We start from the raw sequence: 57,671 nt of genomic DNA on the forward strand, positions 1-57,671 counted from the left end.
CCGCCGACCCGGTCACCGGGCGGCTGCGGGGTACACAGCCGCAGCTGGCGGCACTGGTGCGGCACGGGCTCGCCTTCCGGCACCCGCGCCCGCCGCACGACCACTTCCTGACGCCCGCGGGGCACCGGACCCGGGAGACGGCCCAGGATCCCGGGGCCACGCCCGGAACGCCGGGAACCGCTGCGCAAGCCCCTCATGGCGCTCCTCCCGGGCCGGCGACTGCGGACACCGGTGTGTTCGCCGCCCGCGTCGGCGGCGAGGAGACGGCCGGGGCGGCCTCGCCCTCCCGAACCCGCGAGGTGCACAGCGCCTGGCAGGGGCTGCTCGAACTGCGCCGGATGACCAACCCGGACGGGAACACCGCCCGGCCCTGCGGCTGGGAACGCACCCATCTCGTGCGGGCCGCCGCGCTCGCGCTGGAGGCCGCCGGCCACCGGCCCGCCGGGCCGGAGGGCGCCGACGGCTACCGGGTGCGGGCGACCCCGCAGCCGGAGGCGGTCGCCGTGCACGGGCCGGACGACGCGACGCTGCGGGCCTGCGCGGCGACACTGGAGAAGGCGGGCTGGCAGGTCGGCGAGCACACCGACCCCCGGGCGCGATCGCGCTATCTGCTGGCTTCCCCACGCCGGGTGTGAGGGACATGCCAAGATCGATGGGCAGGCCACCGACATCGACAAGGGGACACCGTGAGCGAGCCGTTCTCCGTCCGGATCACCGTACGCGGATACGAGACCGACGTGCAGGGCCATGTCAACCAGAGCGTGTACATCAACTACGCGGAACACGCCCGCTGGTCGCTCCTCCAGGCCGCGGGCATCAGCCAGGCCGGCCTGGTCGCCAAGGGGGTGGGCCCGGTAGCCCTGGAGACGACCATCCGCTACCGGCACGAACTCCTGGCCGGTGACGAGGTCGACGTCAGCTGCGTCTTCGAGTGGGGCGGCGGCAAGACCTTCCGGATCGAGCAGACGATCCGCAGGACGGACGGCACGGTCTCCGCCGAACTCACCGCGGTCGGCGGGTTACTGGACCTGAAGGAGCGCCGGATGGTCGCCAACCCGCAGGACTACTTCAAGGAACTGGCCACCGATCCGAGCCTGTTCGGGCTGTGACCCCGCGCCGGCTCCGGCTCCGCTCCAGTCATGGGCAGCCCGCCGCCCCTGACCGGCTGGGTGCCCTGAGGCGGGCCGCCCCCGGCCCTCGCCCGCTCACCCCGCCCCGAACGCCTCGCGGTGGTCGCGTGCCCCTTCCCGGTAGGTCCGCGCCGGACGCCCCGGCAGCTCCGGCAGGTCCTCGGTGACGACGGCGTTCCCGCCTCGGCGGACGCACGCGGAACCCTGCGCGGCTCCGTCCGCGACCGCCTCGCCCTCCCCCCGGCCGAGGAGATGCCCTCGCACCTCGTCCGCGGACAGGCCGAGTGTCGTCACCGGAGGGCCGAGGACGTCCGCGAGGACGGCGGGCCGGCGGGGCACGCTGACGGGTGTCCCGCCTCGGGCGTTCTCCACCGGTCGGCTTCCCCGGGCCACGCCCTTCCAGGCGCTCGGGCAGCGGTGAATTCGGATGCGGGAACCCGGGCGGGCCTGCGATGCTCCGGTCCCATGTCCGCACGACGTGTGAAACCCAGCCTCTACATCTCCGTCGACATCGAGGCCGACGGCCCGATACCGGGGCCGTACTCGATGCTGAGCCTGGGTGCGGCGGTCGCGGGGCGGCAGGACGCCGACGGGTTCACCGCGGCCGACCCCGCCCGGCAGACCTTCTACGCCGAACTGCGTCCGATCAGCGACGAGTTCGACGCCGAGGCGCTTGCCGTGAGCGGGCTCGACCGCGAGCGTCTGGCCGACGAGGGACTCGAAGCAGCCGTGGCACTGGCCCGGTTCACCGCGTGGGTACGCGAGGTGAGCGGGGGCGCCCAGCCGGTGATGTGCGGCTACCCGGCCTCGTACGACTGGACGTTCCTGTACTGGTACCTGATCCGTTTCACCGGCGGGAGCCCCTTCGGCCACTCCGGCTGCCTCGACATGAAGACGCTGTACGCCACGAAGGCCGGACTGCCGCTGCGGGCGGTGGCGAAGCGGACGATGCCGCCGCACCTGCTGTCGAGACGTCCTCACACCCACCACGCGCTGGACGACGCCGTGGAACAGGCCGAGCTGCTCGCCAACCTCATGGCGTGGCCGGGGCCCGGGGCGGCCCGGTGACCTCCTCCCCGGTCTCCCTCGGGATGCGGCGGCCGCGGATCCTCGTCATCGGACGGTGCCGGACCGTTCCGGGGCGCACGCGCCCACGCGCGCGCCCCGGTCACGGCCACCACGGACCCCACGCGGAGGTCCGTGGCTCCCGGTCGAGGGCCGTCCCCCTCGACCGGAGTTCGGTGCCCGCCCGCAGGAACCGGGTCCCTGACGGGCCGGGCGGGTTCAGCCCTGTGCGGCGATCCGCGCCAGTCGCTGCGCCTCTTCCCTCGTCGAGCGGGCGATGTCGTCCTCGTCGGCGTGCAACAGGCGGCCGTTCTGGACGATCTGACGTCCGTTCACGAAGGACGCGGTGACGGGGGCGGCCGCGCCGAGGACCAGGGCGGTCACCGGGTCGGCGATCGAGGCGTGAGCGAGGGTGTCCAGCCTCCACAGCACCAGGTCGGCGAGCTTGCCCGGCTCGAGGGAGCCGATCTGGGAGGCGCGGCCCAGCACCTGGGCGCCGCCGAAGGTGCCGAGGCGCAGAGCCTGACGGGCGTTCAGGGCGGCTTCCCGGTGGGCGCCGAGGCGGTTGATGAGCAGGGCGTTGCGCAGCTCGGTGTGGAGTTCGCCGGACTCGTTGGACGCCGTGCCGTCGACGCCCAGGCCGACCGGGACGCCGGCCGCCAGCATGTCGGGAACGCGGGCGATACCGGCCGCCAGCCGGGCGTTGGACGAGGGACAGTGGGCGACTCCCGTCCTCGTCCGGGCGAAGGCGTCGATGTCGGAGTCGTTCATGTGGACGCAGTGCGCCATCCACACGTCCTCGCCGAGCCAGCCGGTGGACTCGAAGTAGTCGGTCGGGCCCATGCCGAACAGCTCGTGGCAGAACTTCTCCTCCTCGACCGTCTCCGAGCCGTGGGTGTGCAGGCGCACGCCGAGACGGCGCGCCAACTCGGCGCCCTGTCGCATGAGTTCGGTGGAGACGGAGAAGGGTGAGCAGGGGGCGACGGCGACCTGGGTCATCGCGTCGAAGGAGGAGTCGTGGTGCTGGGCGACGGTTTCCTCGGTGGCGGCGAGGGCGCCCTCCAGGGTCTCGACGGCGAAGTCCGGGGGCAGGCCGCCGTCCTTCTCGCTGCGGTCCATGGAGCCGCGGGCGAGGGTGAAGCGGACGCCGAGGTCGCGGGCGGCGCCGATGATCGCCCCGGACAGGTCGCCGGAGCCCTTCGGGAAGACGTAGTGGTGGTCCATGGCGGTGGTGACGCCGCCTCGGGCCATCATCGCGAGGGAGCCCTGGGCGGCCGCCCGGACCATCCGCTCGTCGATGCGCGCCCAGGTGGGGTAGAGGGCGACGAGCCAGTCGAAGAGGTTGTGGTCGGTGGCCAGGCCCCGGGTGATCCACTGGTAGAAGTGGTGGTGGGTGTTGACCAGGCCCGGGGTGACCAGATGTCCGGTGGCGTCGATGCGGCGCTCGACGTTCTCCAGGCCCTCGGGTGCCCGGCCCGCGCCGAGCGACTCGATCCGGTTGCCCGCGAGGACGACGTACCCGTTCGCGTACTCGGTGTCCTGGGCGTCGACGGTCGCGATCGAACCGTTCTCGATGACGATGCGCCGGTCTGCTGCCATGGTCTTCGTCCTTTGCGCTCGGCGGACTCTGGTGGGAAGGGCACGGCAGGACCCTGGGAGTTTTGAGTGCCGTGGCCGAAGAGGCGCGGGCTCGCCGGCCACGGGTGCCGAAAAGTGGGGCGGGTTCAGAGGTTGGTGAGGTCCGTCGGGATCCTCGCGTCGCGGCCGTCCCGCAGGACGGTGGCCTCGATCAGGCCGTAGGGCCGGTCGGCCGCGAAGTAGACGGCTCCGTCGGCGGTGTCGTTCTTGAGCCCGAACGGCTTCAGATCGACCAGGAAGTGGTGCTTGTTGGGGAGGGAGAAGCGGACCTCGTCGATCTCGCCGCGGTGGTCGATGATCCGTGCGCCCATGGCGTAGAGGGTCTGCTGGAGGGAGAGGGAGTACGTCTCCGCGAAGGCCAGCAGCAGGTGCCGCTTGACCTGGGCGTACGACTCCTCCCAGTCCGGTGCCGGCTGGGCGTCGTCGGACCAGTTGAAGCGCCAGCGGCTGGACACGTCGGTCGCCAGGATGCGGTCGTGCGCCTCGGGCAGGGTGGTGTACTCGTCCTTGACGAAGCCCCAGAATTCGGAGTTCGTCGAGTTCATGACGGTCAGGTCCTTGAGCCCGGAGACGACCTCCCACGACGAGCCGTCGTAGGTGATCTGGGCCAGGCGGGTCTCCTGGCCGCGGCGGACGAAGGAGTGTGCGTCCTCGCCGGGTGTCTCGATCCGCTCCCAGGAGTACTCCTCGATGCGGATGCGCGCGGTCCTGATCGGGTCCTGTGAGCTCACGAAGTGGCGGGCGAGGTGGATGCCGAACTGCTCGGCGGACTCGATGCCGAACTCCTTGGCGAACGCGTACACCGTGTTCTTGGTGGTGTCCGTCGGCAGCACGTTGGCGTTCGAGCCGGAGTAGTGGACCTCGTCCATGTCGCCGCTCAGCGACACGGAGACGTTGAGGTCCTTGATGTGGTGGGTGGCGCCGTCCCGCGTGATCTTCACGACCCGGTTCTCGGCTTTGCCGTACTGGTTCTGTCCCAGGACCACGGGACGGTCCGGGTGGGAAGGGGTGGTGCGGGCCGGGTGGGGATGGGCAGTCATCTAGCTAGCTCCCTCGGTAAACGGAGTAGCCGAACGGGTTGAGCAGCAGCGGTACGTGGTAGTGCTCGCCGGGCCTCACGGCGAAGGTGATCGCCACCTCCGGGAAGAACACCTGTGTGGCACCGCTGTCCCGATTCGCGGGGGCGTCCTGCTGCGCATCGGCTTGCTTCTTCTCTGATCGCTCGAAATACGCCTCCACGGCGAAGTCGAGCCGTACGTGGGTGGTGCCCTCCGGCAGCGCCGGCAGGTCCTTGCACCGGCCGTCCGCGTCGGTCGCGGACCCGCCGAGCGCCTGCCAGTCGGCCGGCCCGTCGTGGGCTCCCCGTCCCGAGCGGGCGGAAAGGTGGACGGCGACTCCCGGGGCGGGCCGGCCGACGGAGGTGTCCAGGATGTGGGTGGACACCGATGCGGTGGTGCTGGTGCTCATGGGGTGTCTCGGTCCTCTTCGACGAGTCGGGCGAGGCGGATGCGGTTGATCCTGCCCAGTTCGACGCGGACGATCTCCCGTTCCTCGTCCGGCGCGTTGCCGATCCGCTCCTTGACCGCGTCGCGCATCTGTTCGCCGGTGCGGCCGGTGGCGCAGATCAGGAAGACCTGGCCGAACTTCTCCTGGTAGGCCAGGTTCAGTTCGAGCATCTCGGCCTTGAGCTCCGCGGAGGCGCCGGCCATGCCCCGCTGTTCGCGGGCGGAGGCCGGGTCGCCCGGCTTCGGGCGGCCGATGGGCGGGTGCCCGGCCATCGCCTCTGCCAGGTCGGCGGCGGTCAGGTCGGCCATGGCCGCGTCGGCGGCGGTGTACAGGTCGGCGACGGAGGCGTAGGGGCGGCCCGCGAGCAGCCGGGTGGCCCACGCCGTGGAGGCGCACGTCTCGTGGAGCGCGGCGAGGGCCGCGGACTTCTCGAGGTCGTTGAACCGGGCCAGGCCCGGCGGTGGGGAAGTCGAAGTCACGGGAGCCTCCGTGGCCGCGGACGGCCTTCGTGCTTGAGCGGGCTGCGGCCAGCTAACGCCCCCGCGCGACACCACGTCAACACTTTGTTGAAAATTCCGGGTAACGAACCCCGGCGGCCCGGCCACCTCTCCCGGCCCCGGGGACGCACCCCCGAGAGGCCCCGGAGGGACCGCTCAGGCCTCTTTCTCCCGGTTGAGATAGTTGTAGACCGTGAAGCGGCTCACCCCGAGCGCGCTCGCCACGGTCTCCACGCCGTGCCGTACGGAGAAGGCGCCGCGCGCCTCGAGTATCCGCACCACCTCCTGCTTGGCCTTGCGGTCCAGGTCGGCGAGCGGTCTGCCCTTCCGGCGTTCCATGGCGGCCAGGATGTGGTCGAGGGAGTCGGCGAGCTGCGGCAGGCGTACGGCGACGGCGTCGACGCCGTCCCAGGCGAGCACGACGTCCTCGGCTCCGGCCTCGTCGGGCGGGAGCATCTCGCCGCCCATCGCGTCGACCAGCGGCTTCACGGCCGCGATGAAGGCCTCGTCTCCGGCGGTGCTCACGCGCCCTCCCCGAGAACTTCGCCGCCGGCGCCCGCGCCCGGTTTCGCGTCGGCGGCGCCGATGACGTTGACCTGGAGCGAGATACGGGTGGCGCCCGCACCGAGGGACTCGCGCAGCAGCGCGTCCACGGCTTCGAGGACCGGGCCGGCAGCGCCCTCGACGGTGTTTCCGAACGGCCCGACGTCCACCGTGTCCAGGTCGGCGGCCTCGATCACCGCACGGGCGACCAGCGCGTGCGCGGGAGCCTCGTCGAGGTCGAAGGGCTCGGTGGTGAACTCCACTTTCAGTCGCATCGCGCCCCACACCTCTCTGAACGGGACCGGACCGTCGGCGCCCGGACCCCGACCTTAACGGACCGGACGGACGATCACCCGGGACTCGGGATTCCACCGCGGCCGGGCCCGACCGCCCCCTCGCCCCCTTGACAAGCCGACCGAGCGGGCGACAATCTTCCAACAAGCAGAATAATGATTCCACAATGCGGAATATCTTGGAAAGCCGAACCGGACCCGCACAGGACCACTCGCCACGGAAGGGAGCGCGGAACCCCATGGGCTTCGAAGACCAGCGCTTCAACGTCAACCTGTCGATCCTCTTCACCGAACTCCCGCTCCTGGAGCGCCCCGCGGCCGCCGCCGCGGCCGGCTTCACCGCGGTCGAGCTGTGGTGGCCGTGGGTCGACTCCCCCACCCCGGAGCGGTCCGAGCTCGACGCCCTGGAGACGGCGATCGAGGACGCGGGCGTCCGGCTCACCGGTCTCAACTTCTACGCCGGACAGCTCCCCGGCCCCGACCGCGGCGCCCTGTCGCTGCCCGGCCGGGAATCCGAGCGGTTCCGCGCCAACATCGACGTGGCCGCGGGCTTCGCCCGGTCCCTGGGCTGCGGCGCGCTCAACGCGCTGTACGGCAACCGCCTCGACGGCGTGGACCCCGCCGAGCAGGACGCGCTCGCGCTGGAGAACCTGGCACTCGCGGCCCTGGCCGCGGACCGGATCGGCGCGATCCTGCTCGTCGAGGCGCTGAACCGGGCCGAGTCGCCCCGCTACCCGCTGGTGAGCGCCCCGGCCGCGATCGGGATCGTCGACCAGGTCAACGAGGCGACCGGACTCGGCAACGCGAAGTTCCTGATGGACCTGTACCACCTGTCGATGAACGGTGAGGACCTGCCGTCGGTGATCGAGCGGTACGCGTCGAGGACCGGCCATGTGCAGATCGCCGACAACCCGGGCCGTGGCGCGCCGGGCACGGGCTCCCTGCCCCTGGAGGACCTCCTCGGCCGGCTGAGGAAGGCCGGTTACGAGGGCTGGGTCGGCCTGGAGTACAAACCGGGCGACCGTCCGAGCGCCGAGGCCTTCGACTGGATGCCCCGCTGATCCCCCGTACCGAGAGGCACTCCCGATGAGCAGCACACTTCCCAAGATCGCCTGGATAGGTCTCGGCATCATGGGCTCTCCCATGTCCGAGCACCTGGTCGAGGCGGGTTACGACGTCACCGGCTTCACCCTGGAGCAGGACAAGCTCGACCGGCTGGCCACGGCCGGCGGCAGGGCCGCGGGGTCCGTCGCCGAGGCGGTCCGTGACGCCGACGTCGTGATCACGATGGTGCCCGCCTCCCCGCAGGTCGAGGCCATCGCCTACGGTCCCTCCGGCATCCTGGAGAACGTGCGGTCCGGGTCCCTTCTGATCGACATGTCCTCGATCACCCCGCAGACCTCGGTCGACCTGGCACGGGCGGCGAAGGACAAGGGCGTGCGCGTGCTCGACGCGCCCGTCTCCGGCGGTGAGGCCGGTGCCGTCGAGGCCGTGCTGTCCATCATGGTGGGCGGCGAGCAGGCCGACTTCGACGAGGCGAGGCCCGTCTTCGAGGCGCTCGGCAAGACCATCGTGCTGTGCGGTCCGCACGGTTCGGGCCAGACCGTGAAGGCCGCCAACCAGCTGATCGTCGCCGTCAACATCCAGGCGTGCGCCGAGGCCGTGGTCTTCCTGGAGAAGTCGGGCGTGGACCTGAAGGCGGCGCTGGACGTCCTGGGCGGTGGGCTCGCCGGCTCGACCGTGCTGGCCCGAAAGAAGGACAACTTCCTCACCCGCGACTTCGAGCCCGGTTTCCGGATCGACCTGCACCACAAGGACATGGGCATCGTCACGGATGCCGCCCGCACCGTCGGCGCGGCCCTGCCCGTCGGCGCGGTGGTCGCCCAGCTGGTCGCGAGCCTGCGTGCGCAGGGTGACGGCGCGCTGGATCACTCGGCCCTCCTGCGAGCCGTGGAGCGCCTGTCGGGCGCACGGCTCTGAAACTTCCGGGCGGCGCCGTCGCCGACATCTGTCCTGTCGCGCCCAGGCGGCGGCGCCGCCCGGAATCCCCCTCGGTGACGTGAGGACGAACATCGTTCTCGCGCACGGCTTCTGACGTTCGGTCACCAGCCGTGCGCGGCCCGCGGCCGTACCGGACGACCCGGATGAGGGGTGGTCGCCGGACACGGCGCGGGCAGGGCGAGGACCGCGGCGGCGTGCGAGCCGGTGCGGCGGTGAAGGAACGGGGCCGCTTTCCGACCTGAGGGAAGCCGTCCCGGCTCCGTCGCACACCCGCCGCGGTCCCCGGCCCACTCCCCCCACCACCAGCCCTCGGTCACCCCGCGCTCCCCCGTCAGCAGGACCGACGAGGGAGCGCTGCGCGTTGTCCGAGGGACGACCGGTCGACCGCCGCCGACCCGCCGGCCTCACCCCGTGCCACGCCGGCCTCACCCCGTGCCGCGCGGGCCTCACCCGTGCGGCGCCGGTGACGGGCGGGCCGCGTCAACCTCAAATCAACCTCTGAACATTGTTCAGCAGGCTTCAACCGGACCCGGCACAGGGCACATTGTGGTCATGCGGGGCCCGCCGACACGGGGGCGGCGGGCTCCGCTCGGGGGCGTACGTGAAGGGGCGGCCCGTCCAGTGGACGGGCCGCCCCTTCACGTACGACGTTGCTCGTCGAGCCGTCCGCGACGAAGCCGCGGCGACAGAGCTCCTGCTTCGGACCGCCGGCATCGGACCGTCCGTGTCAGACCTTCAGTGTCCTGATCGACGTCGGCGCATGGCCCGGCTCGGTGGCGAGTTCCTCGAACTCCACGACGTTGCCGATGTCGTTCGTGCCGCTCATCGAGATGTTGGTGACGCGCTCCAGGATCGCCTCCACGACGACCGGCACCCGGAACTCGGCGGCCAGCTTCTTGGCCTGCTCGAAGGCGGCGCCCAGCTCGGCGGGGTCCGTCACCCGGATCGCCTTGCAGCCGAGGCCCTCGACGACCTTGACGTGATCGACGCCGTACACGCCCAGCTCGGGCGAGTTGACGTTCTCGAACTCCAGCTTGACCTGGAAGTCGATGTCGAACGCCCGCTGGGCCTGGCGGATCAGGCCCAGGTAGGAGTTGTTGACGAGGACGTGGACGTAGGGGATCTTGTGCTGGGCTCCGACGGCCAGTTCCTCGATCATGAACTGGAAGTCGTAGTCCCCGGAGAGGGCGACGACCTGCGCCTGCGGGTCGGCCGTGGCGACCCCGAGGGCCGCCGGGATCGTCCAGCCGAGCGGCCCGGCCTGGCCGCAGTTGATCCAGTGGCGCGGCCGGTAGACGTGCAGCATCTGGGCGCCGGCGATCTGCGAGAGGCCGATGGTGGTGACGTACCGCGTCTGCGGACCGAAGGCCTTGTTCATCTCCTCGTACACGCGCTGAGGTTTGATCGGGATGTCGTCGAAGTGCGTACGGCGCTGGAGGGTGGCCTTCTTCTCCTGCGCGGCGGACGCCCACGCCGCCCGGTCGGGGAGCGTGCCGGCCGCCTTCGCCTCCCTCGCCGCCTCGACGAACAGCTTCAGAGCCGCCTTCGCGTCCGAGGCGATGCCGTAGTCCGGAGCGAAGATCCTGCCGATCTGGGTGGGCTCGACGTCGACGTGGACGAAGGTGCGGCCGGCCGTGTAGACGTCGATACGGCCGGTGTGGCGGTTGGCCCAGCGGTTGCCGATGCCGAGGACGAAGTCGGACTCCAGGAAGGTCGCGTTGCCGTAGCGGTGCGAGGTCTGGAGGCCGACCATGCCGGCGTTCAGCTCGTGGTCGTCGGGGATCGCACCCCAGCCCATCAGGGTCGGGATGACCGGCGTGCCCGTCAGTTCGGCGAATTCCACGAGGAGTTCGGTGGCGTCGGCGGTGATGACCCCGCCGCCCGCGACGATCAGCGGCCGCTCGGACGCGTTCAGCATCGCGATCGCCTTGTCGATCTGCGCGCGGGTCGCGGCCGGCCGGTGGACGGGCAGCGGTTCGTACGTGTCCACGTCGAACTCGATCTCCGTCTGCTGGACGTCGACCGGCAGGTCGATCAGGACCGGGCCCGGCCGGCCGGAGCGCATGAGGTGGAACGCCTGCTGGAAGACGCCCGGAACCTGGGCCGCCTCCAGGACGGTGACGGCCATCTTCGTCACCGGCCTGGCGATGGAGGCGATGTCGACAGCCTGGAAGTCCTCCTTGTGGATCACGGCGGTCGGAGCCTGGCCGGTGATGCACAGGATCGGGATCGAGTCGCCGATGGCGGAGTACAGCCCGGTGATCATGTCGGTGCCGGCCGGGCCCGAGGTGCCGATGCAGACGCCGATGTTGCCCGGGTGGGTACGGGTGTAGCCCTCGGCCATGTGCGAGGCGCCCTCCACGTGACGGGCGAGGGTGTGGCCGACGCCGCCGGAGGCCGCGAGCGCCGCGTAGAAGGGGTTGATCGCCGCGCCGGGGACACCGAACGCGCTGGTGACGCCCTCGCGCTTGAGGATCTCGACTGCCGCGCGGGCAGCGGTCATACGAGCCATGGGGTTACTCCTGCTTCGGCTGCCGGAATCGCTCTCCCGTCGCGCCCCGCGGTGAGAACTGTTTTTCCGTAATGCGGAAACTATTTTCTGCTATCTGGAAGCAATGTAAGTGGGTGCGCAAACGTCGTCAAGAGACGGACAAGCGGGGGCCGAAGGAGGACGATGGTGGCCATGCCCGAGAGCGTGCCGGTGCGCTGCCCGGCCTGTCGGCGCGAGCGCCTCTACACCGCCCCGTCCTACCCGTGTGCGTGCGGTGCTCCCGTCACGCCCGTGCTCGACCGCGGGACGGCGCCGACGACGGTCGTGCACCGGGCGTGGGACGACGAGTGGGTCGCGCTGCGCTGTCCCGTCTGCGGCCTGCGGCACCAGTGGCCACAGCCGGAGCTGAGCTGCGCCTGCGGAGCGGTGCTGAGGCTCGCAGTGACCGACCCGCCCCCCGCACCGCAGCCCGGCAGGACCCCGCCCGGGCCGCCTGAGCCGACAGCACCGGAACCACCGGCGGAACGGCCTGCCTTCCGGCCCGTCACCATCCGCACCGCACGTGACGCGGTCACGGCCGCGGCGCTCTATCTGAACTGGCTCGGGCACGGAGACATCCGGCGGGCGGACCAGCGGCCCACCTCCGGCGTCGGGCTCGCCGCCCGCGGGCTCGTGGCGCAGGTGGACCCCAGCGTGCGCCCGGCCTCGCCGCGGGACGTGGAGTGTCTGTGGCTGACGGCCATGACGGAGTCCGCGGAGTGCGTCTACTTCTCCCTCGCCGGGTACGACGACGACGCGCGCGCCCGCGCCGACCAGCTGCGCGTCCCGCTCTTCGTCCTGGATCTCACGGGCACCCCGCAGCCGGTCAACGCGACGGCCGACGCCCTCGACGCGGGAAGCGTCTGAGGACGACGGCCACCGCCGCGGTCAGCGGCTACCGGGCGCGGCCCTCCCGCAGTTCGACCTTGCGCACCTTCCCCGAGACGGTCATCGGGAAGGCATCCATGATCCGGAGCCTGCTCGGGATCTTGTAGTGCGCCAGCCGGCCCTCGCAGTGGGCGCGCAGCTCCTCCAGCGTCGGCGGATCCGCCGCCTCGGCCGGGATCACACAGGCGAGGACCTCCTCGCCGTACCTCTCGTGCGGGACACCGACGACCTGGACGTCCCGGATCTTCGGATGTGCGTAGAGGAACTCCTCGATCTCGCGCGGGTAGATGTTCTCCCCGCCCCGGATGATCATGTCCTTGATGCGGCCGACGATCTCGACGTATCCGTCCTCACGCATCACCGCCAGGTCGCCGGTGTGCATCCAGCGTGCCGCGTCGATCGCCTCGGCGGTCCTCTCGGGCTCCTCCCAGTAGCCGAGCATCACGCTGTAGCCGCGGGTGCACAGCTCGCCGGGAACGCCGCGCGGCCGGGTCACGCCGTCCACCGGGTCGACGACCTTCACCTCGATGTGCGGCAGGACGCTGCCCACGGTGCCGGTACGGTGCTCCAGGTCGTCCTCGCGCCGGGTCTGGGTGGAGACGGGCGAGGTCTCGGTCATGCCGTAACAGATCGACACCTCGGCCATGTTCATCTCGGCGACCACCCGCTTCATCACCTCGACCGGACACGGCGAGCCCGCCATGATCCCGGTGCGCAGGGAGGAGAGGTCGTAGGAAGCGAAGTCGGGGAGGTTCAACTCCGCGATGAACATGGTCGGGACGCCGTACAGGGACGTGCACCGCTCCTGCTGGACCGCCTCCAGCGTGGCCTTCGGGTCGAAGGACGGAGCCGGGACGACGATGCAGGCGCCGTGCGAGGTGGCCGCCAGGTTTCCCATCACCATGCCGAAGCAGTGGTAGAACGGCACCGGGACGCAGATCCGGTCCTGCTCGGTGTAGGCGACCGACTCGCCCACGAAGAAGCCGTTGTTGAGAATGTTGTGGTGGGAGAGCGTGGCCCCCTTGGGGAAGCCCGTGGTGCCCGAGGTGTACTGGATGTTGACCGGGTCGTCGCAGGACAGTTCGCCCTCGCGTACGCGCAGGTCGTCGCGGAGGCCGGGTGTTGCGCGCCGCAGCAGCGCCTCCCAGGTCGGGTCCCCGATGTAGACGGCCTCCCGCAGCCGCGGGCAGTTGCCGCGCACCTGCTCGACCATCGCCCGGTAGTCGCTCGTGCGATGACCGGTCGAGGCGAACAGCAGGGAGATCCCGGCCTGTCCGAGGACGTACTCGACCTCGTGCGTGCGGTACGCGGGGTTGATGTTCACCATGATGGCGCCGATGCGTGCGGTGGCGTACTGCACCAGCACCCACTCGGCGCAGTTGACGGCCCAGATGCCCACGCGGTCGCCCTTGGCGACCCCGCTCGCGAGCAACGCGCACGCCAGTGCGTCGACGTCCGTGACGAACTGACGATACGTCCAGCGCCGTCCGGAGGGCACGTCGACGAGCGCCTCGCGGTCCGGCCAGCGGTCCGCCGTCCGGTCCAGGTTGGCTCCGACGGTGTCTCCGAGCAGCGCGGTCGCGCCGGTCCCGTGCGCATACGAAGGCTCGCTCACCGGAAGTCCTCCTCACGGTACTCGTCCGCCGAACCCGCCTCGGTCGCCTCCCGCAGCTCGATCCGGCGGATCTTGCCGCTCACCGTCTTGGGCAGCGGGGCGAACTCCAGGCGCCGGATCCGTTTGTAGGGGGCGAGGACCTCACGGGAGTGCTCGAACAGCACCTTCGCGGTGTCGGGGCCCGGTTCCCAGCCTTCGGCGAGGACGACGTACGCCTTGGGCACGGCGAGGCGCAGCGCGTCCGGGGCGGGGACCACGGCCGCCTCGGCGACCGCCTCGTGCTCCAGCAGCGCGCTCTCCAGCTCGAAGGGGCTGATCTTGTAGTCGGAGGCCTTGAAGACGTCGTCGGCCCGTCCGACGTAGGTGAGGTAGCCGTTCTCGTCGCGGCTGCCGATGTCGCCGGTGCGGTAGTAGCCGCCCGCCATCACCTCCGCCGTGCGGTCGGCGTCACCGTGGTAGCCGACCATCAGGCCGACCGGCCGGGCCGACAGGTCCAGCGCGATCTCGCCCTCCCGGGCGCCGGGCGCGCCGGACACCGGGTCGAGCAGCTCCACCCGGTAACCGGGGCCCGGCCGGCCCATCGACCCGGTCTTGAGTTCCTGTCCGGGGCTGTTGGCGATCTGCACGGCCGTCTCGGTCTGCCCGAAGCCGTCCCTGACGGTGACCCGCCAGGCGCGCCGCACCTGCTCGATGACCTCGGGATTGAGGGGCTCGCCCGCGGCCACCGCCTCGCGTGGCGGGGTGCGCAGCTGGGTGAGGTCGGCCTGGATGAGCATGCGCCAGACGGTGGGCGGGGCGCAGAACGTCGTGACGCCCGCCCGGTCCATCTCCGTCATCAGCCGGACCGGGTCGAAGCGGGTGTAGTGGTGGATGAAGACGGTCGCTTCCGCGTTCCACGGGGCGAAGAGGTTGGACCACGCGTGCTTGGCCCAGCCGGGTGAGGAGATGTTGAGGTGCACGTCGCCGGGCTTCAGTCCGATCCAGTACATCGTCGACAGGTGTCCGACCGGGTACGAGGTGTGGGTGTGCTCGACCAGCTTGGGCCGGGCGGTCGTGCCGGAGGTGAAGTACAGCATCAGCGGGTCGTCGGCGAAGGTGGGGCCGTCGGGCGTGAAGCCGGCCGGGGCGGTGTACGCCTCCTCGAACGGCTGCCAGCCCTCGGGTGCGCCGCCGACCGCGATACGCCGGTAGTCGCCGGGGACCTCGTCGAACTTGCCGGTGTCCTCGGTCCTCACGAGGACGTGCCGGATCCGGCCGCGCTCGACGCGGTCGGTCAGGTCGGCGGGGCCGAGCAGCGGGGTGGCCGGGACGACGACGGCGCGCAGCTTCATCGCGGCCAGCGCGCTCTCCCACAGTTCGGCCTGGTTGCCGAGCATGACGAGGATCCTGTCCCCGGCGGCGACCCCGTGCCCGCGCAGCCAGTTCGCGACCCGGTCGGAGCGCTCCGACAGCTCGGCGAAGGTGAGCCGGGTCTCGGAACCGTCCTCCTCCACGATGTGCAGGGCGGTGCGGCCGTTGCCGTCGGCGATCACGTCGAACCAGTCGAGCGCCCAGTTGAAGCGCTCCGGGCGGGGCCACTCGAAGTGCTCGTACGCGGTGGCATAGTCCTCGCGGTGTTCCAGCAGGAAGTCGCGGGCTCTGCGGAAACTCTCCGTCGCCGACGTCATCTGTCCTCCGTGCTTTCTGGGCATGTCCGGCCGTTCGCCTCTCCGGGGCACTCTCGACGCCCGCGGTTCACTCCCGTGGTGCCGGACCATTGCCGGGCGGCTCTCTGCCATCGTGTAATCCGTGATGCAGGTCTCACTACCCCCGGACGGGGGTGTGCGGCACCAAGCCGCGCGGAAAGGGCGAGAACGTGGCGGCAGACGCGGCCGGAACGGTGGAGATTCGTGGCGCCCTGGTACGGCTGCGGCGTGCGACGGGGCTGCCGGTCGCCTTCGGCGGTCTGGTGGAACCGGGGCGGCAGCGGACGCGGATCAGTGAGATCAGCGGTGCTGCCGGTCTCGCGCTGCGCGGGCTCGCGGTGGCCTCCGGCAACGGTCTCGGCGGCAGGGCGGTCGTGCTGGCCCGCCCGTGTGCCGTCACCGACTACTCCCTGTCCCGGCAGATCAGTCACGAGTACGACGCGGCCGTCGCCGAGGAGGGCCTGCGCTCGGTGCTGGCGATCCCGGTGATCGTGCGGCGCCGGGTGCGCGGGGTTCTGTACGGCGCCCTGCGCACGGCCCAGCCGCTCGGCGACCGGACGCTGACCGCGGCCGTCCAGGCGGCGCGGGACGTGGAACAGGCACTGGTGGTCGGGGACGAGGCGCGCGACCTGCTGACGGCGGCCCGGCCGGGCGCCGCGACCGTAAGGCTGCCCGGTCCGGGCTCCGGTGCGGGGGCCGACCTGGAGCAGGTCCGCGAGGCGCACACGGCCCTGCGCGCCCTGGCCCCGCGGATCGCCGACCCGGTCCTGCGCGCCGAGCTCCTCGAGGTCTGCGGGCTGCTTGCGCCGAGGAGGCCGCAGCGGCCGGCGGGGCAACCGGTCGTGCTGGCGCCGCGTGAGCTGGACGTGCTGGCCTGCGTGGCGGCGGGGGCGACGAACGCGGCGGCCGCCGAGCGGCTCGGGCTGCGCCCGGAGACGGTGAAGGGCTATCTGCGGGCGGCGATGCGCAAGCTGGGCGCGGGCACCCGCGGGGAGGCGGTGGTCGCGGCCCGGAGGGCGGGTCTGCTGCCCTGACCGCGGGGCGCGCAACATGCCCGTAGCGCGCGCGGTGCAGGATGCGGGAAGCACCGATCACATCAAGCCAGGGAGGCCCCTCACGACGAGCGACCATTCACCCGGCGGCACCATGAATTTCCGTATGCGTCGCGTTGTTATATGCCTCACCACGCCGTGCGTCCGAATTTCAAAGAGACGTTGCCTAGAATTTGGCCCGGACACGACACTCGGAGGGGAGCGGTGACCGTGGGACCGGACTTCAAGGAGCCTGCCAGATACCGCCCCGACCTGGTCATCGGCAGGGACGAGCTGTTCACGGCCGCCCAGGACCAGTTGGCGCGCGGCGGCAGTGTGCTGCTGCACGGCCCGGCCGGAATAGGAAAGTCGACCGTGCTGCGGGCATTGGCCGCGGATTACGGGGAGGCGGCCCGCACCGTCCTGCGCTGCTCGGCGACCGAGTCCGAATCCCACCTTCCCTTCCTGGCCCTGGCGGACCTCTTCGGCCTCGTCCTGGACGAGATCTCGGACAAGCTGCCCGCCGCCCAGCGCACGGCCCTGGAGTCGGCGCTCACCGGGCGCGGCGAATCGACTCTGCAGCGCGACGGCCTCGCCCTGCGCCTGGCCGTGCTGTCGGCCCTGCGCGCCCTGGCCGCCGAGGGTCCCGTCCTGCTCGTCGCCGACGACCTCCAGTGGCTGGACTCGGCCAGCGCGGAACTCCTCGGCTTCGCCGCCCGCCGCCTGGGCGACACCCCCGTCCAGCTGCTGTGCGCGGTCCGGACGGAAGACCAGGAGTACGACCGTCATCTACGCGCGTCCCCGCCCGACACCCTGGCCGTCCGCCTCAATCCCCTCTCCCGCGCCCAGGTCTCCGCGCTGCTCGACCACCGCGGCTACACCGACCTGCCCCGCTCCACCATGCGGGAGATCCACCGCACCAGCGGCGGCAATCCCCTCTTCGCCCTGGAGTTGGGCCGCGCCCTCGGCGAGAGCCCGACGCCGCCCCGGCCGGGCGAGCCCCTGCCGGTGCCGACCTCGCTGCGCGCCCTGGTCCTCAGCCGCCTCGACATGCTGTCCGACGAGGCCCGCCGCACCCTGCTCGTGGCCAGCGCCGGCGCCCGCCCCACCCTGGCCCTGCTGCACGCGTCCGGCCGCGAGAACGCCGAGGCCGAGACCGCGCAGGCGGCGGCGCTCGGGCTGCTGGCGACGGAGTCCGAGGGGCCGGCCGTACGGTTCGCGCATCCGCTGATCTCGGCCGCGCTGTACGCGGAGGCGCCGGCCCAGGAGCGCCGGGCCGCGCACGCCGCGCTGTCCACCGCCGCCTCCGACCCGATCGAGCGGGCCCGCAACCTCGCCCTGGCCACCACCGGCACCGACCCCGAGGTGGCCGCCCGGCTCGCCGAGGCCGCCGCCCTCGCCCGCGACCGGGGCGCCCCCTCGGTCGCCGCCTCCCTCGGACTGCTCGCCGCCCGGCACACCCCGCCGGACGGCGCCCCCGGACCGGACGAGCACCGGCTGCGGGCCGCCGAGGACGCGATCACGGCCGGGGAGGTGGACCTGGGGCGCGACATCGCGCGCGAGGTGCTGACCCGGGCCACCGTGCCCGCGGATCGCATCCGCGCCTGGGAGGTGGTCATCGAGGCCGCCGGGCAGGCCCTGGGCGACGTCGACGCCGTCTTCCCGCAGGCCCTCGCCGACGCCGGTGACGACCCCCGGCTGCTCGCCCTGGTCCACTACCACCTCGCCTGGCGCAAGCTGATCGTCGAGGGTGACTTCTCCGAGGCCCGGCAGGAGGCCGCGCACGCGGCGGAACTCGCCGCGCGCGGCGACGACCGGCGCACCGAGCTGATGGCGCTGTCGTTCCAGTCCTCCACGGAGACCCTGATGGGCCATCCGAACGCCCCCGCGACCATCAAACGGGCACTGAAGGAACCTCAGGACCCCTACGTGGCCTGCCATCACAACGGCGTGGGCGCGGCCCGGTTCCGCTGGCTGATGATGAGCGACCAGCTGCCCGAGGCCCGCTCGACCATCACCACGCTGCTGCGCGAGGTCCGCCGGCGGGGCATGGTCGAGAGCGAGGTGCACTTCCAGCGCTTCCTCGCCGAGACCGAACTGCGCTCCGGGCACTGCGGGCGCGCCCTCGACCTGGCCCGCGAGAGCCTCAGACTGGCCCGGGACTCCGGCATCGGCCTGGGCGCCTCCGCGATGCTGACCTCCCTCGCCGAGGCCTCCGGCGGTGACGTCGACCGCGCGCTGGCGCTGGCCCGCGAGGCGGCCGAGCGTGCCGAGGAGGACGGCGACCAGATGTACCTCTCCCGTGCCCTGGCAGCGCTCGGCCACGCCCGGTTCGTCGCCGGCGACGCGGCGGGCGCGGTCGCCTCGCTGCGCCGGGTACGGGAGCTGGAGACCGGCCTGCGCATCACCGACCCGGCGCGCGGCCGCTGGCACGGCGACCTCGCCGAGGCGCTGGTCCGGGTCGGCGAGCCGGGCGAGGCACAGGACGTCATCGACGTGGCTCGCGAGCACGCGCTCAGACTGGGCCGGGAGAGCGTGCTGGCGGTGCTCGACCGGGCGGAGGCCCTGGTGCGGGCGGCGCTCGGCGACCACGAGGCGGCGCTGTCCCGGCTGACGTCCGTCCAGGACCGGCTGGCCAAGCTGGGGTACGGACTGGAGGAGGCGCGGGCGGCGTTCGCGCTGGCCCGGCTGCGCACCGAGCGGCCGGGGCCCACCTCGTACGACGAGGCGGCGCGGCTGTTCCGGCGGTGCCGGGCGATGCCCTGGCTGCGTCAGGTGGACGCGGCGATCGCGGCGGGCGCCCCGGAGACGATCACCCTTCCCCAGCAGACGGCTCCCCCGTCCGACGCGCTGGAGGGGCTCGCCTCGATGGAGCGTCAGGTCGCCGCGCTCGTCATGGAGGGCGCGACCAACCGGGAGATCGCCGCGCGGCTGTTCATCAGCGTCAAGACGGTGGAGGCGACCCTGACCCGGGTCTACCGCAAGCTGGGGATCCGTTCCCGGGTGGACATCGTCCGACTGGCGGCGGGGCGTCACGCGAAGTGAGGAATCCGCGGGTTAACTGCCCCTCAGGGGCTCACCACCCGCTGTGGGTGCTGTGCCCCGCGCGGCGGGTCCCTGAGCGGTCCCCGGGCGGCGACCGCGGGTTCCCCGGGGTCGACCGAGGGTTTTCCCTGCCCCAACTCCCTTAGGGGGTTCCCTCATTGGGGGAAACGGGCGCCGGGTCCTAGCTTAAGGGACGTGCCGCTCGCCCGGGCACACGGGGGTCGGTCCCGCGACCCCCGTGCAACCCCCCACACCCGCGCGAACCCCCCACCGGCAACCCCCCACCGAGGAGATCCATGTTCGGGCTCAACCGGTTCAAGAAGACCGCCGCCGTCCTCGCGGCGACGGCGGCGGCGACGGCGACGGCGACCGCACTGCTCAGCGCCCCCACCGCTGTCGCAGCCCCGCAGCCCATCGTCGGCGGCACGACGACCACGACCACGACCTACCCGTTCATGATGCAGATCACGGACGCCTCCCAGAACCAGTTCTGCGGCGGCACCCTCGTCTCGGCGACCAAGGTGGTCACGGCGGCCCACTGCATGGTCGGCGAGACCACGAGCAGTGTGCGTGTCGTCGGTGGGCGCACCTACCTCAACGGCACCAACGGCACGGTCAGCCGGGTCAGCAAGATCTGGATCAACCCGGGCTACACGGACGCCACCAACGGCGACGACGTGGCCGTCCTGACCCTGTCGACGTCGATGCCGTACACCACGGCGTCGTACGTCTCCTCGTCCCAGACCGGCGTGTACGCGACCGGCACCACCGCCCGCATCATCGGCTGGGGCACCACCTCGGAGAACGGCAGCTCCTCCAACCAGCTGCGGACCGCGACCGTCCCGATCGTGTCCGACTCCAGCTGCAAGAGCTCCTACGGTTCCGACTTCGTCGCGACCGACATGGTTTGCGCCGGATACACATCCGGCGGCGTAGACACCTGCCAGGGCGACAGCGGCGGTCCCCTGCTCATCGGGGGCGTCCTGGCAGGGATCACTTCTTGGGGCGAGGGCTGCGCGGAGGCCGGTTACCCGGGTGTGTACACCCGGCTGACCACCTTCTCCAGCCTGGTGACGACGCAGGTCAACTCGTAGTCACCGCCTGACGGCCCCCGAGAGCTCCTGAGCAACGCTCAGGGAACGACCAGGGGGCGCTGCGAGCCTCCACGAGCGGCCCGCAGCGCCCCCTGTCCACACCCTCACCGGTCACCGGTGAGGGCTTCCGTGCTTTTTCCTTCCGCTCCCCGGGCCTCGCGGTCCGTTCCTCGCGCTTGCACCGCTTCCGCTCCTGCGGTCTCGGGGCCCTGCGGTCCGCCGGTGGTCATGCCCGTGGGCGTACGACCGTGCCGAACCGGATGTCGTAGGGCACGCCGGGGTACAGGGCGGCGAGCATCCGCTCGCCCTCCGTCATCACGTCCTCCCGCTGGGCCTTGGTGAGGGTGCCGAACGGCTCGACGACCAGGGCGTCCTGCTCCAGCCTCCACAGGCCGGCCAGGAAACCGTCGACGAGGAGGGTGCAGTACGCCTGGTTGCCCTGCCAGGCCCGGCCCCAGTACGCGGACGGCACGACCCGGGTGCGGTCGGCATGGGACAGCAGCAGGTTGTCGAACTCGGGGAGGAAACGGGGCGGGGCCGGAGTCAGGGGATCGGGGCGCGGGGCGTCGGGCAGGTCGAAGATCTCGACGCCGTGCTCGTCACGGAAGGTGAGGAGCTGCGGGCGCAGCCGTTCGAAGGCCTCGCGCAGCCGGGTCAGCCCGGCCCACGTCTGCATGTCTTTGACGGAGGCCGGACCGAACGAGGCCAGATAGCGCAGGACCACGGAGTCCGGCGTCGGGGCCGGCTCCGCGGGGCGGCCCAGCCAGTGCTCGGCGGTGGTGAGCGCGACCTGCCCGCTCCGGCCCCAGAGCCCGCGCGGGGTGACCTGCACCAGGGGCAGCCGGCAGCGGGCGGCGACCGCGAGCGACTGCGGGTCGGCCTGCGGCCACTGGACCGAGAGGGCCTCCCGCAGCTGCTTCATGGTCCGCGGCCCGGCCTCGACCAGGTCGCGGGCGAGGGCGGCGAGCCGGTCGAGGTCCACACCGGTGAGCCCCTTGCGGAAGTACGTCAGCTCCCGGTCACGGGCCGGCTGGACGAACGGCCGGAGCGTCAGGCAGTCGTCGGCGGTGTGGGTGTGGATGGTGGAACGCATGCTGACGATGCGGACGACGTCGCGATCGGCCATCAGAGTCGACAGGTCCTGCGGGACGAAGCCTTCGAGACGGGCGGCGAGCGCGTGGTACGGCGGCTTGACGTTCTGCGCCTGGAGCCCGAGCAGGTGCTCCACGGCGGCCTTGGCCGACAGCGACGAGGGCCGCAGCAGCAGCTGCCGCTCGAGAGTGGCGCGGTTGAGGGCACGGGCGTCGAGCACGGGAGCCGCCGGGTGCGTCGTCTTCGTCATGTACGGCAAGCTAGCCGGACTTGCGGACACCTCCGGTCCGCAACGCACACCTGGGTCCGGGCCGACTCGCTCCCCGGGCCGACTCGCTCCCCGGGCCGGCTCGCTCCCCGGCCGCTCGGCTACGCGGGCCGCTCGGCTACGGCGGGCCCTTGCACGGGCGCCCTCCCCTGTCGCCCCCGGCCGTCTCCCCGCCCCCACACCGTATGCCCCCTATATCCTGCTACGTGACAGTCTACAGACGAGGACAGGCCCGACCGGGAGGCAGCCGCGATGCCCGAGCGTCCCAGGAAGCCCGGCTGGCGCCGCACCCCGGCCGCACCTCCGCCGCGGCCGTCCCGCCCTCCGGCCCCGCCGGTCGCGGGGCAGCCCAAGAGCGCCGGCATCGTGCAGGCCGTCCTGTACCGCGACGGCGTGCGCGTCCTCGCCCCCGCCACGCTCTCGGAGACGTACCGGGCGCTGCACGAGCAGCCGTCGGGCATGGCCTGGATCGGCCTGGCCCGCCCCACCGAGGACGAACTCCACTCCCTGGCAGCCGAGTTCGACCTGCATCCGCTCGCCGTCGAGGACGCGAAGGAAGCGCACCAGCGCCCGAAGCTGGAACGCTACGGCGACACCCTCTTCGTCGTTCTGCGCGCGGCCCGTTACCTCGACGCCCCCGAGGAGATCGACTTCGGCGAGCTGCACGTCTTCGTGGGCCCCGACTTCGTCATCACGGTCCGGCACGGCGCCGCCCCCGACCTGTCGGCGGTCCGCCGCCGGATGGAGGAGAGTCCCGAGCTGCTCAAGCTGGGGCCGGAGGCGGTGCTGTACGCGATCCTGGACGCGGTGGTGGACGGCTACGCGCCGGTCGTGTCGGGAGTGCAGAACGACATCGACGAGATCGAGACCGAGGTCTTCCGCGGCGACCCCGCCGTCTCCCGCCGCATCTACGAACTCTCACGCGAGATGGTCGAGTTCCAGCGCGCGACCCGCCCGCTGGTCGGCATGCTGCACGGCCTGATGGCAGGCTTCTCCAAGTACGGCACGGACGACGAACTCCAGCGCTACCTGCGCGACGTCGCCGACCACGTCACCCACACCAGCGAACGCGTCGACGGCTTCCGCCAGGCCCTCACCGAGATCCTCACGGTCAACGCGACCCTCGTCACCCAGCAGCAGAACGCGGAGATGCGAGCGCTCGCGGAGGCGGGGTTCGAACAGAACGAGGAGATCAAGAAGATCTCGTCCTGGGCTGCCATCCTGTTCGCTCCGACCCTGGTCGGGACGATCTACGGCATGAACTTCACCCACATGCCGGAGCTGCACTGGGTGTTCGGATACCCCTTCGCGATCGTCCTCATGGCGATCGTCTGCACCGGCTTGTACGTCGTCTTCAAGCGGCGCGACTGGCTCTGACCGAATCCGCCGCAGCCCGCGCCCCAACGCAGCTGGGGAGCAGCCCAGTTGACGGCGGGTGACCTCGGTGTGCTCCGCTATGCTCGGCCCCGTTCGAACGAACAGTGACAGATCGAACACGAGCCGGCCGCACAGATCCGGCCGCGCGCACCGCGCGCACCTTGCGAACGACGACCGAGCGAGCGACGCCGGTGGGCAGGACGCAGCCCTCCGGGAAGGAACCGTGAGAGAGCACGTGGTATCGGGAAACGGCGACGATCAGACGGCGACGCGTTCGGAACGCCGCCCGGAGCGACTGATCGCCGGCCGGTATCTGCTTCACGACGTCCTCGGCAGGGGAGGCATGGGAACGGTCTGGCACGCCCACGACCAGTTGCTGGACCGCCCGGTCGCCGCCAAGGAACTGCACATCCTCACCCTTGACGACGAGGAGCACCGCATACGGATGCGCCGCGCCGTCCGTGAGGCGCGTGCCGTCGCCCGGGTGCCGCACCCGCACGTGGTCGGCGTCCATGACCTGGTCGAGTCGGAGGACCGGCTGTGGATCGTCATGGAACTCGTCGAGGGGCCCTCGCTCGCCCATCAGATCGCCCACGCCGGGCCGCTCAGCCCGCAGCACACGGCGGCCCTCGGTGAGCAGATGCTCGACGCGCTGGAGGCCGTGCACGCGGCCGGCACCCTGCACCGCGATGTCAAACCCGCCAACGTCCTGTTGCGCCGGGACGGCAGCGCCGTCCTCACCGACTTCGGCATCGCGGCCCTGGACGACGGCGAGTTCCTGACCACCACCGGCGAGATGGTCGGCTCCCTGGAGTTCATGGCACCCGAGCGGATGACCGGATCGCAGACCGGACCGGCCTCCGACCTGTGGTCACTGGGGGCGACCCTCGCCACCGTCTGCGGCGGCCACTCCCCCTTCCGCAGAGCGGGAGCGCCCGCGACACTGCACGCCGTGGCGTACGAGGAACCCGTCCTGTCGGAGCGACTCGGGCCGCTGCGGCCCGTCGTCGAGGCGCTGCTGCGCAAATCCGCGGACGAGCGCCCCTCGGCGGCCGGTGCGCGTGCCGCCCTGCGACGCGTCGCGGCCGGGGAGACGGACGCCGGACCACTGCCGTCGGCGACCCTGCGCGTGCCGCGGCCCTCGTCGCCGGTGGCCGACGCGGACACCGTGACCAGCGGGCGGGAGCGGCCCGGTCCGGCCGGGGATACCGTGCACTCGGCGCCTCACCCCGCCTCGCAGGGGACCGCGGGCCGGAAGCGGCTGGGCTGGGCGGCGGCCGGTACGGCGGTCCTGGCCGCGGGCGTCGGCGGCGGCATGTTCCTCACCGGGGTGCCGCCGTTCACGAAGGAGCCGAGGACGACGACCGTCAGCCAGGTCGTCCAGTCGGCGACCGGCTGGCAGCCGGTGACCGGAGCGGCCGTCCGGCGCGGGGACCGGGTCACCGTGCGGTTCGTCTCGGGCGAGTGGACGGCCGACCACCGGAACATGCCCATGACCGGACCCGCCGGTTACGACGCGGACACCGACACCCTGCTGGACGGCGCGAAGGACTGCAAGGTCGATCCCTCGGCGCCGTTCGGCACCCTGCTGGCGGTCCTGGCCGGCGACAAGGACTTCCCCGTCCACACCGTCGGGAGGAAACTGACCTTCAAGGCCACCGGGAACGGCACCCTGCAACTGGGCATGAACGACACCGCCGGGACCTGCTCCGAGGACAACCGGGGCACCCTGACCGTGAACGTGAGCATCACGCACGGCAGTTGACGGGAGGGCGCCCCCGTTCGCCTCACCGGAGCGCGCCCTCCTCGCCGAACGCCAGGGGCAGGAAGCGCTCGGCCATGCGGGCACAGCCGGCCGCGTTCGGGTGCAGGCCGTCCGGCAGGTCGGCGACGTCGTCGGGCCCGAACAGCGTCGTTCCCTGGACGAGTCGCAGCCGCTCGTCGCCGCTCTCGCGGCGCTGCTCGACGTGCCGGCTCAGCAGCTCGCGGATACGGGTGAGCGTGAGCGCGCCGAGCGCGAGGTCGGCGGGACGGTCGACGGTGCGGACCATGGCGTCGGGGCCCGCCGTCGTGGGACCGGGCCGCCGCTCGGCGGCCGGGCAGACGATCGGGGTGATGACCAGGACCGGTGTGTCCGGGTGTCCGTCGCGGATCGTGTCGAGGAACCCGTGGAACGCCGGGACGAAGGCGCGTTCCCGCATGCTGTCGGCGTTCAGGACGTTGATGCCCAGCTCGAGGCTGATCGCGCGCGCGGGCAGGTCGCGCACGGCGCGGGCCATGAAGGGGTCGAGCTGGCACTGTCCGCCGAGGCCCAGGTTGACCAGGGAGCGGCCGGCGGAGCGGGCGACGCGGGCCGGCCAGGTGGAGGTGGGGCGGCCCGCGTCCGCGCACTGGCTGATCGAGCTGCCGTAATGCACCCACAGCGGGCCGCTCGCCGGCGCCGGACGCAGGGACGCCCCGTCGGGCACCCGTACGTCGAGCAGCGCGCAGGCCGGGCTGACGGGCAGCCAGATCTCCACGCGCCGTTCGCGGGCCCGCGGGCCGAGGCGGAACCGAACGGTCGCGGGCTCGGCCGGCCGGACATCCCGGTCGCCGGTGGCGGGGTCGAGGAAGATCAGGCTCTGTTCGCTCGCCAGGACCGGTTCCCGCAGTTCGCCGTCGACGACCAGGTCGAAGACGCTGTCGGCGGACGGCATGCCGGGGGGCAGGACCACGCTCAGCCGGGCGTCCAGCTCGAGCTCGGTGGCGTCCGTGAGCATCTCCAGCCGCACGCCGGACGGCACGGCGCTGCTGAAGTCGAAGGCGCTGTCGGCCAACTGCGCACGTCCCCGGTCCGGGGAACGGTGCAGAGTCACCCCGGTGGGCCCGGTCGTTCCGGGTGCGGTGGGTTCGGTGGGTTCGGTGGTCTTCCCCAGCGCTCCGACGACACAGTCGAGCGCGAGATCGAGGACGGAGTGCATGAAGGGACCCTCTCGACGGGCCCTGGCAGGGCCGGACGGGCGGAACTTTCGGAACGGGTCGGAACGGTTCGGGTCGGGTCGGGTCGGTGTCAGAAGCAGGTCGGGTACGTCGTATTTCCCTGTCCGTCATTCGTCGCCGCAGTCCACGACGGCGTCCGCGTGTCGCGGCGCATGGGCGGGCGCGCACGCCGCGGCCTCCTGCCCGAGGGGTACGCGGCGATCTTCCTGGAGGAGGACGGGAGCGTACCGGCTCGTGGAGCGGCACGCGTCGACGGAGAGGCGGCCACCGGGTGCGGACGCGGCTGGGTCTCCGCGGCGCACGGTCGAGGTCCTGACGAACGCGTGTCGTCTCGCGCGGTCCCGCCGGGGTGCGAACCTCGTGGCTCGCTGGTCGGGCCCGGGGCCCGGGTGCCAGAGTCTGGGCATGGCCATCGACGTCGCCGCCCTCAGGGCCCGGTTCCCCTCCCTCGCGCAGGGATTCGCCTTCTTCGACGGGCCGGGTGGGACACAGACGCCCACTCCGGTCGCGGAGGCCGTCGCCAGGACACTGACCGCCCCGCTGTCCAACCGGGGCCTGGTCAGCGCGTCCGAGCGCAACGCCGAGGAGGCCGTCGCCGGCTTCCGGGCCGCCTACGCCGATTTTCTGGGCGTCGCGGAAGGGGGAGTCGTGCACGGGCGCAGCGCCACCCAGCTCACGTACGACTTCTCCCGGACCCTGGCGCGGAGCTGGCGGGCCGGTGACGAGATCGTCCTCAGCCGGCTGGACCACGACTCCAATGTGCGCCCCTGGATCCAGGCGGCCGGGCGCGCCGGGGTCACCGTCCGCTGGATCGAGATCGACGCGGCGACCGCGGAACTCGACCTCGGCTCCTTCGAGCGGGCGCTCTCGGCGCGGACGCGGCTGGTAGCGGTGACGGCCGCCTCGAACGTGCTGGGCACCAGGCCGCCCGTGCGCGAGATCGCCGACCGGGCCCACGAGGTGGGCGCCCTGGTGTTCGTGGACGGCGTGCACTACGCCGCCCATCACCTGGTGGACGTCCCCGCGCTGGGGGCCGACCTGTTCGTCTGCTCGCCGTACAAGTTCCTCGGTCCGCACTGCGGTGTGCTCGCCGGATCGCCCGGGTTCCTGGAGACCCTCGTACCGGACAAGCTGCTGCCGTCGCCGGACACGGTGCCGGAACGCTTCGAGTTCGGGACGCTGCCCTACGAGATCCTGGCGGGCGCCACCGCCGCCGTGGACTTCCTGGCCGGGCTCGACGCGACGGGCACGATGGAGGCGACGGGCACGACCGAGGCGACCGCGGCGGGACGGGCGGGGGACTCGCCGGGGACGGCAGCGTCGCGCAGGGAGCGGCTCGCGCGCTCGCTGCGGTCCCTGCACGACCACGAGAACGCGGTCCGCGCCAGGGTGGAGGAGGGGCTGCGCGCGCTGGGCGACGCGGTCACCGTCCATTCGAGGGCGCGGGACCGCACCCCGACCGTCCTGATGAGTTTCGAGGGCCGGGACGCACGCGAGGCACAGGCGCACCTGGCGGCGCGGGGTGTTGTGGCGCCGGCCGGCTCGTTCTACGCCTACGAGGCCTTCACCGCGCTGAAGCTGGACGATCCGGCGCTGCGGGTGGGGCTGGCGCCCTACAACGATTTCGTGGACGTCGACAGGCTCCTCGACGGGCTGACCTCGTTTCTCTGACATGCCGCGTTTCCCAGACTTGCACCGTTCGTTTTCTTGAATCGTTCATGTTTATGCAGTAGGTTCGGCGGCATGACAGCACCCCGTACACCGACCACCGCCGACGAGCTGCGCGGTGCCGGCCTGCGGGTGACGGCAGCCCGTGTCGCGCTGCTCGAGTCCGTCCGCGAGGGCGACCATCTGGGCGTCGAGGCGCTCGCCTCGGGAGTCCGTGACCGCGTGGGTCACATCTCCCTCCAGGCCGTGTACGACGCCCTGCACGCGCTGACCACCGCGGGCCTGGTGCGCCGCCTCGAGCCCCCGGGCAGCCCGGCCCGGTTCGAGGGCCGCGTGGGGGACAACCATCACCACCTCGTCTGCCGGTCGTGCGGCGCCGTCGTGGACGTCGACTGCGCCGTGGGTCACGCCCCCTGTCTGACCGCCTCCGACGACCGCGGTTTCGCCATAGACGAGGCCGAGGTCATCTACTGGGGCCTGTGCCCCGACTGTTCCACCGCTCGCAGCACCTGAGCACCTGAGCACCTGAGCACCCGCAGTGGTACCGCGCTTCCCGAGACCCGCGGTACGTGAGCACGTGATCCGACCACCAGAAGGATTCCCCCATGACCGAGAACCATGATGCGATCGTGACCGAGCCGAAGGCGGCGGAGGCGGGCGGCTGCCCGGTCGCCCACGGTGGTCGCGCCGCGCACCCGACCCAGGGCGGCGGAAACCGCCAGTGGTGGCCGGAGCGGCTCAACCTGAAGATCCTCGCCAAGGACCCCGTCGTGGCGAACCCGCTCGGTGGGGAGTTCGACTACGCCGCGGCGTTCGAGGCCCTCGACCTGGCGGCCGTGAAGCAGGACATCGCCGAGGTGCTGACCACCTCGCAGGACTGGTGGCCCGCCGACTTCGGCAACTACGGCCCGCTGATGGTCCGCATGGCCTGGCACAGCGCCGGCACCTACCGCATCAGCGACGGCCGCGGCGGCGGTGGCCGCGGGCAGCAGCGTTTCGCGCCGCTGAACAGCTGGCCGGACAACGCCAACCTCGACAAGGCCCGCCGTCTGCTGTGGCCGGTCAAGAAGAAGTACGGCCAGTCCATCTCCTGGGCCGACCTCATGATCCTCACGGGCAACGTCGCGCTGGAGACGATGGGCTTCGAGACCTTCGGCTTCGGCGGCGGCCGCGCGGACGTGTGGGAGGCCGACGAGGACGTGTACTGGGGCCCGGAGACCACCTGGCTCGACGACCAGCGCTACACCGGCGACCGTGAGCTGGAGAACCCGCTCGGCGCGGTCCAGATGGGCCTCATCTACGTCAACCCCGAGGGCCCCAACGGCAACCCGGACCCGCTGGCCTCGGCCCGCGACATCCGCGAGACGTTCCGCCGCATGGCGATGAACGACGAGGAGACCGTCGCGCTGATCGCCGGTGGTCACACCTTCGGCAAGACCCACGGCGCCGGTCCGGCGGACCACGTCGGCGACGACCCCGAGGCCGCCGCCCTCGCACAGCAGGGTCTGGGCTGGAAGTCCTCCTACGGCACCGGTAAGGGCGGCGACGCCATCACCAGTGGTCTCGAGGTCACCTGGACCAGCAAGCCCACCCAGTGGAGCAACGACTTCTTCGACATCCTCTTCGGCTTCGAGTGGGAGCTGTCGGAGTCCCCGGCCGGCGCCAAGCAGTGGGTGGCCAAGGGCGCCGAGGCGATCATCCCCGACGCGCACGACGCGTCGAAGAAGAAGCTCCCGACGATGCTCACCACCGACCTGGCGCTGCGCTTCGACCCGATCTACGGTGAGATCTCGCGCCGCTTCCACGAGAACCCGGCCGAGTTCGCGGACGCCTTCTCCCGCGCCTGGTACAAGCTGACCCACCGCGACCTGGGCCCGAAGTCCCTGTACCTCGGCCCGGAGGTCCCGGCGGAGACCCTGCTGTGGCAGGACCCGCTGCCGCAGGCCGAGGGCGAGACCATCGGCGCCGAGGACATCGCGGCCCTCAAGGCCAAGCTGCTCGCCTCCGGGCTGAGCGTCTCTCAGCTGGTGTCCACCGCCTGGGCGTCGGCCTCCACCTTCCGCGGCAGCGACAAGCGCGGCGGCGCCAACGGCGCCCGCATCCGCCTGGAACCGCAGCGCGGCTGGGAGGTCAACAACCCGGACGAGCTGGCCCAGGTGCTGCGCGTCCTCGAGGGAATCCAGGCGGAGTTCAACACCGGCGCGAAGAAGGTCTCGCTGGCCGACCTGATCGTGCTCGGTGGCGCCGCCGCCGTGGAGAAGGCCGCCAAGGACGCCGGTCACGACGTCGAGGTGCCGTTCACGCCGGGCCGGGTGGACGCCTCGCAGGAGCAGACGGACGTCGAGTCGTTCGCCGCGCTCGAGCCGACGGCCGACGGGTTCCGCAACTACCTCGGCAAGGGCAACCGCCTGCCGGCCGAGTTCCTGCTGGTCGACAAGGCGAACCTGCTGACCCTGAGCGCCCCCGAGCTGACGGTCCTCGTCGGTGGGCTGCGCGTGCTGGGCGCCAACCACGCCCAGTCCTCGCACGGTGTGTTCACCGACGCCCCGGGCAAGCTGACGAACGACTTCTTCGTCAACCTGCTCGACCTGGGCACGACCTGGTCGTCGACCTCCGAGGACCAGGCCACGTTCGAGGGCCGTGACGCCGCCACGGGCGAGGTCAAGTGGACCGGCACCCGCGCCGACCTCGTCTTCGGCTCGAACTCCGAACTGCGCGCGCTCGCCGAGGTCTACGCGAGCGACGACGCGAAGGAGAAGTTCGTGCACGACTTCGTCGCGGCGTGGGTCAAGGTCTCCAACCTCGACCGGTTCGACCTGATCTGATCCGGCGCTCCCCGTCAGGGGGGCCGCGAGGAACGGAAAAGCAGCACCTCCAGGGCGCCCCGCCCGGTCCACCGCGGCCGGGCGGGGCGCCCTGGCGCGTTCCCCACCGTGCACCGCCGGGGCCGGGGCGGCTGTTGCCCCGGCCGACTCCTGATGCCGGTGGGGTTGTCGAAACCATTGACGAGGACATGCAGGCCCCCTATCTTCTGGCCGAAGTTACGAACCATGTTCGAAATCCCGGACAGTCAGTTTCGCGGACAAGGGACGGTCCTGTATGCCCCGGAAGTACCGCCGCAGACCCGTGCTCGTCTGCGTGCTGGCCCTTCTCGTCGCCCTCGTGGCGGCGACCCAGCCGGTGTCCGCGGCCGACGGCCGCCCGTACACCAACCCGCTGAAGTCGGCCAAGGGCGCGGACCCCTGGCTGGAGTACTACGACGGCAACTACTACCTGATCACCACGACGTTCACAGGCGTCCTCGGCATACGCAAGGCGCCCACCCTTGCGGGAATCGCCACCGCGCCCACCGTGCAGGTGTGGTCGGACACCACCTCCACCCGCAACACCAACATCTGGGCGCCCGAACTCCACCGGTTCAACGGCCACTGGTACCTGTACTACTCGGCCGGCCAGGGCGGCACCGCCTGCTGCGACTCGCAGCGCACCCACGTGCTGGAGAGCACCGGCACCGATCCGCTGGGCCCGTACACCTACAAGGGCTCCCTCACCGGCTCCAACCTCGATCCGGGCGGCTGGCTGATCGACGCGAGCGTGCTCCAGGCGAACGGAAAGCTGTTCCTCGTCGGGAGCGGTTCCGTGAACGGCAGCAAGCAGAGTCTCGTCATCGCGCCGATGAGCAACCCGTACACGCTGGCCGCCGGCACGTTCACGGTGATCTCCAGCCCCACGCTGAGCTGGGAGACCTCGGGCGCGCCGGTCAACGAGGGACCCGAACCGCTGTATCACGACGGCCGTACGTTCCTGACGTTCTCCGCGAGCTACTGCCAGACCGCCGACTACAAACTGGGCCTGCTGGAGCTGACGGGCAGCGACCCGCTGAACCCGGCGTCCTGGACCAAGAAGCAGACGCCCGTCTTCCAGCGCAGCGACGCCGACGGCGTCTACGGACCGGGCCACAACGGCTTCTTCACCTCACCCGACGGCACCGAGAACTGGATCGTCTACCACGCCAACTCCTCGGCGAGCGGCGGCTGCGGCAACGGCCGTACGACCCGCGCCCAGAAGTTCACCTGGAACGCCGACGGCACGCCGAACTTCGGCACTCCCGTCGCGCTCGGCACGACGCTCCCGGGCCCGTCCGGCGAGACGGCGGCGACCCCGGCGGCGTACACCCTGGTCAACCGCAACAGCGGCAAGTGCCTTGACGTGTCCGGCGGTTCGACCGCCAACGGCACGAACATCCTCCAGTGGACCTGTTCCGGCGGGGCCAACCAGAAGTGGCGGATCGAGGACCAGGGCGACGACACCAGCCGGCTGGTGAACGTGGCCACCGGCTCGGTGATGGACACCGCCGACTGCTCCACCGCCGACGGCGCCGACCTGCGCCAGTGGTCCTGGCTGAACAACAAGTGCCAGCGTTTCCGGCTCGTCTTCACCGCGAGCGGCGACTACGTCCGGCTGGTGGGCGAGAACAGCGGCAAGGTCGCCGACGTGGCGGACTGCGGTACCGCGAACGGCGCCGACGTACGGCAGTGGACCTGGCTGAGCAACACCTGCCAGCAGTGGCGCCTGGTGCCCACCACCTGAGCCCCGGGCCCCCTCCCCGCACAGACATCCCGACGACCCTCCTTCCCCCCTTCTGGAGAACTCCCTTGAGACGCAACGCCGTTCGGCTGCTCCTGGCCGGCCTCGTCGCCCTCGCGGCCGTCCTCACCGGTGTGGGCGCCCCCGCCCAGGCCGCCGTGCCGGACTCCCCCGCGGTGACGTACACCAACCCGGTCGCGGAGAAGCGCGCCGATCCGCACATCTACAAGCACACCGACGGCTACTACTACTTCACCGCCACGGTCCCCGAGTACGACCGCATCGTGCTGCGCCGGGCCACCACCCTCCAGGGGCTGTCGACGGCCCAGGAGGTCACCATCTGGACCAAGCACAGCAGCGGTGTCATGGGCGCCCACATCTGGGCGCCGGAGATCCACTTCATCGACGGCAAGTGGTACGTGTACTTCGCGGCCGGGTCCACCAGTGACGTCTGGGCGATCCGGATGTACGTGCTCGAAGGCACCGGCGCGAACCCGCTCACCGCGGCCTGGACCGAGAAGGGCCAGATCAGGACCACCTGGGAGAGCTTCTCGCTGGACTCCACCACGTTCGTCGTGAACGGGGTCCGCTATCTCGCCTGGGCGCAGCGCAACCCGTCCGAGGACAACAACACCAGTCTGTTCATCGCCAAGATGGCCAACCCCTGGACGATCCAGGGCACTCCGGCGGAGATCTCGCAGCCGACGCTGTCCTGGGAGACGGTCGGCTACAAGGTCAACGAGGGGCCCGCGCTGATCCAGCACGGCGACAAGGTCTTCATGACCTACTCGGCGAGCGCGACCGACGCCAACTACTGCCTGGGGATGCTGACCGCCTCCGCGACGGCCGACCTGACCGCCCCCGCGTCCTGGACGAAGCGCTCTCAGCCCGTCTTCACCACGAACGCCTCGACCTCGCAGTACGGGCCGGGCCACAACTCGTTCACCGTCTCCGAGGACGGCAGGTCCGACATCCTCGTCTACCACGACCGCAGCTACCGGGACATCACCGGTGACCCGCTGAACGACCCCAACCGCCGTACCCGCGTGCAGAAGCTGTACTGGAAGGCGGACGGCACCCCCGACTTCGGCATCCCGGTGGCCGACGGGGTCACCCCGCAGCGCTTCTCCTCGTACAACTACGCGGACCGGTTCGTCCGGCACTGGGAGTACCGCGCCCGCATCGAGGCGAACGTCAGCCCGCTCGCCGACTCGCAGTTCCGGGTGGTGACGGGTCTCACGGGCACCGGCACGGTCTCCCTGGAGTCGGCCAACTTCCCCGGCTACTACCTGCGGCACAAGAACTTCGAGGTGTGGCTGGAGAAGAACGACGGCACGTCGACGTTCGCGTCCGACGCGAGCTTCTACAAGCGGGCCGGTCTCGCCGACTCCGCAGGGGTGTCGTACGAGTCGTACAACAACGCCGGCCGCTACGTCCGCCACTACAACTACCTGCTGTACGTGCAGACCCCGAGCACGGCGACGGACCGGGGCGACGCCACGTTCTACGCCCAGTGAGGGCCGGGTAGCGCATGACGAACCGGACTATACATAAGGTGTATACACCTTATGTATAGTCCAGGCATGCCTTCTCCGACCAGGAAGACGAAGAAAACGGGGGCCGGGTTGCGTGCCGTCGCCGTCTCGGCGGCCGCCACCTGCCTGGCGGTCGCGCTGACCGGCTGCGGCGGCGTCGACGTCACCCGCCCGAGCACCGCCCGCGCCCGCCCCGCGGCCACCACGCAGGCCGCCCGCTTCGGCCCCGTCGACTGCCGGACGGCGAAGTGCATCGCCCTCACCTTCGACGCAGGACCGAGCGAGAACTCGGCCCGCCTGCTCGACATACTGAAGGAGAGACAGGTCCCGGCGACCTTCTTCCTGCTGGGCGAGCGGCACATCGACACCTACCCGGAACTCGTCCGGCGGATGGCTGCCGAGGGGCACGAGGTGGCCAGTCACACCTGGGACCACAAGATCCTCACCCGGATCACGCCGGAGGAGATACGCGAGGAACTCCGGCGCCCGAACGACGAGATAGAGCGCCTCACCGGCCGGCGCCCCACGCTGATGCGCCCGCCCCAGGGCCGCACGGACGAGACCGTGCACGAGATCTGCCGTGAGCTGGGCCTCGCCGAGGTGCTGTGGACGGTGACCGCGAAGGACTACACGACGACCGACTCCACGCTGATACGGCGCCGGGTGCTCGCGCAGGCCGACCGGGACGGCATCATCCTGCTGCACGACATCTACGACGGGACCGTGCCCGCCGTACCGGGGATCATCGACGCGCTCAAGGAGCGGGGCTTCGTCTTCGTGACGGTGCCTCAGCTGCTCGCGCCCGGCACGGCGGTGCCCGGGCAGGTCTACCGCTGACCGGTGACCACACCGCGAAGGTCTGTCCGAACCTGTGAGCCGGAGGGTAATCCGCCGCCGGACCGCTCCGACTCCCTACGATCACCGAGTGGTCATCTTCCAGCTCGAACGCACGGTACCGCTCTCCCCGGACGAGGCCTGGCGCCGTCTGACGGAGTGGTCCCGGCACGGCGACGCGGTACCGCTCACCCGCGTCAGCGCGCTCCCTCCCGGACCCACCCGGGAGGGCACGGTCATCGTGGCCCGTACGGGCCTCGGCCCGCTCGCCTTCGACGACCGGATGGAGGTGACCGAGTGGCAGCCGCCCGCCCAGGACGAGCCGGGCCGCTGCCGGCTGGACAAACGCGGCCGGGTGGTGAGGGGCTGGGCCCGGATCGAGGTCGGTCCGGGCCCCGGCGGGCGGGCCCGGGTGGTCTGGCGCGAGGAGGTACGGGTGCGCTTCCTGCCGTCCCTCTTCGACCCGCTCCTCGGGGCCGCGGCCCGCGCGGTGTTCGGGCGCGCGGTGAACCGGCTGCTCCGCGGACAATGACGGTGCGAGGGCGGTGACCACCGTGTGAGAGTGGGCCCATGACGACAGCTGACGAGGCCGAGGAACTCGCCGTGGACGCCCTGCGCTGGATGCGGGGCACGGCGCGGGACACCGCGGGCGGCGGTCTCGGCTGGCCCGTCGGCCCCTCGGACGACGACGTCGATCCGATGTTCTACAACGGGACGGCCGGGATCGTACCCGCGCTGCTGGAGGCCTGGCGGCACTTCGGCGACGACGCCCACGGCGACACCGCCCTGCGCGCCGCCCGCAGCCTCGCGGACGCCGTCGACGAACACCCCGACGACTCGCTCTACTTCGGGCTGACCGGCATCGCCCTGGTACTGCGGACCGTCCACCGCGAACTCGGCGACGAGGCCGCCGGCGCCGCCGCGGACCGGGCCCTTGAGCGGGTGCGGTCGCGCTTCGACGGAACACGCTGGGGCGAGTTGTTCGAGCTGATGGGCGGCAACGCGGGCATCGGCCTCGGCGCGCTGGCGGCCGGCGAACCCGGCCTCGCCGTCCGGGCGCTGGAGCCGTACCTCAGGACCGCCGAGACCACCGGACGGGGCGGCGTCACCTGGGAGTTCCGGCTCGGCGCGCCCGCCCGGCTGCACCATCTCTCGCACGGCACGCTGGGCATCGCGTACGCCCTTGCCGCCGTCGGTTCCGCCACCGGCCGGGGAGATCTGGTGGACCTCGCGCGGGCCGCCGTGGCGGACGTCGTCGCCCGCGACGAGGACGGCCCGGACGGCTTCCTGGTGCCGCACTCCGACCCGCCCCACCGGCCCGACGTGGTCGAGCGGTTCAGCTACGGCTGGTGTCACGGCCCGGCCGGCGACGCCCAGGTCTTCCGGCTCCTGCGGGACGTGCTCGGCGAGCCCTCCTGGCAGGAGCTCGCCGACCGCTGCTGGCACACCGTGACCCGCTCCGGTCTGCCCGGCCGGCTGCGCCCCGGGTTCTGGGACAACAACGGCCGCTGCTGCGGGACGGCGGGGGTGCTGGCGCTGGCCTGCGACCGGATCGCCGAGCAGGGCGACTCCCCCGGCTTCGCAGGGACGCTCGTGGCGGACCTCGCCTCGCACGCCACCCGGGACGCCGCCGGCGCGCGCTGGTCCAACGTCGACCACCGGGCGACCCCGGGCGGCCTCGAACCGCAGACCGGCTGGGCGATGGGCAACGCGGGCATCGCACGCGAACTGCTGCGTCATGTCAGGCTGAGCAGGGGCGGCGACCCGCGCTACGCGTTCGCCTGGCCGGACCAGCCGGCCGTGCGCGGGACGGCGGCTCAGGCCACCGAGCCGATCCGGCCCGTCGGTACCGAGGTCACGTCGTGATGGATGGGCGTGTGTGCTCCGGCCAATGAGACCCCGCTGCCGCCGCGCCGGTCGGCGACGATCTCCGCGGCGATCGACAGCGCCGTCTCCTCGGGCGTACGGGCGCCCAGGTCGAGTCCGATGGGGGACCGCAGCCGGGCCAGCTCCAGTTCGCTCACGCCCACCTCACGCAGGCGGGCGTTGCGGTCGAGATGGGTGCGCCGGGAGCCCATCGCGCCGACGTAGGCGACCGGCAGCCGCAACGCCAGCCGCAGCAGGGGCACGTCGAACTTGGCGTCGTGGGTGAGGACGCACAGGACGGTCCGGGCGTCCACGTCCGTGCGCTCCAGGTACTCGTGCGGCCACGCGACCACGATCTCGTCGGCCTCCGGGAAACGGGCCCGGGTGGCGAAGACGGGACGGGCGTCGCACACCGTCACCTCGTAGCCCAGGAACTTGCCGACCCGCACCAGCGCCGACGCGAAGTCGATCGCGCCGAACACGATCATCCGGGGCGGAGGGACGGACGACTCGACCAGAACCGTGAGCGGCGCCCCGCAGCGCGAGCCCTGCTCGCCGATCTCCAGGGTGCCGGTGCGTCCGGCGTCGAGGAAGGCGCCGGCCTCGGCCGCGACCGTGCGGTCCAGCTCCGGATGGGCGCCGAAGCCGCCCTCGTACGCCTCGCCGCCGTCGCCGCCGCCGTCGTCGTCGTGGCCGTCGGTGGGGCCGTCGGTGGGGCGGCGCACGAGCAGCGCGCGGCCGACGAGGTCCGCCGGGCCCGCCACGATCCTCGCCAGCGCCGCCGCCCGGCCGGAGGCGGCGGCCTCGAGACCGGCCGCGACCACCGGGCGGACGCGGTCGCCGGCCCGCACCGGGGTGACGAGTATGTCGATGACCCCGCCGCAGGTGAGCCCCACGGCGAAGGCGTCGTCGTCGTTGTAGCCGAAACGCTGGAGGACGGACTCCCCGTCCTCCAGTGTCTGCCGGCACAGCTCGTACACCGCGCCCTCCACACAACCGCCGGAGACCGAGCCGATCGCCGTGCCGTCGGCGTCGACGGCGAGCGCGGCGCCCGGCCGGCGGGGCGCGCTGCCGCCGACGGCCACCACGGTGGCGACGGCGAAGTCACGGCACTGCCCGACCCACCGGTTCAGCTCCTCGGCGATGTCCAGCATCTCTGGTTCTCCTTGACTGCGGTGGTGCGGAGGGTGGCGGTCGGCGGGCGGGCGGGACGGCTAGTGCACGCCCAGCCAGCTCTCGATCGGGTGGAGGGCGAAGTAGACCAGGAAGATCACCGTCAGCCCCCACATGAACGCGCCGATCTCCCGCGCCCTGCCCTGGGCGGTCCTGATGGCGACGTAGGAGATGACTCCCGCGGCGACACCGGTGGTGATGGTGTAAGTGAACGGCATCAGGACGACGGTCAGGAAGACGGGAATCGCGGTCGCCCGGTCGGCCCAGTCGACGTGCCGGGCGTTCATCAGCATCATCGCGCCGATGACAACCAGGGCGGCGGAGGCGACCTCCTGCGGGACGATCGCGGTGAGCGGGGTGAAGAACAGACAGGCCGCGAAGAAGGCGCCCGTGACGACCGAGGCGAGACCTGTGCGGGCCCCCTCGCCCACGCCGGTCGCCGACTCGATGAACACGGTCTGGCCGGAGCCGCCCGCGAGCCCGCCTATCGCTCCGCCCGCGCCGTCGATGAACAGTGCCTTGGACAGACCCGGCATCCGGCCCTTGTCGTCGGCGAGCCCTGCCTCGGTGCCGACGCCGATGATGGTGGCCATCGCGTCGAAGAAGCCTGCGAGGACCAGCGTGAAGACGATCATGCCGACGGTCATCGCGCCGACCTCGCCCCAGCCGCCGAACTCCACGTCCCCGAAGAGTGAGAAGTCGGGCATCGAGACCGCGCTGCCGTGCAGTTCGGGGGCGCCGCCCGCCCACTGCTTCGGATCGACCACCCCGGTGGCGTTGAGGACCGCGGCGACGGCGGTGCCGGCGACGATGCCGACGAGGATGGCGCCGGGGATGTTCCGGGCCTGGAGCATGAAGATCAGCAGGAGGGTGCCGGCGAACAGCAGCACCGGCCAGCCCGCGAGTTCACCGGCCGGGCCGAGGGTGACCGGAGTGGCCTCCCCCCGGTGGACGAAGCCGGACTTGTAGAAGCCGATGAGTGCGATGAACAGGCCGATGCCCATGGTGATGCCGTGCTTGAGAGCGAGCGGGATCGCGTTCATGATCATCTCGCGCAGGCCGGTGACGACCAGCAGCATGATGACGACGCCGTACATCACGCACATGCCCATCGCCTGCGGCCAGGTCATCTGCGGGGCGACCTGGGAGGACAGCACGCCGGAGACGGAGAGGCCGGCGGCCAGGGCCAGGGGCACCTTGCCGAAGAAGCCCATCAGCAGCGTGGTCAGGGCGGCGGCGAAGGCGGTCGCGGTGATCAGGGCCTGCCGGCCGAGGGTGTCGCCCGCCACGTCCTTGCCGGACAGGATCAGGGGGTTGAGCAGCAGGATGTACGCCATCGCCATGAAGGTGGTGACGCCGCCGCGCACTTCGCGCCCGGCCGTGGTCCCCCGCTCGGACATGTGGAAGTACCTGTCGAGCCAGGACCGTCCGGCCGGGACGCGGGTGCCTTCGCCCACGTCCTCGGCTGTGGTCCTCGGCTCCAGGGACTGGTGGGTCATGGGCCATCTCCCAAGGTTCAAAGGGACACCCGCGTGGCCGATGCGGCCGGTTGCGGGATTTGGGAATGGACGACCCGGGGGACGGCCCGAGACGAACAAGGGGGTCCGGGAGGTGCGGCAGGGTGCGGCACCCCCCGGGCGACAGCGGCTCAGACCCCTTGGGGTCCCGTTCCGGTGAGATGCTCCGGACGTACCGGTGTGCGGTTGAGCTCGAGCCCGGTCGCGTTCCGGATGGCCGCGAGGACCGCCGGAGTCGACGACAGGGTGGGTGCCTCGCCGACACCACGGAGCCCGTAGGGGGCGTGGTCGTCGGCGAGTTCGAGCACGTCGACGGGGATCGTCGGCGTGTCGAGAATCGTGGGGATCAGGTAGTCCGTGAAGGACGGGTTCCTGACCTTCGCCGTCCTGGGATCGACGATGATCTCCTCCATGACCGCCATGCCCAGACCCTGGGTCGTACCGCCCTGGATCTGACCGATCACGGACAGCGGGTTGAGCGCCTTGCCGACGTCCTGCACACAGGCCAGCTCGATGACCTTCACCAGGCCGAGCTCGGTGTCCACCTCGACGACGGCGCGATGCGCGGCGAACGAGTACTGGACGTGCCCGTTGCCCTGCCCGGTGCGCAGGTCGAACGGCTCGGTGGGCCGGTGCCGCCACTCCGCCTCGACCTCGACGCTCTCGTCCTCGAGCACGTCGGCCAGGTCGGCGAGGACCTCACCGCCGTCGGTGACGACCTTGCCGCCCTCCAGGAGCAGCTCGGCGGTGGCCCAGGCGGGGTGGTAGGAGCCGAACCTACGACGTCCGATCTCCAGGACCTTCTCCCGGACGAGCTCGCAGGAGTTCTTGACGGCGCCGCCGGTGACGTACGTCTGCCGGGAGGCCGAGGTCGAACCCGCGCTGCCCACCTGCGTGTTGGCGGGGTGGATCGTCACCTGGGCGACGCCCAGCTCGGTGCGGGCGATCTGCGCGTGCACGGTGACACCGCCCTGGCCGACCTCCGCCATGGCCGTGTGGACGGTCGCGACGGGCTCACCCCCGACGACCTCCATGCGCACCCTGGCGGTCGAGTAGTCGTCGAAGCCCTCGGAGAAGCCGACGTTCTTGATGCCGACCGCGTAGCCGATCCCCCGTACGACGCCTTCGCCGTGCGTGGTGTTGGACAGACCGCCGGGCAGCTGCCGTACGTCGGCGCCCTCGCTGCTCTCCCACTGGCGTTCCGGAGGGAGCGGCATCGCCTTGACGCGGCGCAGGATCTCGGCGACCGGCGCCGGGGAGTCGACCGGCTGGCCGGTCGGCAGCAGGGTCCCCTGCTCCATCGCGTTGAGCCGGCGGAACTCCACCGGGTCCATGCCCAGTTCCGCGGCGACCTTGTCCATCTGCGCCTCGTAGGCGAAGCACGCCTGGACCGCGCCGAAGCCACGCATCGCGCCGCAGGGCGGGTTGTTGGTGTAGAGGGCGATGGCCTCGACCTCGACGTCGTCGACGACGTACGGGCCGACGCCGAGCGAGGAGGCGTTGCCGACGACGGCCGGGCTGGCCGAGGCGTACGCGCCGCCGTCGAGGACGATGCGGCACTTGACGTGGGTCAGCTTGCCGTCGCGGGTGGCGCCGTGCTCGTAGGTGAGCTTCGCCGGGTGGCGGTGGACATGCCCGAAGAAGGACTCGAAACGGTTGTAGACGATCTTGACGGGCTTGCCGGTGCGCAGGGCCAGCAGACAGGCGTGGATCTGCATCGACAGGTCCTCGCGGCCGCCGAACGCGCCGCCGACGCCGGCCAGCGTCATCCGCACCTTCCTCTCGGGCAGGCCGAGGACGGGCGCGATCTGGCGCAGGTCGGAGTGGAGCCACTGGGTGGCGACGTAGAGGTGGACGCCACCGTCCTCCTCGGGCACGGCGAGGCCGGACTCGGGGCCGAGGAACGCCTGGTCCTGCATGCCGAAGGTGTACTCGCCCCTGACCACGACGTCGGCGCGCGCGGCGGCCGCGGTGGCGTCGCCCCGGATGATCGGCTGGCGGTGGACGATGTTGGGGTGGGCGACGTGACCGATGTGGTGGTCGTCGCGGCCCTCGTGGATCAGGATCGCGTCCGGGGCGGTCGCCGAGGCCTCGTCGGTGATGACGGGCAGTTCGCGGTACTCGACCCTGATCTTGGCGGCGGCACGGCGGGCGGTCTCCGGGTGGTCGGCGGCGACGATCGCGACCGGCTCGCCGTGGTGCCGGACCTTGCCGTGGGCCAGGACCGGCGTGTCCTGGATCTCCAGACCGTAGTTCTTCACGTCGGTCGGCAGGTCGTCGTACGTCATGATGGCGTGGACGCCGGGGGTGGCGAGGGCCTCGGAGGTGTCGATCGAGACGATCTCGGCGTGGGCGACCGTGGAGCGCAGGATCTGGCCCCAGAGCATGTCCTCGTGCCACAGGTCGGACGAGTACGCGAACTCGCCGGTGACCTTGAGGGTGCCGTCGGGGCGGAGCGTGGACTCCCCGACGCCGCCCTTGGTCGGGGAGCCCTGGGTGACCTTGGTGGGAGTACCGAGGGGGGCACCGCCCGCTCGAGCGAAACCGGGAGTGGGAGAAGGCATCGTCAGACCGCCTCTGCCTGCCGGGCGGCCGCGAGGCGGACCGCGTCCATGATCTTCTCGTAGCCGGTGCACCGGCAGAGGTTGCCGGAGAGCGCCTCGCGGATGTCCGCGTCGGTCGGGTTCGGGTTGTGTTCCAGCATCTCGTCGGCGGCGACCAGCAGGCCTGGTGTGCAGAAGCCGCACTGGACGGCGCCGGCGTCGATGAACGCCTGCTGGATCGGGGCGAGGTCGATCCCCCCGCCGGCCTGCGAGTCGGCGCCCTCGGTCTGCGGGCCACCGGCAACGGCGGAGGCCCCGAAAGCGCCCGTCGTGCCGCAGGAACCGGTTCCGCAGTCGCCGTGCCCGGCTCGCTCGGCGCGCTGCCTGGCGTAGTCGGCGAGACCCTCGACGGTCACGATGTCACGGCCCTCGGCCTGTCCGGCGGCGACCAGGCAGGAACACACCGGGACGCCGTCCAGCCGGACCGTGCACGAGCCGCACTCGCCCTGCTCGCAGGCGTTCTTCGAACCCGGCAGCCCGAGCCGCTCACGCAGCACGTAGAGCAGGCTCTCGCCCTCCCAGACGTCGTCGGCTTCCTGCGGACGTCCGTTGACGGTGAAGTTGACACGCATCACGCGGCTCCCTTCGCGGTGCGGCGGGCGCCGCGGTACGACTCCCAGGTCCAGGTCAGCGTGCGGCGGGCCATGACGCCCACGGCGTGCCGGCGGTAGCTCGCCGTCCCCCGGACGTCGTCGATCGGGTTGCAGGCGGCGGCGCACAGGTCGGCGAACTGCTTGGCGACCGACGGGGTGATGATCTTCCCGTTGTCCCAGAAGCCGCCTTCTTCGAGCGCGGCGTCGAGGAACTCCTCGGCGGTCTTCGCCCGGACGGGGGTGGGCGCGGCCGAGCCGATGCCGGTACGGACGGTCCGGGACCCCGGGTGCAGTGCGATCCCGAAGGCGCAGACGGCGATGACCATGGCGTTGCGGGTACCCACCTTGGAGTACTGCTGCGGGCCGTCGGCCTTCTTGATGTGGACGGCGCGGATCAGCTCGTCGGGGGCGAGCGCGTTGCGCTTCACCCCGGTGTAGAAGTCGTCGATCGGGATCCGCCGGGTGCCGCGGACCGACTCCGCCTCGACCTCGGCGCCGGCCGCCAGCAGGGCGGGGTGGGCGTCGCCGGCCGGGGAGGCGGTGCCGAGGTTGCCGCCGACGCCGCCGCGGTTGCGGATCTGGGGGGAGGCCACGGTGTGCGAGGCGAGGGCGAGGCCCGGCAGCTCGGCGCGCAGGTTCTCCATGATCCGGGTGTACGGGACCGAGGCGCCGAGCCGTACGCTCTCCTCGCCGACCTCCCACTCGTAGAGGTCACCGACGCGGTTGAGGTCGAGCAGGTACTCGGGCCTGCGGTGGTCGAAGTTGATCTCGACCATCACATCGGTGCCACCCGCAATCGGCACAGCGGTGGGGTGCTCGGCCTTCGCGGCGAGCGCCTCCTCCCAGCTGGCGGGGCGAAGGAAGTCCATGACCGGCTCTCTTCTTCGTCTCGTGAGTCGTGAGTCGTCTCGATCGAGCCAGAATCGGGTGCGGCGGGCCCGGCTCGTACATGTGGTGTTCACGTGGAGTGAGGCCAGTACACAGCGCCTTGCTCCGACCGGGTCAGTCACCGAAACCATGAAGGAGTTGGCTGGTCCACCCGGCCATCTTGTAGATTCGTATGAAGGAAGGCCCTCGGTAACCTCCTCGTTTTCCTGTGGAAACGCGGGGAACGACCTGGCGATCGAAGAATGCGGTGCGTGACGGTCCGCCGCGCGGGCCGGGCCCCCGGGCGGCGGCGCCGACGCAGGCCCGCTGCCCCACGACCCTGAAGATCCATCGTAGTTTTCGAGACAAAGAACGGCGGCGACGAGATGCGGCTGCGCGCACTGCTGGACACCGACGCGCTGGGCCTCAGGCTCCTCGGCGGCGAGGACGAGCTGGACCGCGCGGTACGGGGTGTCATGACCACCGACCTGCGGGACCCCAGCCGCTACCTCTCCGGGGGTGAGCTGGTGCTGACGGGCCTGGCATGGCGCCGGGACGCGGCGGACTCCGAGCCGTTCGTGCGGATCCTGGTGCAGGCCGGGGTGGCCGCGCTCGCGGCCGGCGAGGCGGAGCTCGGCGCCGTGCCGGAGGACCTGGCCGTGGCCTGTGCCCGGCACCGACTCCCGTTGTTCGCGGTGCACGAGTCGGTGGCCTTCGCGACGATCACCGAGCACGTCGTACGGCAGGTGTCCGGCGAGCGCGCCGGGGACCTCGCGGCCGTCGTGGACCGCCACCGGCGGATGATGACGTCGGGCCCGGCGGGCGGCGGCCCGGACGTGGTCCTGGACCTGCTCGGCTCCGATCTGGACCTGCGCGCCTGGGTGCTGTCCCCCACCGGCCGGCTCATCGCGGCCCCCGAGCCGGCCGGCCCCGTCCTGTCGCCCGAGGCCTGCGCCGAGCTGGCGGCGGAGCACCTGGGGGCCGTCCGCACCGGGCGGCGCGGGCCGCACCGGGTGGTCCTGGGCCAGACGACGTTCTCGCTGTTCCCGATCCGCGGCGGCGGGCGCGCTCCACAGACCTCGCCCAACCCCCGGGCGGAACGTGACGTACGCGAGGGCGTCCTGTCGGACTGGCTGCTGGCCGTCGAGGCGGACGCCGGGGACTGGGCGGACGAGCGCCTGGACCTGCTCCAGGGCGTCACCCAGCTGATCGCCGTCGAACGGGACCGCCGGGACGCCGCGCGCACGGTGCGCAGGCGGCTCGCGCAGGAGGTGCTGGAGCTGGTCCAGACGGGCGCGGCGCCGACGGAGATCGCCGCCCGTCTGCGGGTGGCCGCTCCGGTGCTGCTGCCGGGCCTCGGGGCCGCCCCGCACTGGCAGGTGGTCGTGGCCCGGGTCGAGTGGGACGAAGGCGGCCCGGAGGCCGGTCCGGTCGCCCAGTCGCTCCTGGAGGAGATCCTGGTCGACCCGCTCGCCACCGGACCCGAACCCTCCGACCGCATCGCCGTGGCCCACACGGGCGACGAGGCCGTCGCCCTGGTCCCGTTGCCGGCGGTGTCGAGCGAGCACGACGGCTCCGAGACGGGCGTCCTCGCCGACGCGCTCCTGGCGGCCGTACGGGAGCCGCTGTCGTCCGGCCTCGACGGCGACGGCCGGCTCACGCTGGGCGTCAGCGCCGCCGTGCACTCGGCCGAGGGGTTGCGCGGGGCGCTGGAGGAGGCACGGCACGCGCGGCGTGTGGCCGCCGCCCGTCCCGGCCGGGTCTGCGCCGCGGGCCACCAGGAACTGGCCTCGCACGTGCTGCTGCTCCCGTTCGTCCCGGACGATGTGCGCAAGGCGTTCACCGCCCGTCTCCTGGACCCCCTGCGCGACTACGACCGGCGTCACCGTGCCGAGCTGATTCCGACGCTGGAGGCGTTCCTCGAGTGTGACGGGTCGTGGACCCGGTGCGCGTCCCGTCTGCACCTGCACGTCAACACGCTGCGCTACCGGGTCGGGCGGATCGAGCAGTTGACGAGCCGTGACCTCTCGCGGCTGGAGGACAAGCTGGACTTCTTCCTGGCACTGCGGATGAGCTGACCGGACCGCCCCGACCGTCACCCCTCGGACGCGCCCCGCCGGATCTTCCGGGCGCGGAGACCCACGACTTTGTGAAATCCTTCACCCGCCCCCTTGGCCCGGCCCTGCGATCCGTGCTGAGATGCGGCCACCACTCAAAGCTCGACGGCGCGCTCGGGGAGGGCAACGTGGCGTACACCGCCATGTCTGGTACCGGAACGACCTCAGGTGACGATCCCCTCCAGACCGCGGTATGGCGGCTGCGCTCGCGTGCCTGCTGGACCGACGCGGCGGCGCTGATCCCGCCCGGCAGCGCGGCGGGCGCGATCCAGCGGGCCTCGCTGCTCGTGGAACGGTGCCTGTACACCGAGCAGGGCTGGCAGGACGCCGAGGACGCCCTGCGCACGGCGGAGGCACTCGCCCACGACGACGAGGAGCGCGGCGCGGCCGCTTGTGAACGCGGGCAACTTGCCTACGCGGCCACGCTGCACGGTGTGCGCGACCGAGTGGACGAGGCACGGGCCGCGCTCGGCCGGGCGGCGGCGCTGATCCCGCCGGACGCGGCCGGACGGGCGCTGCTGGACTTCCGCCGGGGTCTGCTCGCGGAGAACATCTCGCGTTCCCCGCAGGCCGCGAGGGCCGCGTACCGGAGGGCCCACACGGCGGCCGCGGCCCACTCGGACTCGCTGCTGCTGTCGTTCACCTGGCGCCACCTCGCCGGACTCGCCCTGCGTGACGGCGAGGTGGCGGAGGCCAGGCACGGCTTCGCCGAATCCCTGCGTATCCGGGAGGAGTTGGGCTACCTGGTCGGAACCGCCCCGGCGCTCGCCTCGCTCGCGGACGCGGAAGTCGACCCGGAGGCCTCCCGGTTGCGGGAGGAGGCGCGACGGCTGTTCCGGCTCCTCGGCGGCGTACCGACCTGGCTGGCCCGCCAGTTGGCGCCCCCGGCCACCCCGAGCCCGTCCGGAGTGTGAGGACGAGGGCCCGTCCGGATGGGCCGGGCTCGTGCGGGCGGACGGGATCCGGGGCGGCGGTCTCCACGGCCCCGGCGGTCAGCTCAAGCGCCCGGACCAGTGAAGTGCCCGCGCACCAGTGCCTGCGCGGCGTCCGGCTCCCCCGCCGTCAGCGCCTCCAACATCGCCATGTGCTCCGCCGCGTCGGCCACGAGATCCGTCCGCCCGCGCCGCACCGTCCCGCCGGCCAGCGGCCACTGCGAGCGCCGGTGCAGATCATCGGCGAAGCCGACCAGCTGTTCGTTGCCGGACAGGGCGAGCACCGCCCTGTGGAAGACCCGGTCGGCCTCCGCGTACGTGGCCGGGCAGCCCGAGGCGGCCGCGCGCACACTCGCCTCCCCGAGGGGCCGCAGCTCCGCCCAGCGTTCGGCGGGCACCGTACGCGTGAGCCGCAGCATCACGGGTACCTCGATCAGCGCCCGCACCTCGGCCAGCTCGGCCAGCTCGCGCGCGCCTCGCACGATCACCCGGAACCCCCGGTTGGGGACGACCTCGACGGCGCCCTCCAGGGCGAGCTGCTGCATCGCCTCGCGGACCGGCGTCGCGGAGACCCCGAAGCGCTCGCCGAGGACGGGCGCGGAGTACACCTCGCCGGGCAGCAGTTCCCCGCCGACGAGCGCGGTGCGCAGGGCGTCGAGGATCTGGCCGCGCACCGAGGAGCGCTGGACGACCGGGCGCGGGACGGGCGTCTCGCTGTGCGTGTGCTCGCCGCGCGCCGCGCCCGTGGGGGCGCATCTCGCGCGGTCCGCGCCTTCGCCGTACTCGTCGGCGCCCCGCGACTGCGCAGGCACCCTGGCACGGCCGGCGGCCTCCGGCGATCCGGTACCGGTGGAGCCCTGCGCACTCCGCTCCACGGGTCCTCCTCCGGCCTTGTCGGTACTTGGGGTCATTACGGCGGGTTGTTACTCGTCCGTCAAGCACCTTAGGCGTACTGGCCGTCAGTTCAAATCCCGGCGATACCGGGTAAGGTAAGGCTTACCTCCAGTCGCTCCGGAAACGGCGGTCCCGGCATGCCCACAGCTCCGTCGGCCACAGCGGAGGCCTACGCCCGCCTCACGGAGGTCCTCCCGGACCTGACCGTCACGGAGCTGGCGCACGGGGAACCGTTTCCGCAGGGCGGCGGCTGGGTCACGGCGGCCGGGCTCGCGGCGGGCGGAGCGGCCCTGGAGGCCTTCCTGGCCTGGGACGACGCCCAGGTCGTCCGCGACTACGGCCGACCGGCCCGCCCGGACGTCGTCGCCAGTTTCGGACTGCACCGGTACGCCTGGCCGGCCTGTCTGCTGATCACCGTCCCCTGGTTCCTGCACCGCCGGGTGCCCCGCTTCCCCGTGACGCACGTCTCGTACGACCGCACCGGCGACCGCATGCGGATGGCCGTGCGTCCGGCCCCCTCCTTCGCCTGCCTGCCCGGCGATCCGGCTGCGCTGCTGCCCGGCGCCCGGGTGGTCCCGGACGAGGAGGCGCTGCGGGCGGAGGTACGGGCGGCGGTGGCCGAGCACCACGAACCGGTGCTCGCCGGGTTCGGCCCGCCGGCGCGACGCCGCGGCCGCGCCCTGTGGGGCATGGTGACCGACGAGATCGTCGAAGGCCTCTGGTACGTCGCCGGGCTGCTCGGCGAGGACGAGGAGAACCGGGCACGAAGGGAACTGGAGCTGCTCCTGCCGGGCGCCACCCGGCCCTACGTCGGCTCGGCGTCCTTCCGCGAGCTGACCGGACCGGACGGCGCGACCCTGCCCACCCGGGACCGGGCGAGCTGCTGCATGTTCTACACGGTGCGCCCCGAGGACACCTGCGCCACCTGCCCGCGCACCTGCGACGCGGACCGCGTCACCAAGCTCACCGCGTCCGTCGCGAGTTGAGGCAGCCTCAGACACCCCCCGGGAGCAGGGCGACAGCGGGCGTCCCCTAAGATCACCCGGACGAGATCCCTCCCAGGGTTACAGGCGCTTCACAATTTCCTCACCTGCCCCGGGAACTTTCCGTGGAACCACCCGTACGGTTAGTCTTATTCGAACTCAACTCCCGCCCCTCAAGCGGCAGTTCGAGCAGAACGTCGCCCTGGGCATCCCCTTGCACCTCCTTGGCGGCCTCTTGCCCCGAAACCCCCTGAGGGACGGCGGGATTGCGCCACTATGGCGGGCGTTACGCCCTATCCCAATGCAAGGGACCCCAGATGAGATTGACCGACATATCGCTGAACTGGCTGCTTCCGGGCGCCGTACTGCTCCTGGGCATGCTGGCGGCTGTGGCGGTGCTCGCGCGCGGCAAGCGCTCCTCCGGGGCAAGCGCGAACGCGGACGATTCGTGGGAGCGTACCGAGGAGCGCCGCAGGCGCAAGGAAGCCATATACGGCACCGCCTCCTACGTCCTTCTGTTCTGCTGCGCGGCCGTGGCCGCCGCGCTCTCCTTCCACGGTCTGGTCGGCTTCGGCCAGCAGAACCTGGGCCTGACCAACGGCTGGGAGTACCTGGTCCCGTTCGGCCTCGACGGCGCCGCCATGTTCTGCTCCGTGCTCGCGGTGCGCGAAGCCAGTCACGGCGACGCCGCACTCGGCTCCCGGATACTCGTATGGACGTTCGCGGGCGCGGCTGCCTGGTTCAACTGGGTGCACGCGCCCAGGGGCCTCGGCCATGACGGCGCGCCGCAGTTCTTCTCCGGCATGTCGCTCTCGGCGGCCGTGCTCTTCGACCGGGCCCTCAAGCAGACCCGCCGGGCCGCGCTGCGCGAGCAGGGTCTCGTGCCGCGTCCGCTCCCGCAGATCCGCGTGGTCCGCTGGGCACGCGCCCCCCGCGAGACCTACAAGGCCTGGTCGCTGATGCTGCTCGAGAACGTGCGCAGCCTGGACGAGGCCGTCGACGAGGTCCGTGAGGACAAGGCCCGCAAGGAGGAGACGAAGCTGCGCCGCCGCGAGCAGCACCGCGTCGAGCGGGCTCAGCTGAAGGCGATCAGCCGGGGCCACGGCCCCCGCTTTCCCGGCCGCGGTGGCGGCGGTGGCGGCGGCCGTCAGGTGGAGGCCCCGGCCGCCCTGGAGCCGGCCTCGGCCGAACGGGTCTCCGCGGAGCCTGCCATAGCGAACTCGGCGGAGCAGCTGCCCGTACGCTCACGGCCCTCCCTCACGCCCGTCCGCCACGGTTCCGACTCCTCGCTGACCGTCGACCTCACCGCGGAGGACGACACGATGGCCCTGCCGCGCCTCGACTCCCTGGAGCGCAAGCTCAAGGACCTGGAGCAGCAGTTCGGCTGACGGTCTCTCGAGTGCCGGAGACACCCGGGTACCACGGGAAGGGGGCGCGACCTCGACGGTCGCGCCCCCTTCCCGTTCGCGCGTCGACCGGTCGCCTGTCGACCGCCCGCCCGTCGGCCGGTGCCTGTTCCGTCGCCCGGGAGACGGCCGTCGTCCGGTGCCCGTCGGCAACCGGCCGCCAACTGTCGCTCACGCGGCTCCGGAGGCCAGTTCGAACCAGACGACCTTCCCGCCGCCCTGCGTCCGTACCCCCCAGGTGTCCGCGAGGGACTCCACCAGGAGCAGGCCCCGGCCGTGGGTGGCCTCGTCGGCGCCCGGCCTCCTCGGCCGGGGACGGTGTGCCACGCAGTCCCGCACCTCCACGCGCAGGCCGGACGGTGAGACGGTGGCCGTCAGGAGAGCGTCGTCGTCGGTGTGGACGAGCGCGTTGGTGACGAGTTCACTGGTGAGCAGCTCCGCCGTCTCCGACCGTCCCGGCCTTCCCCAGCCCCGCAGGAGTTCCCGCAGCGCCCGGCGCGTCTCGGGCACCGCCCGCAGGTCCGCCCGGCCGAGTCTGCGCCTGAGCTGCGCCGCCCGGCCCTGCTCCGTCACGTCCTCGGCCGTGTCCTCTCCCGCCCGTCTCGTCGCCGAGGTGCCCGCGATCGCCGTCGGACCGCTTCCCCGTGCCTGCCTCTCCATGACCCCCGCCCGCGTGTCGATGTGGGTTCCCCTCCTGCTCGAACACGTTCACGGGATCCTTGCCCGGTCGGCACCACGCCAGTCATGTCGAACCATTGACGACCGGGTGTTCAGCCATGTTGAGGACGGGCCGCGGGGACGCTCACGGGATTGCACGCCCGTTCGACGGCGCCCCCCGGGCCTTCGGCGAGGGGGGCGTGCATCGCGCGTCCGCCCCCGGCACGGGCGCATCCGCGGGGGTTTGTGCGGCGGTTCACGCATCCTGGGCGGTACGTGGCTCCTGGGCCGCCGGTGACGCCGGGGCGGCCCGTGCTCCGGCGAGCGGGAACCCGTGGGGCGGGCCGCGTACGCCGCCCAGGCCCCCTTCCGGGCGGGCACTCCGAGGGAAAGTCCCTGGTCGGCGGGTGGGTCCCGGTGGGCGTGACGGGCACCGGGACGAGGGGTGGGGCGTCGGGTGGTGGCACTGATCGGGCCCCGGCCCCGCGATGCCACCCCCGGTTCCCGCGCGGAGGGGACGCCGCACGACGGTGCGGAGGCGGCTTCGAAGGGCGTGCACCCGCGCAACGGCACATGACAGTCGCGCCCCCCGAGTGCAGGCCGGCCGGCGCATCCGCGGTTCGACGCGACGGCCCGCCCGCCGTCACACCCGCCGCCGGACCCGTGCACCCGCACCGGCCGCGGACCCCGGTGATCGGCCCGGTTGCCGATGACCTGCCACCGACCTGGGCATACGCACGGAAAAGTCGGGCATCCGGTAGCGGACGCCGAGGCGCGGCCAGGTACGCAAGGTTCTCAAGAGGCTTCGGGATGCCTGGGATGCCAGGACTTCGGGCGCCGGGACGGAGGCCGTCCGGCCCGCGGGCTCCCCCGGTTGCGCCACCGAACGCGCACGACCGACGAGGTTGGCCGAAATCCGTTGCCTTTTCGGCCGCACCCGCACACTCCCCGGCAGGCCGGAGGGGGTTACGGACCCCGCGGTACGCGAACAGCCGCAGCGCCAGGCCCCGAGGCTCTGGACACTGCGACCGTCCACGATCGTTCGCGACTGCACTTGGCCGTTTATGGCCATTGCTGGCCGTTCGCGTTCAGGCCGGTACGACCACGGCGACCGGCCCGAGGCGGACGGCGATCATTTGCCCTGGGCCCCTGTGGTGCCGATGTGGAAGATCTTGTGTGTGGTGCGGGTCATGTCGACGACGAGCTTCGTCGTCCCGCTGCTCCCCCACGTGAGCGTGACCACGGCCTCCGTGTGGTCGGCCGTGCCGTTGTCGGTGACCTTCCACGCGAGGGGGACGTTCTGCGCCCGGAGGACACCGTTGGCGTGGTTCTCGTCCTCCCAGGCCGCCAGCTCCTTCTGGAAGGCCGGGGTGAGGTAGTGCTTGCGGAGTTCGTCCGCGAGCTTGCCGCCGCCCTCGTCGTTCACCGCGTCGATGTAGGCGCCGTAGAAGTCGGCGATACGCGTGATGTTGTCGGACGGCTTGCCGCTCACACTGCGCGGGCTGCCCGCGGAAGCCTGAGCCGTCACGCCGAGGCCGAGAGCCAGGGCGAGGCCGGCGGCCACGGCCGTACGGCGGCGGGCGGTGCGCAGACGCGCCGTGCTCCCGCCGGTCCGGTCGCCCCCGCCGGTCGTACCGTGCGTACCGGTGGTGCCCGCCGTGCTGTTCTTGCTGATCATCTGCGTGTTCCCCGTATGTCTCATGCATCCGGCCCGTGTGGCCTGTGCGGTGGTCGTGCGGTCGTGCGGAGCCACCGGCCCTCCCGACCCCCGTGGCGGGAGGGCGGCGGCCCCGCGTCCTTCCTCAGTGGTCCGGTGTCAGTGGAGCTTCCTGACGGCCGTGACGGTCGTCTTCTTGAACGCCTTCAGCGGGGCGTCACGGAAGTCGCCCATCCGGCCCCAGTCCACGACCGTCACCGTCGTGCCATCCCGGCCGACGGAGAGCAGGCGGATGTCGGTCGCACCCCAGGAGGTCTCGGTGTGCAGGCCGAAGACGTGGGCGCCTTCCTCGACGTTCAGCCTGCCGAAGTCCCTGAGGGTCGCCTCGACCTCGGGTTCGGCCCTCTCGATCCGGGCGGCACAGGACTTGATGTCCCGCTCGACCCGTGCGACCCGGCCCTTGGCCGCGGTGACGCTCGCCAGCTCGACACTCACCTGACGGGCTCCGGCGTCGAGGTCGGTCCGGAAGTCCCGGTACCAGGAACCCCGGCCACCGCCCAGCGCCGGGCCCAGGCAGCGGTCCGCCTCCACCTCGGGCGAAGCGCCCGCGGTGATCCTGCCGGCCGTCCACGACGAGCCCGGCTGCGGCGGGAGGTCGGCCGCCGAGAGGAACCCGGGCGGTCGCGGGGTGGCGGCGTCCGCCGGTGCGGCGAGCACGGCGCCGAGCGCGAGGCCCGCGGCCGTGAGTGCGGTGAGCCCGGTGAGCGTGCCTGCTCGGATACGCCTGGACATGGGTGTCCCCCGTGGGTGAGTGCATGGCTGTGGGTCGTCGCCACCACGCCGGCTGGTCGGTCCGGCCCTGGTCGGTGCGACACCAAGAGCATCGGCGCTTCGGGCGGCCCGGTGCAACGGTCTTCGCCCGATCGGCCGTGGTGGAACCATCCCAGCCCATCTGACGTGCAGGTATATGAGTGCCTGGGATGACTGCCAGGGCCGGACGAGCACGGGGAGAACGGTGTCGACCGACGACGGGGTGGCCGAGGTGACGGAGTTCGCGGCACTGCTGACAGAACTCAAGGGGCGCACGGAGCGCAGCTACGGCTCCCTCGCGCGCCGGCTGGGCATGAACACCTCGACGCTGCACCGGTACTGCGCCGGGGAGGCCGTTCCGCAGGACTTCGCCCCCGTCGAACGGCTCGCGGAGTTCTGCGGGGCGACTCCGGAGGAACGCCTGGAACTGCACCGGCGGTGGCTGCGAGCGGTGGCCGCCCGCCAACGGCCCCGGACCACGGCGGCCACGGCGGCCACGGCGACCACGGGAACACCGGAAGCGCCAGAAGCGCCGAAGGCGCAGGAGGCACCTCGTTCACCGGAGGCCGTGCACACCTCGAAAGCCGCCGAGACCTCGCAGCCCTCCGAGACGGGGACGACCGCGGCGGCCACGGCGGCCACGGGAGCCTCTGAGACGTCGGCGGAGCCGGAAGCCTCCCGTCCGGCGGACGGGGTGGTCCGGATTCCGGGAGGACGAGGGGCACCGCCTCGTCCTCGGCGCCGCCACCGGCGCACGACGGTCGCCATCGGGGTGGGCTGCGCGGTGCTGGCCACCCTGGGCGCCCTGTCCGCTCTGCCCGGCGGCGGCCACCCGTCGGCCTCGGGCGAGGTAGCCCCCTCCGCGTCCGCCACGGGCTCGACCCGGACGACGGCTCCGCACCACTCCCCGACAGCCGGCACCCGCCCTGCCTCCTCGCCCCCGCCCGACGGCAGCACCTCCCCCACCGCCCGCCACGAAAGGACCTCCTCTGCCCGGGACTCCTCCCCCGTCGGAGGCAAGGCCGCGGCGCCTGCCTCGGGCGTACCTCTCGCCTGGACCGTCGACTCCCAGCTCTGGGCGCAGGGCTGCGGTCACGACTACGTCATCGACAAGCCGCCCGCGCAGGTTCCGCCGCCCCCGGCCGAGCAGGACGCCGGCCCCTGGGCGAGCGCCCAGGGCGCGGTCCACGGGCGGGAGACCAACGTGGAGATCTCCGTGCAGGGGCGCAGTTCGACGGCGGTCGTCCTGACGGCGCTGCGCGTACGGGTCGTCGGCCGTGCCGCACCCCTGACCGGCACCGTGTACGCCATGGACCAGGGCTGCGGCGGCTCTCTCAGCAAGCGCTACTTCGCTGTCGACCTGGACAAGGACCGTCCCGTGGCGCACTCGGTCGCGGGCGACGACGCCGGCACGCCGGTCCCCGCCCTGAGCCTGCCCTACCGGGTGTCCAGCACCGACCCCGAGGTGCTGCTGGTCACGGCGCGGACGGAGACCTGCGCCTGCGACTGGTACCTCGAACTGGACTGGTCCTCGCAGGGCCGCACCGGCACGGTCCGCGTCGACGACCGCGGCCGGCCCTTCCGCACGAGCGGCATCAAGGGACTGCCCCGCTACTGGTACGGCACCGACGACAACGGTGAACGCCAGTGGGTCCCCACCGACTGACACCCACCCCCGCGAGACCACCGGCATCCGCCACGGCTACGGCCGTGGGACGTTGCGCAGGTTGGAACGGGCCATCTGGAGCATCCGGCCCACTCCGCCGTCGAGGACGATCTTCGAGGCGGACAGGGCGAACCCGGTCACCATCTCGGCGCTGATCTTCGGCGGGATGGACAGGGCGTTGGGGTCGGTGACGACGTCGACCAGGGCCGGACCCTTGTGCCGGAAGGCGTCCTTCAGCGCGCCCGCCAACTGCTTGGGTTTCTCGACGCGCACACCGTGGGCTCCGCACGCGCGGGCGACCGCGGCGAAGTCGGGGTTCTTGTTGGCGGTGCCGTACGAAGGCAGACCGGCGACCAGCATCTCCAACTCGACCATCCCCAGGGAGGAGTTGTTGAAGAGGACGACCTTCACCGGCAGGTCGTGCTGCACCAGCGTCAGGAAGTCGCCCATCAGCATGGCGAAACCGCCGTCGCCGGACATCGACACGACCTGACGGCGCCGGTCGGTGAACTGGGCGCCGATCGCCATGGGCAGCGCGTTCGCCATGGATCCGTGGGAGAAGGAACCGATGACACGGCGTCGGCCGTTGGGCGTCAGATAGCGGGCCGCCCAGACGTTGCACATACCGGTGTCGACGGTGAACACGGCGTCTTCGTCGGCGAGTTCGTCGAGAACGGCGGCAACGTACTCGGGATGGATCGGGACGTGCTTCTCCACCCTGCGGGTGTATGCCTTCACCACCCCCTCCAGCGCGTCGGCGTGCTTCTTGAGCATCCGGTCGAGAAAGCGCCGGTTCTCCTTGGCCCGCACCCTGGGGATGAGGCACCGCAGGGTCTCCCGTACGTCACCCCACACCGCGAGGTCCAGTCTGGAGCGCCGGCCCAGGTGTTCGGGACGTACGTCGACCTGGGCGATCCGCACGTCGTCGGGGAGGAAGGCGCTGTAGGGGAAGTCCGTTCCGAGCAGGAGCAGCAGGTCGCACTCGTGCGTGGCCTCGTAGGCGGCGCCGTACCCGAGGAGACCGCTCATCCCTACGTCGTAGGGGTTGTCGTACTGGATCCACTCCTTGCCGCGCAAGGCGTGTCCCACCGGGGACTTGATCTTCCCGGCGAACTCCATGACCTCGGCGTGCGCGCCGGCCGTGCCGCTGCCGCAGAAGAGGGTGACCTTGTCGGCCGCGTCGATCATCGCGACCAGCGCGTCGATCTCGGCGTCGCCGGGACGGACGGTGGGCCGGGTGGTGACGAGAGCGGTCTGCGCGGCCTTCCCGGGGGCGGGCTGGTCGGCGATGTCACCGGGGAGCGAGACGACGCTGACGCCCCCGCGGCCGACCGCGTTCTGGATCGCGGTGTGCAGCAGCCGGGGCATCTGCTTCGGGCTGGAGATCAGCTCGCTGTAGTGGCTGCACTCGCGGAACAACCGGTCGGGGTGGGTCTCCTGGAAGTAGCCGAGGCCGATCTCGCTGGACGGGATGTGCGAGGCGAGGGCGAGGACGGGAGCCATGGAACGGTGGGCGTCGTAGAGGCCGTTGACGAGATGGAGGTTGCCGGGTCCGCAGGAGCCCGCACAGGCCGCGAGCCTCCCGGTGATCTGGGCTTCCGCTCCGGCGGCGAAGGCGGCCGTCTCCTCGTGGCGGACATGGATCCAGTCGATGGCGGGATTGCGCCGTACCGCGTCCACCACGGGGTTGAGGCTGTCCCCCACCACGCCGTAGAGGCGCCGCACCCCGGCGCGGGCGAGGATGTCCACGAACTGTTCGGCGATGTTCTGCTTGGCCATGGAACGACGCACCCCTTCGGTGTCCTCGGGTCCCCCCTCCACAGTGGCCGCGGCCGCCCGGTTACGCCTCCCAGACGGCCGCGGCCGTGCGGTCGTCGGCGTAGCCCTTCACTCTGACCTGAGTGTCGGCGAGGAAGGCGGCGAGACCGGGCGGGGCGGGGTCCGACCAGCGCTTTGCCAGGAACGCGGACAGGTCGGGCTCGCCACGCAGGGGTTCGGCCAGGCCGCCGGTGCACATCAGGAGGGTGTCACCCGGGCGGGCTACGGAGGCGCGGAAACGGAAGGGTTCGCGGGGCGGTCCGGGGTCGGGGTCGTAGGGGTTCGGCGGTGTGGTGATGCCGAGGTCCATGGTGAACCGGTCACCCTCGGGCGTCTCGGCGGGCAGCGAGCCGAACCCGAGGACCGGTTCTCCCGCCACCTCGGCCACCTGCGGTTCGATGTCACGCCACACACCGCCGCGCAGCCGGAACAGTCCGCCGGCGCCCACGCCGAAGAAGACACGGGTACGGCAGGCGGGGTCGGCGGGCAGCAGCAGACAGCGCAGGGTGGCCGCGTACTCGTCCGGTTCCAGGCCCTGTTCGGCCGCGCCGGCGCGCAGTCGGCCGAGGCTGCGGTCGGTGAGGCGGTGCAGCCCCGACTTCAGGTCTCCGCGCCGGGCCGCCCTTATGTCCTCCGCGAGCCGCACATGGCTGCGGCCCACGGCCCGCGCGATCCACTGACACACCTCGGCCGCCGCCCGGTGTGCTCCGGGGGTGGCCCGGGCGCCGGTCGCCATCGCGACCAGGATCAGGGCGTGCTCGCCCGTGCCGAAGCGGGCCGTGAGGAGCGAGTCGCGGCGCGGCTCTCCCCGGTAGCGCGCGGAGTCCCCGCGCACGGACGCGGCCCGCAGCGCGAAGGTCCCGTACCGGGCTCCGTCCAGGACGGTGTCGGCGACCAGGTCGTCCAGGTCGTCCGGGTCCGCGGGCGGAAGGGCGGTGGGCTCCGCGTCGTAGGTGGGCGGCCCGGAGCCGACGTAGTCCTTGGAGACCGGAAGAGGCGGAAGGCCGGACAGCAGCGGAAGGGCCGAAACACCGACGACGGTGGGGGGGTGCTCCGGCGGGGAGCCGGGGTCGGGAGCGGAGGTGCCCGGGTGCACGGGGGCGTGCTCGGACCCCGGCATACGGTCCTGAACCGGCCGGGGATCGGTGACCGGCTCGCGCGCGGAGCTCTGCGCGGGGTCCGTCGCGGGAAAGGAAGCTGCCGCGCCGTCC

47 protein-coding genes (2 of these 47 running past the window's edge) are annotated in these 57,671 nt (G+C 72.0%); 24 read left to right on the forward strand and 23 right to left on the reverse strand.

The genetic code is table 11. The features are described from left to right. Together OHS71_RS09870 and OHS71_RS09875 are read left to right on the forward strand one after the other, a co-directional pair. Window positions 1-635, forward strand: partial view of a hypothetical protein gene (locus OHS71_RS09870; RefSeq protein ID WP_328478913.1) — the 3' portion only. The gene continues 43 nt to the left of window position 1, outside the view; 635 of the gene's 678 nt are visible here — the last part of the coding sequence; its start codon lies off the left edge, out of view; its stop codon occupies window positions 633-635. 51 nt (window positions 636-686) lie between these two features. Continuing rightward, window positions 687-1,109 (forward strand): acyl-CoA thioesterase, encoded by a 423-nt coding sequence (locus OHS71_RS09875; protein WP_328478915.1) that lies wholly within the window; start codon window positions 687-689, stop codon window positions 1,107-1,109. 96 nt (window positions 1,110-1,205) lie between these two features. Here the strand turns inward: OHS71_RS09875 and OHS71_RS09880 are convergent, their stop codons facing one another. Continuing rightward, complete coding sequence (locus tag OHS71_RS09880) at window positions 1,206-1,502, reverse strand: hypothetical protein (protein ID WP_328478917.1); 297 nt, start codon at window positions 1,500-1,502, stop codon at window positions 1,206-1,208. 93 nt (window positions 1,503-1,595) lie between these two features. Here OHS71_RS09880 and OHS71_RS09885 point away from each other — a divergent pair, with 93 nt between their 5' ends. Continuing rightward, complete coding sequence (locus OHS71_RS09885) at window positions 1,596-2,198, forward strand: 3'-5' exonuclease (protein ID WP_328478919.1); 603 nt, start codon at window positions 1,596-1,598, stop codon at window positions 2,196-2,198. A 216-nt stretch (window positions 2,199-2,414) separates the two neighbouring features. Here OHS71_RS09885 and OHS71_RS09890 read toward each other — a convergent pair whose 3' ends face one another. The 6 genes from OHS71_RS09890 to OHS71_RS09915 form a co-directional block, all read right to left on the reverse strand. Further along, complete coding sequence (locus OHS71_RS09890; protein ID WP_328478921.1) at window positions 2,415-3,794, reverse strand: 8-oxoguanine deaminase; 1,380 nt, start codon at window positions 3,792-3,794, stop codon at window positions 2,415-2,417. 125 nt (window positions 3,795-3,919) lie between these two features. After that, the gene (gene pucL / locus OHS71_RS09895; RefSeq protein ID WP_328478923.1) at window positions 3,920-4,873 is read right to left on the reverse strand and encodes a factor-independent urate hydroxylase; all 954 of its coding nucleotides are present in this window, start codon (window positions 4,871-4,873) and stop codon (window positions 3,920-3,922) included. A gap of 4 nt (window positions 4,874-4,877) precedes the next feature. Further along, on the reverse strand, window positions 4,878-5,300 hold the full coding sequence (gene uraH / locus OHS71_RS09900; protein ID WP_328478925.1) for a hydroxyisourate hydrolase: 423 nt from the start codon (window positions 5,298-5,300) through the stop codon (window positions 4,878-4,880). After that, window positions 5,297-5,818, reverse strand: coding sequence for a 2-oxo-4-hydroxy-4-carboxy-5-ureidoimidazoline decarboxylase (uraD, locus tag OHS71_RS09905; RefSeq protein WP_328478927.1), 522 nt, complete (start codon window positions 5,816-5,818; stop codon window positions 5,297-5,299). The genes uraH and uraD overlap by 4 nt, the downstream gene beginning before the upstream one ends. 174 nt (window positions 5,819-5,992) lie before the next feature. Continuing rightward, the gene (locus tag OHS71_RS09910) at window positions 5,993-6,361 is read right to left on the reverse strand and encodes a helix-turn-helix domain-containing protein (RefSeq protein WP_328478929.1); all 369 of its coding nucleotides are present in this window, start codon (window positions 6,359-6,361) and stop codon (window positions 5,993-5,995) included. Then, the gene (locus OHS71_RS09915; RefSeq protein ID WP_328478930.1) at window positions 6,358-6,654 is read right to left on the reverse strand and encodes a hypothetical protein; all 297 of its coding nucleotides are present in this window, start codon (window positions 6,652-6,654) and stop codon (window positions 6,358-6,360) included. Before OHS71_RS09915 ends, OHS71_RS09910 begins: the two co-directional genes overlap by 4 nt. A 257-nt stretch (window positions 6,655-6,911) precedes the next feature. On the opposite strand from OHS71_RS09915, the gene OHS71_RS09920 reads away from it, so the two are divergent. Together OHS71_RS09920 and OHS71_RS09925 are read left to right on the forward strand one after the other, a co-directional pair. Then, window positions 6,912-7,733 carry a TIM barrel protein gene (locus tag OHS71_RS09920; RefSeq protein WP_328478931.1) on the forward strand — a complete coding sequence of 274 codons (822 nt, stop codon included), beginning with the start codon at window positions 6,912-6,914 and terminating at the stop codon, window positions 7,731-7,733. 25 nt (window positions 7,734-7,758) lie between these two features. Then, window positions 7,759-8,652: a 2-hydroxy-3-oxopropionate reductase gene (locus OHS71_RS09925; RefSeq protein WP_328478933.1), complete on the forward strand. Its 894-nt coding sequence runs from the start codon at window positions 7,759-7,761 to the stop codon at window positions 8,650-8,652. Window positions 8,653-9,400: 748 nt separating this feature from the next. On the opposite strand, the gene gcl is transcribed toward OHS71_RS09925, so the two are convergent. After that, a complete protein-coding gene (gene gcl, locus OHS71_RS09930; RefSeq protein WP_328478935.1) occupies window positions 9,401-11,185 on the reverse strand; it encodes a glyoxylate carboligase in 1,785 nt (594 codons plus the stop codon). A gap of 171 nt (window positions 11,186-11,356) precedes the next feature. Here gcl and OHS71_RS09935 point away from each other — a divergent pair, with 171 nt between their 5' ends. Then, window positions 11,357-12,070 (forward strand): hypothetical protein, encoded by a 714-nt coding sequence (locus OHS71_RS09935; protein WP_443046892.1) that lies wholly within the window; start codon window positions 11,357-11,359, stop codon window positions 12,068-12,070. Window positions 12,071-12,098: 28 nt separating this feature from the next. On the opposite strand, the gene OHS71_RS09940 is transcribed toward OHS71_RS09935, so the two are convergent. Together OHS71_RS09940 and OHS71_RS09945 are read right to left on the reverse strand one after the other, a co-directional pair. Beyond that, window positions 12,099-13,706, reverse strand: coding sequence for an AMP-binding protein (locus OHS71_RS09940; RefSeq protein WP_328478939.1), 1,608 nt, complete (start codon window positions 13,704-13,706; stop codon window positions 12,099-12,101). Beyond that, window positions 13,703-15,373: an AMP-binding protein gene (locus OHS71_RS09945; protein WP_328478941.1), complete on the reverse strand. Its 1,671-nt coding sequence runs from the start codon at window positions 15,371-15,373 to the stop codon at window positions 13,703-13,705. Before OHS71_RS09945 ends, OHS71_RS09940 begins: the two co-directional genes overlap by 4 nt. 188 nt (window positions 15,374-15,561) lie before the next feature. Here OHS71_RS09945 and OHS71_RS09950 point away from each other — a divergent pair, with 188 nt between their 5' ends. The 3 genes from OHS71_RS09950 (at window position 15,562) to OHS71_RS09960 (ending at window position 20,561) form a co-directional block, all read left to right on the forward strand. After that, entirely contained in the window at window positions 15,562-16,425 is an 864-nt protein-coding gene (locus OHS71_RS09950; protein WP_328478943.1) for a response regulator transcription factor, read from the forward strand. Between the two features lie 222 nt (window positions 16,426-16,647). After that, on the forward strand, window positions 16,648-19,467 hold the full coding sequence (locus OHS71_RS09955; RefSeq protein WP_328478945.1) for a helix-turn-helix transcriptional regulator: 2,820 nt from the start codon (window positions 16,648-16,650) through the stop codon (window positions 19,465-19,467). Between the two features lie 296 nt (window positions 19,468-19,763). Then, the gene (locus tag OHS71_RS09960; RefSeq protein WP_328478947.1) at window positions 19,764-20,561 is read left to right on the forward strand and encodes a S1 family peptidase; all 798 of its coding nucleotides are present in this window, start codon (window positions 19,764-19,766) and stop codon (window positions 20,559-20,561) included. Between the two features lie 226 nt (window positions 20,562-20,787). Here the strand turns inward: OHS71_RS09960 and OHS71_RS09965 are convergent, their stop codons facing one another. Then, entirely contained in the window at window positions 20,788-21,903 is a 1,116-nt protein-coding gene (locus OHS71_RS09965; protein ID WP_328478949.1) for a winged helix DNA-binding domain-containing protein, read from the reverse strand. Between the two features lie 270 nt (window positions 21,904-22,173). Here OHS71_RS09965 and OHS71_RS09970 point away from each other — a divergent pair, with 270 nt between their 5' ends. Beyond that, window positions 22,174-23,298, forward strand: a complete 1,125-nt coding sequence (locus OHS71_RS09970) for a magnesium and cobalt transport protein CorA (RefSeq protein WP_328478951.1) — start codon at window positions 22,174-22,176, stop codon at window positions 23,296-23,298. A gap of 223 nt (window positions 23,299-23,521) precedes the next feature. Further along, entirely contained in the window at window positions 23,522-25,063 is a 1,542-nt protein-coding gene (locus OHS71_RS09975; RefSeq protein ID WP_328478953.1) for a serine/threonine-protein kinase, read from the forward strand. Between the two features lie 22 nt (window positions 25,064-25,085). Here OHS71_RS09975 and OHS71_RS09980 read toward each other — a convergent pair whose 3' ends face one another. After that, window positions 25,086-26,258, reverse strand: coding sequence for an SGNH/GDSL hydrolase family protein (locus OHS71_RS09980; protein WP_328478955.1), 1,173 nt, complete (start codon window positions 26,256-26,258; stop codon window positions 25,086-25,088). Between the two features lie 424 nt (window positions 26,259-26,682). On the opposite strand from OHS71_RS09980, the gene OHS71_RS09985 reads away from it, so the two are divergent. From OHS71_RS09985 to OHS71_RS10020, 8 genes are all read left to right on the forward strand, one after another. Further along, window positions 26,683-27,948 carry a cysteine desulfurase-like protein gene (locus tag OHS71_RS09985; RefSeq protein ID WP_328478957.1) on the forward strand — a complete coding sequence of 422 codons (1,266 nt, stop codon included), beginning with the start codon at window positions 26,683-26,685 and terminating at the stop codon, window positions 27,946-27,948. A gap of 72 nt (window positions 27,949-28,020) precedes the next feature. Continuing rightward, window positions 28,021-28,458, forward strand: a complete 438-nt coding sequence (locus OHS71_RS09990; protein ID WP_328478959.1) for a Fur family transcriptional regulator — start codon at window positions 28,021-28,023, stop codon at window positions 28,456-28,458. 92 nt (window positions 28,459-28,550) lie between these two features. Then, the gene (gene katG / locus OHS71_RS09995) at window positions 28,551-30,770 is read left to right on the forward strand and encodes a catalase/peroxidase HPI (RefSeq protein ID WP_328478961.1); all 2,220 of its coding nucleotides are present in this window, start codon (window positions 28,551-28,553) and stop codon (window positions 30,768-30,770) included. 274 nt (window positions 30,771-31,044) lie between these two features. Then, entirely contained in the window at window positions 31,045-32,535 is a 1,491-nt protein-coding gene (locus OHS71_RS10000) for a family 43 glycosylhydrolase (RefSeq protein WP_328478963.1), read from the forward strand. Between the two features lie 65 nt (window positions 32,536-32,600). Continuing rightward, entirely contained in the window at window positions 32,601-34,049 is a 1,449-nt protein-coding gene (locus tag OHS71_RS10005; RefSeq protein WP_328478965.1) for a family 43 glycosylhydrolase, read from the forward strand. Window positions 34,050-34,115: 66 nt separating this feature from the next. Beyond that, a complete protein-coding gene (locus OHS71_RS10010) occupies window positions 34,116-34,904 on the forward strand; it encodes a polysaccharide deacetylase family protein (protein WP_328478967.1) in 789 nt (262 codons plus the stop codon). A gap of 88 nt (window positions 34,905-34,992) precedes the next feature. After that, window positions 34,993-35,433, forward strand: a complete 441-nt coding sequence (locus tag OHS71_RS10015; RefSeq protein ID WP_328478969.1) for an SRPBCC family protein — start codon at window positions 34,993-34,995, stop codon at window positions 35,431-35,433. A 38-nt stretch (window positions 35,434-35,471) separates the two neighbouring features. Further along, a complete protein-coding gene (locus OHS71_RS10020) occupies window positions 35,472-36,767 on the forward strand; it encodes a lanthionine synthetase LanC family protein (protein ID WP_328478971.1) in 1,296 nt (431 codons plus the stop codon). Here the strand turns inward: OHS71_RS10020 and OHS71_RS10025 are convergent. From OHS71_RS10025 to OHS71_RS10045, 5 genes are all read right to left on the reverse strand, one after another. After that, the gene (locus tag OHS71_RS10025) at window positions 36,719-37,921 is read right to left on the reverse strand and encodes an XdhC family protein (RefSeq protein ID WP_328478973.1); all 1,203 of its coding nucleotides are present in this window, start codon (window positions 37,919-37,921) and stop codon (window positions 36,719-36,721) included. The two genes, OHS71_RS10020 and OHS71_RS10025, sit on opposite strands and share 49 nt — an antisense overlap. A 60-nt stretch (window positions 37,922-37,981) precedes the next feature. Further along, on the reverse strand, window positions 37,982-39,439 hold the full coding sequence (locus tag OHS71_RS10030) for an NCS2 family permease (RefSeq protein WP_328478975.1): 1,458 nt from the start codon (window positions 39,437-39,439) through the stop codon (window positions 37,982-37,984). A gap of 149 nt (window positions 39,440-39,588) precedes the next feature. Then, window positions 39,589-42,021, reverse strand: coding sequence for a xanthine dehydrogenase family protein molybdopterin-binding subunit (locus OHS71_RS10035; protein WP_328478977.1), 2,433 nt, complete (start codon window positions 42,019-42,021; stop codon window positions 39,589-39,591). 2 nt (window positions 42,022-42,023) lie between these two features. Then, window positions 42,024-42,632, reverse strand: a complete 609-nt coding sequence (locus OHS71_RS10040) for a (2Fe-2S)-binding protein (protein WP_328478979.1) — start codon at window positions 42,630-42,632, stop codon at window positions 42,024-42,026. Continuing rightward, on the reverse strand, window positions 42,632-43,522 hold the full coding sequence (locus OHS71_RS10045; protein ID WP_328478981.1) for an FAD binding domain-containing protein: 891 nt from the start codon (window positions 43,520-43,522) through the stop codon (window positions 42,632-42,634). Before OHS71_RS10045 ends, OHS71_RS10040 begins: the two co-directional genes overlap by 1 nt. Before the next feature lie 384 nt (window positions 43,523-43,906). On the opposite strand from OHS71_RS10045, the gene OHS71_RS10050 reads away from it, so the two are divergent. Both OHS71_RS10050 and OHS71_RS10055 read left to right on the forward strand, forming a co-directional pair. Continuing rightward, a complete protein-coding gene (locus OHS71_RS10050) occupies window positions 43,907-45,598 on the forward strand; it encodes a PucR family transcriptional regulator (protein ID WP_328478983.1) in 1,692 nt (563 codons plus the stop codon). Between the two features lie 167 nt (window positions 45,599-45,765). Next, the gene (locus OHS71_RS10055; RefSeq protein ID WP_328478985.1) at window positions 45,766-46,551 is read left to right on the forward strand and encodes a hypothetical protein; all 786 of its coding nucleotides are present in this window, start codon (window positions 45,766-45,768) and stop codon (window positions 46,549-46,551) included. An 83-nt stretch (window positions 46,552-46,634) separates the two neighbouring features. Here OHS71_RS10055 and OHS71_RS10060 read toward each other — a convergent pair whose 3' ends face one another. Further along, the gene (locus OHS71_RS10060; RefSeq protein WP_328478987.1) at window positions 46,635-47,444 is read right to left on the reverse strand and encodes a GntR family transcriptional regulator; all 810 of its coding nucleotides are present in this window, start codon (window positions 47,442-47,444) and stop codon (window positions 46,635-46,637) included. A 156-nt stretch (window positions 47,445-47,600) separates the two neighbouring features. On the opposite strand from OHS71_RS10060, the gene OHS71_RS10065 reads away from it, so the two are divergent. Then, a complete protein-coding gene (locus tag OHS71_RS10065; protein WP_328478989.1) occupies window positions 47,601-48,449 on the forward strand; it encodes a (2Fe-2S)-binding protein in 849 nt (282 codons plus the stop codon). Window positions 48,450-48,763: 314 nt separating this feature from the next. Continuing rightward, a complete protein-coding gene (locus OHS71_RS10070) occupies window positions 48,764-49,834 on the forward strand; it encodes a DUF2637 domain-containing protein (protein ID WP_328478992.1) in 1,071 nt (356 codons plus the stop codon). A gap of 189 nt (window positions 49,835-50,023) precedes the next feature. On the opposite strand, the gene OHS71_RS10075 is transcribed toward OHS71_RS10070, so the two are convergent. The 3 genes from OHS71_RS10075 to OHS71_RS10085 all read right to left on the reverse strand — a co-directional run bounded on the left by OHS71_RS10075 (window position 50,024) and on the right by OHS71_RS10085 (window position 52,958). After that, window positions 50,024-50,512: an ATP-binding protein gene (locus tag OHS71_RS10075; RefSeq protein ID WP_328478994.1), complete on the reverse strand. Its 489-nt coding sequence runs from the start codon at window positions 50,510-50,512 to the stop codon at window positions 50,024-50,026. Between the two features lie 1,129 nt (window positions 50,513-51,641). Continuing rightward, entirely contained in the window at window positions 51,642-52,187 is a 546-nt protein-coding gene (locus OHS71_RS10080; protein ID WP_328478996.1) for a hypothetical protein, read from the reverse strand. Between the two features lie 138 nt (window positions 52,188-52,325). After that, a complete protein-coding gene (locus OHS71_RS10085) occupies window positions 52,326-52,958 on the reverse strand; it encodes a hypothetical protein (RefSeq protein WP_328478998.1) in 633 nt (210 codons plus the stop codon). Window positions 52,959-53,133: 175 nt separating this feature from the next. Here OHS71_RS10085 and OHS71_RS10090 point away from each other — a divergent pair, with 175 nt between their 5' ends. After that, complete coding sequence (locus OHS71_RS10090; protein WP_443046894.1) at window positions 53,134-54,642, forward strand: helix-turn-helix domain-containing protein; 1,509 nt, start codon at window positions 53,134-53,136, stop codon at window positions 54,640-54,642. A 36-nt stretch (window positions 54,643-54,678) separates the two neighbouring features. On the opposite strand, the gene OHS71_RS10095 is transcribed toward OHS71_RS10090, so the two are convergent. Together OHS71_RS10095 and OHS71_RS41320 are read right to left on the reverse strand one after the other, a co-directional pair. Next, entirely contained in the window at window positions 54,679-56,421 is a 1,743-nt protein-coding gene (locus OHS71_RS10095; protein ID WP_328479002.1) for a pyruvate dehydrogenase, read from the reverse strand. A gap of 61 nt (window positions 56,422-56,482) precedes the next feature. After that, on the reverse strand, window positions 56,483-57,671 hold the 3' portion of the coding sequence (locus tag OHS71_RS41320) for a protein phosphatase 2C domain-containing protein (RefSeq protein WP_443047160.1). It continues 335 nt past the right edge of the window; the window shows 1,189 of its 1,524 coding nt (coding positions 336-1,524); the start codon falls outside the window, past its right edge — the gene reads right to left on this strand; it ends in the stop codon at window positions 56,483-56,485.

This window comes from Streptomyces sp. NBC_00377 (assembly GCF_036075115.1).
GTDB lineage: Bacteria > Actinomycetota > Actinomycetes > Streptomycetales > Streptomycetaceae > Streptomyces.

Excerpts from the sequence above, each read along its gene's own strand:
- OHS71_RS10065 (WP_328478989.1), top strand. The coding sequence starts at position 47,601 with ATGCCCACAGCTCCGTCGGCCACAGCGGAGGCCTACGCCCGCCTCACG.
- OHS71_RS10050 (WP_328478983.1), top strand. The coding sequence starts at position 43,907 with ATGCGGCTGCGCGCACTGCTGGACACCGACGCGCTGGGCCTCAGGCTC.
- OHS71_RS09935 (WP_443046892.1), top strand. The coding sequence starts at position 11,357 with ATGCCCGAGAGCGTGCCGGTGCGCTGCCCGGCCTGTCGGCGCGAGCGC.
- OHS71_RS10080 (WP_328478996.1), bottom strand. The coding sequence starts at position 52,187 with ATGATCAGCAAGAACAGCACGGCGGGCACCACCGGTACGCACGGTACG.
- OHS71_RS10045 (WP_328478981.1), bottom strand. The coding sequence starts at position 43,522 with ATGGACTTCCTTCGCCCCGCCAGCTGGGAGGAGGCGCTCGCCGCGAAG.
- uraH (WP_328478925.1), bottom strand. The coding sequence starts at position 5,300 with ATGAGCACCAGCACCACCGCATCGGTGTCCACCCACATCCTGGACACC.
- OHS71_RS09920 (WP_328478931.1), top strand. The coding sequence starts at position 6,912 with ATGGGCTTCGAAGACCAGCGCTTCAACGTCAACCTGTCGATCCTCTTC.
- OHS71_RS10030 (WP_328478975.1), bottom strand. The coding sequence starts at position 39,439 with ATGACCCACCAGTCCCTGGAGCCGAGGACCACAGCCGAGGACGTGGGC.
- OHS71_RS10040 (WP_328478979.1), bottom strand. The coding sequence starts at position 42,632 with ATGCGTGTCAACTTCACCGTCAACGGACGTCCGCAGGAAGCCGACGAC.
- OHS71_RS09915 (WP_328478930.1), bottom strand. The coding sequence starts at position 6,654 with ATGCGACTGAAAGTGGAGTTCACCACCGAGCCCTTCGACCTCGACGAG.
- OHS71_RS10035 (WP_328478977.1), bottom strand. The coding sequence starts at position 42,021 with ATGCCTTCTCCCACTCCCGGTTTCGCTCGAGCGGGCGGTGCCCCCCTC.
- OHS71_RS10075 (WP_328478994.1), bottom strand. The coding sequence starts at position 50,512 with ATGGAGAGGCAGGCACGGGGAAGCGGTCCGACGGCGATCGCGGGCACC.
- OHS71_RS10025 (WP_328478973.1), bottom strand. The coding sequence starts at position 37,921 with ATGCTGGACATCGCCGAGGAGCTGAACCGGTGGGTCGGGCAGTGCCGT.
- OHS71_RS09960 (WP_328478947.1), top strand. The coding sequence starts at position 19,764 with ATGTTCGGGCTCAACCGGTTCAAGAAGACCGCCGCCGTCCTCGCGGCG.
- OHS71_RS09885 (WP_328478919.1), top strand. The coding sequence starts at position 1,596 with ATGTCCGCACGACGTGTGAAACCCAGCCTCTACATCTCCGTCGACATC.
- OHS71_RS09970 (WP_328478951.1), top strand. The coding sequence starts at position 22,174 with ATGCCCGAGCGTCCCAGGAAGCCCGGCTGGCGCCGCACCCCGGCCGCA.
- OHS71_RS10090 (WP_443046894.1), top strand. The coding sequence starts at position 53,134 with ATGAGTGCCTGGGATGACTGCCAGGGCCGGACGAGCACGGGGAGAACG.
- OHS71_RS10095 (WP_328479002.1), bottom strand. The coding sequence starts at position 56,421 with ATGGCCAAGCAGAACATCGCCGAACAGTTCGTGGACATCCTCGCCCGC.
- OHS71_RS10010 (WP_328478967.1), top strand. The coding sequence starts at position 34,116 with ATGCCTTCTCCGACCAGGAAGACGAAGAAAACGGGGGCCGGGTTGCGT.
- OHS71_RS10070 (WP_328478992.1), top strand. The coding sequence starts at position 48,764 with ATGAGATTGACCGACATATCGCTGAACTGGCTGCTTCCGGGCGCCGTA.
- OHS71_RS10000 (WP_328478963.1), top strand. The coding sequence starts at position 31,045 with ATGCCCCGGAAGTACCGCCGCAGACCCGTGCTCGTCTGCGTGCTGGCC.
- OHS71_RS09925 (WP_328478933.1), top strand. The coding sequence starts at position 7,759 with ATGAGCAGCACACTTCCCAAGATCGCCTGGATAGGTCTCGGCATCATG.
- OHS71_RS09965 (WP_328478949.1), bottom strand. The coding sequence starts at position 21,903 with ATGACGAAGACGACGCACCCGGCGGCTCCCGTGCTCGACGCCCGTGCC.
- OHS71_RS10085 (WP_328478998.1), bottom strand. The coding sequence starts at position 52,958 with ATGTCCAGGCGTATCCGAGCAGGCACGCTCACCGGGCTCACCGCACTC.
- OHS71_RS09890 (WP_328478921.1), bottom strand. The coding sequence starts at position 3,794 with ATGGCAGCAGACCGGCGCATCGTCATCGAGAACGGTTCGATCGCGACC.
- pucL (WP_328478923.1), bottom strand. The coding sequence starts at position 4,873 with ATGACTGCCCATCCCCACCCGGCCCGCACCACCCCTTCCCACCCGGAC.
- OHS71_RS10020 (WP_328478971.1), top strand. The coding sequence starts at position 35,472 with ATGACGACAGCTGACGAGGCCGAGGAACTCGCCGTGGACGCCCTGCGC.
- OHS71_RS09990 (WP_328478959.1), top strand. The coding sequence starts at position 28,021 with ATGACAGCACCCCGTACACCGACCACCGCCGACGAGCTGCGCGGTGCC.
- katG (WP_328478961.1), top strand. The coding sequence starts at position 28,551 with ATGACCGAGAACCATGATGCGATCGTGACCGAGCCGAAGGCGGCGGAG.
- gcl (WP_328478935.1), bottom strand. The coding sequence starts at position 11,185 with ATGGCTCGTATGACCGCTGCCCGCGCGGCAGTCGAGATCCTCAAGCGC.
- OHS71_RS09980 (WP_328478955.1), bottom strand. The coding sequence starts at position 26,258 with ATGCACTCCGTCCTCGATCTCGCGCTCGACTGTGTCGTCGGAGCGCTG.
- OHS71_RS09985 (WP_328478957.1), top strand. The coding sequence starts at position 26,683 with ATGGCCATCGACGTCGCCGCCCTCAGGGCCCGGTTCCCCTCCCTCGCG.
- OHS71_RS09945 (WP_328478941.1), bottom strand. The coding sequence starts at position 15,373 with ATGACGTCGGCGACGGAGAGTTTCCGCAGAGCCCGCGACTTCCTGCTG.